The following is a 54674-nucleotide window of genomic DNA, read 5'->3' on the forward strand; positions in this document are numbered from 1 at the left end:
TGCGGACCAGCCGGTCCTCGCTCACCGTCGGCGCCCTGCGGACCCGCGGGACCGGCCGGACCCGACGTGCCGCGCGGCCCGGGCGGCCCTGCTGGCCGTCCTGGCCCGCCGGCCCCTGCTGACCGTCCTGACCCGCCGGGCCCTGCTGGCCGTCCTGACCCGCGGGACCCTGCTGACCGGTCGGACCCTGCGGACCCGTGTCGCCGGGCGGACCCGTCGGCCCGACCGACTGGGTCTGCGGCGGCGGGTCGTAGACGTCGGGGTCGCCGGTGTCCCCGTCGGGACCCTCGCCCGTGGCGGCGGGGCCGCCGAACACCGGGCCGTGCACACCGGACGGTTCGACACCGAACCACGGCATCTCCGGCTGGGACGCCGCGGGAACGGCATTGCTGAGCACGACGATGATCGCCGCGGTGGTACTCGAAACGATCCGAACCGTGCGACGGGAAGTGGAACCACGCCCTGCGGTCACGAAGTACCTCCGACAAGTCTGATCTCACCTTCGTCGGTCAGCGTCTTCGACTGGCCTTCCTGCGGCGAAAAGACCTCGACCTGGAAACCCGCGTTCTGGAACGAGAAGTATGTGGAACGGGGACGTTCGTTGAAGGTCGCGATGATCGCGCCGCCCTGCGCCTCGGCGACGTCGGCGACCTCCTCGTCGGCATTGCTGAGCGCGTCGTAGCCGTCGATGTCGCCGTAGGTGGCGATCGTCAGATGCTGGTCGTCCGAACCGGCCTCGGTGCCCTCGGGCAGGTACCGCACGAAGATCGCGTTCTTCGTGGTCAGCGTGACCTCGAGCTCCGAGTCGGGACGCTCGCCCGCCCAGTAGACCGGGTAGTGCTTCGACGCGAACTCCTCGAGCTCCTCGGCCGACACGATCTTGGGGACCCCGACCTCGACACCACCGGCGTCCTCGGCCCCGACGGCGTCGCCCGAACCGCGCAGCATCCAGCCGGCGAACACGGCGACGACAACGGCCACGGCCGCTAGGGACCACAAGATCGCTTTGTTTCGTGTACGCATGAGCGCGACCTTCCCTGTAGTAGCCTCGGCGCTCATCCGGGAAGCGGATTCGCGTCGAATTCAACGCATCTCCGGTTACTTGGTCGGAACCAATCACCCCTGCGCCAAAAAGGCTTGCAGGAGATCAGAACGACCGCTTGATGATCATGAAAAATCGCCCGCTCGGACGAACCGTCGAATACCGGACGAACAACCATTCCGCACTCGGGCCGGGCGCAATTCTGTACGGAATCCAGAAAAGGAATTCGGGGATTCTGCCGCCGGCGCCGGGTGCCGGATGCGGGTCAGGTATCGACCACCGGGTGCACCTCGAGCGTCGACGCATGATCACCTGCTCGCCGGTGACCATGCTCACGCGCCGAGACCTGGACTCGGGCGAAACCGGGTCCGGGCGGTATCCTTCCGCGCGTGGTTATCTTCTTCACGATCCTGCTGTTCCTGGCCCTCGCCATCTCGACGTGGTTCGCCGGCTACGTCGTCTACCGGCTGTACACGGATCACTGAGCGACGAACCGAACGCGGCAAGTAAGGCTGGCAGTCACATGTCGAGCGGCGACGAAGCCATCGAGGCCGCGGCGCAGCGCGCCCAGCAGACGGCCCACCGCAACATCCCGCAGTTGGACGACCTCCCTATCCCCGGGGACACGGCGAACCTGCGGGAGGGTGCGGACCTCAACGACGCCTGTCTCGCGCTCCTGCCCCTGGTCGGCGTGTGGCGCGGCGAGGGCGAGGTCAACTACCCGACCATGGACGAGCCGCAGCGCGTCGCCCAGCAGCTGACGATCTCCCACGACGGCCGGCCGTTCTTCCAGCACGAGGCGCGGTCGTGGCTGCTCGACGCCGACGGCAACGTCATCCGGCCCGCCGCCCGCGAGACCGGGTGGTGGCGGCCCCAGCCCGACGACACGATCGAGCTCCTGCTCGCGCACTCGTCCGGCATCCTCGAACTCTTCTACGGCACGGCCCGCGGCCAGTCCGCGTGGCAGTTCGCCACCGACGCCGTCGTCCGGTCGCAGACCGCGAAGGACGTCACCGCCGCCGAGCGGCTCTACGGGATCATGCCCGACGGCAGCGGCAACCTCGGCTACGTCGAGGAGCGCGCCATGATGGGCCACCCCCTGACCCCCCACGTCTCGCTCGTCCTGGAACGCGTCGTCGGCTGAAACGCGCCGGTCAGGCGTATTGGGCGTCGTAGGCCTTCGCGAGATCGGCGTGGATGGCCTCGGAGTCGCCGGCGAGGCGGGTGCCGTCGAGGGTGTGGACGCGGGTGAGCTTGCGGATCGACGACGCCAGCATCAGCGCGTCCCCCTCGCCCAGTTCGTCGGCCTTGAGCTGGGCAACCTCCGTCTTCCACCCGAGCTTCTCGGCCGCGCGGAACACGTCGCCCTGGGTCGTGCCGGGCAGGATGCCGTTGGCCGGCGGCGGCGTGTACAGGGTCTTGCCGCGCGCCAGGATCACGTTCGACGTCGGCCCCTCGAGCACGTAGCCGTCGATGCTGGTGAAGATCACGTCGTCGGCCCCGCGGCGGTGCGCCTCCCGCTGCGCGGCCATGTTCACCGAGTACGACAGCGACTTCGCCCCCAGCAGCAGCCACGGCGCGCGTTCCATCAGATCCGACTCGAACCCGCGGTTCAACGTCACCACCGAGATGCCCTCGCGGCGCGCCCGCTTGGTCGACTCGGCGATGCCCATGCCGTAGGCGAACGCGGTCGGCCTCTCGTCCGGGTCGCCCTCGACGCCGCGCGTGAGGACGATCTTCAGCGCCAGTTCCTCCTCCGCCGGCCACGCGTCGATGACCTGCTGGATCACGCGCTCCCACGCCGCCCGGTCCGGTTCGGCCATGTCGAGTTTCGCGGCCGAGCGCGCGAACCGGTCCAGGTGGGCGTCCAACTCCCGGGGGACACCGTTGGTGACGAGGATCGTCTCGAAGATCCCGTCGCCGCGGACGAGCCCGAGGTCGTCGACGCGGATGTGAGCCTGGTCGGGGTCGGCGAACGTGCCGTCGAGGAAGGCGAGCAAGCGCATGGGCCTCACCGTACTCAGCGTGGGCGGCGGTGCCACCGGGCCCGGTAAAGGTCCCGCGGCCTGCGGCCATCGGCGCCCGCTCCGACATACGATCGGCCTATGACGTACTCCTCGCCCCTGTCCGAATTGCCCGGCGCCGTCGCCGCTCCCGACGACCATCCGGAAGCCGGCGTTCCCTGGCATTGGGGTGACCCGCTGGCCGAGCAACGCACCGCCGCGCGCGGGGTGGCGGTCGTCGACCGTTCGCATCGCCACGTCATCACGGTGTCCGGTTCGGAGCGGCTGTCGTGGCTGCACCTGGTGTTGTCGCAGCACGTGTCCGACCTGCCCGCCGACACGGGCACCGAGTCGCTCGTGCTGGACGCGCAGGGCCGGATCGACGCGCACATGCTCGTCGCCTACACCGGCGACGTGGTCTACCTCGACACCGATCCCGATTCCCGCGCCACGAGCGCCATGCCGGGCGGCGCCAAGCAGACGCTCGTCGAGTACCTGCAGAACATGAAGTTCTGGTCGGACGTCGAGGTCGTCGACGCGACGGGCGACTACGCCGTGTTGACGCTCGTCGGCCCGGACGCCGACCAGGCGCTCGGCGTGCTCGGCACGGACACGCCGCTCGAGCTGCCGGCCGAGCCGTACTCGGTGGTCGCGCTGCCGGAGGGCGGGCTGGCCAGGCGGATGCCGTGGCCGGGCACGCGCGCGATCGACCTGCTCGTACCGCGCGCCGACGTGGTCACCGTGTGGAAGCGCCTCACCGACGCGGGTGCGCGGCCCGCCGGGTCGTGGGCGTACGACGCGCTGCGCGTCGAGTCGCTGGCCCCGCGGGTCGGCCTCGACACCGACGAGCGCGCCATCCCCCACGAGGTCGGCTGGATCGGCTCCGCCGCGCACGTGGCCAAGGGCTGCTACCGCGGACAGGAGACGGTCGCCAAGGTGTTCAACGTCGGCAGGCCGCCGCGCAACATGGTGCTGCTGCACCTCGACGGGTCGGCGGAGATCTACCCGGAGACGGGCGATCCGGTGACCCACGGCGAACGCACCGTGGGCCGCGTCGGCAGCGTCGCCCAGCACCACGAGCTGGGCCCCATCGCCCTGGCGCTCGTGAAGCGGTCGACGCCCACGGACGCGGAACTGCTCGCCGGCTCGGGCGAGGAGACGGTGCAGGCCTCGATCGACCCCGACTCCGTGCCCGCCGAGGGCGCCGCGCCGGGACGTGAAGCGGTGCAGCGCCTGCGCGGGTGACATGATCTACGCCCCGGAGGCCGCGAGCCTCTGGTCCGCATCGACGACGTGAAGCAGGATGGCCCAGTGATCGAAGTCCGGCCGGGAGGACGGCGGCGCATCGACCGTGTCCTCGCACCCGGTTACGCGAGCGACCCCGAATCGCTGCCGCTGCCGACGCTGCGGGAGCGGCGGGACGAGGCCGCGCAGGAGGAGACCGACCTGTCCTACCTGCGCAGACTCCTGCACGCACGGATCGACATCGTCAAGGCCGAGCAGTTGCGGCGGACCACGAGCACCGGCGACGAAGACGCTGACTCCCAGGATGTCGTGGCCCGGCTGACGGCGATCCTGTCCGACAACGCACTCGGCCCCGCGACCGGCTCGGGCCGGCACCAGACGCTCGAACCGACCCGCGCCGGCGAGTACCGCAGGGCCGCCGAGGCGCTGGTCGGCGACGCGAACCTGTCCGACGTCGTCGCCCTCACCGACGACCAGCTCCGCGACACGCTCGCCTCCTACGGCGAGCAGGAGGCGTCGGTGTCGCAGCGCAGGCGCGAGGTCCAGGGCGTCGTCGACGCGTTCAACGCCGAGCTCGCCCGCCGGTACGCCCAGGGCACGGCCTCGGTCGACGAGCTTCTCGACTCGCAGCGGGGTTCCGTCGGCGGCGACTCCTCCGGTCCTGGGTCCGGCCCCGACTCCGGCAGCTCCGGTTCCGGCCCCGATTCCGGCTCGGGCGACGGGGTGTGACCGCGCTCGTCGAGGTGGTGCGCTCGGGGTTCGTCGAGAGCGTGCATCACGGGAGCCTCGTCGTGACCGCACCCGACGGGACGGTGCGCGCGTCCGTGGGGGACGTGACCGCACCGATGTACCCGCGTTCGTCGAACAAGCCGTTGCAGGCGTTGGGCATGCTGCGCGCCGGGTTGGACGTCGCCGACGCCGACCTCGCGCTGGCGTCCGCGTCGCACAACGGCGAACCGGGGCACGTCGAGCCGGCGCTCGCGATCCTGGCCCGCGCGGGGCTCACCGAGGACGATCTGCACTGCCCGCCCGACCGGCCGCGCGGCGAACCCGCCGCCGAACCGCGCCGGGCCGCGATGAACTGCTCCGGCAAGCACGCGGCGATGCTGGCGACGTGCGTGGCGGCGGGCTGGTCGACGTCCGACTACACCGCCGCCGACCACCCGTTGCAGCGCGCGATCGCCGACACGGTCGCAGAGCTGACGGGCGAACCGATCGCGTGGACGGGCGTCGACGGCTGCGGCGCGCCGCTGCTGGCGTACTCGCTGACCGGCCTGGCCAGGGCGTTCGGCCGGCTCGTCACGGGCGAGGGCGACCGGCGCCGCGTCGCCGACGCGATGCGCGCGCACCCGTGGCTGGTCGCGGGCACCGACCGGGAGGACACGGTCCTGATGGACGCCGTGCCGGGGCTGCTGATGAAGGGCGGCGCGGAGGGCGTCCACGCGTACGCGCTGGCTGACGGCACGGCGGTCGCGTTCAAGATCGCCGACGGCAACGCCCGGGCCCGCGAACCGATCCTGGTCGAATCCCTGCGCCTCCTCGGCGCCCTGCCTGCCGGCAAGGCGGCGGGCGAGGCGATCGACCGCATGGCGCGAGGCGCAGGCGTGGTCACCGGAGCGGGAGTCGACGTCGGCTCCCTCCGGGTGACGAGTCAGTTGAAGCGTTCCCTGGCTGCCAGTTCGCCCCAGTAGTCGCGGAGGGTCTGGAAGATCTCACCGACCTCCTCGACGTCGCCGTTGCGCAGCGCCTCGAGCAGCATGTGCACCTCGTCGGCGGAGGTGTCGGACTCGAGGGTCGGGTCGTCGATCAGCTGCACGAGCCGCCGTAGTCGAGTTCGACGGCCGAGGCGGCGTGGAAGTTGGTCAGCCACCGGTGCGTCTCGCCGAGGATCTGCACCGGGCCGGCGTCCTCGCCGAGGGCGTTGCCGACGAGTTCCTCGGCCTCGGCGACGCGCCGCAACGCATCGGCCATCGGCGTCCGCCACGACAGTTCGCGCTTCGGGTCGTCCTGGCCGGAGCCGAGCTCGAGGCGGAACTGGCGCGGGTCGACCAGCGAGAACCACGGCAGCGGCACGGTCCACGTGGTGGACAGCACGTGCATCGAGGTGCCGTAGAGGTCGCGCAAGGCCGAGTTCGCGCGCGACTTGATGCGGTCCTCGGGCGCGCCGATCGCGTCGACGACGGCGCCGCGCAGCGCCGGATGCGCCTCGCCGAGGAACCCGACCAACGCGGCCGCCGACCGCGGACGGACCTCGAGCGGGCAGACGAGCGGCCCGGGGCCGACCTCGGCGTCCGACGACGTCGGCACCTCGTCCGGGTCGAGCACCAGCACGTCCGGCAGCGGTGACAGCTCCCGCGGCAGCACCTTCGGCGTCGCGGAGGCCTGTGACTTCAACCACATGACCAGCTCGCGTTCGCCCGCATCGGGGCGCGTCAGTGCCGCTTCGCTCACCGCATGGGCCAGCCGCGCCTCCGGCGGCTCGCCGAAGGCGGAGAGCGGTTCGTACACGCGCAGATAGGCGACGAATGGTCGAAGCACCCGGGAATCCTGGCACGTCGCCGGGCCGGAGCGAGCATCGGCTGGGCCGTTCGAGCGGTGATCTTGAGACTGTCGCGGTCAGCACACCGCGCCACGTCGCATCGAGCCCGGGGGACACGGTACGGTGTCCTCTAGGAAATAGTTGTCGAGACGACGCGGGGCCGCCGCTTTCCCCCGGCCGCCCCGCCCCTGCGCAAGGGGGTCGAGCCATGGGGCGCGGCCGAGCTAAGGCCAAGCAGACGAAAGTGGCCCGGGAGCTCAAGTACAGCGTTCCCACCACGGACTTCGATGCTCTGCAGCGTGAGCTGTCGAGCAACTCCTCGGACGAGAACGGCCAGGAGCACGAGGAGCGGTACGAAGACCCGTACGACGACGGGTACGACGACTACCGTCGATGACTCAGCTGAGTGCGAGGGCGGACACCGACCCGGTCGGTGACCGCCCTCGCATTCCGCGTGTCCACTGAACTTCAAGGGAGAGAGCGTGGCGGAAATCCAGCGGATCGGTGTTGTCGGTGCGGGCCTGATGGGCTCGGGAATCGCCGAGGTCCACGCTCGGGCGGGGCTCGACGTCGTCGTGAACGAGGTCAGCCAGCCGGCACTGGACTCCGGTCGCGCCCGCATCGAGAAGTCGCTGCAGCGGGCGACCAAGTCGGGCAAGATCTCCGCCGACGACGCCGAGGCAGCCCTCGGCCGGCTCACGTTCACGACCGACGTCGACGCGTTCGCAGACCGGGACCTGGTCGTCGAGGCGATCCTGGAGAACGAGCAGGCCAAGACGGACCTGTTCGGCACCCTGGACAAGGTCGTCACCAGCGGCGACGCCATCCTCGCCTCCAACACGTCGTCCATCCCGATCATGAAGATCGGCATGGCGACGCAGCGGCCCGAGAGCGTCGTCGGCGTGCACTTCTTCAACCCGGTTCCGGTGCTGCCGCTCGTGGAGCTGGTGCCGTCGGTGCGCACGAGCGACGACGTCGTGCGGCGCGCCGAGGAGCACGTCACCGGCGCACTCGGCAAGACGGCCATCCACTGCCAGGACCGCGCCGGGTTCATCGTCAACGCGCTGCTGGTGCCGTACCTGCTGTCGGCGATCCGCATGTACGAGGCCGGCTACGCCTCCGCCGAGGACATCGACACCGGCATGGAGAAGGGCACCGCGCACCCGATGGGCCCGTTGCGCCTGGCCGACATGGTCGGCCTGGACACGGTGAAGTTCATCGCCGACTCCATGTACGACGAGTTCAAGGAGCCGACGTACGCGGCGCCGCCGCTGCTGATGCGCATGGTCGACGCGGGCCTGCTCGGCAAGAAGTCCGGGCGCGGGTTCTACGACTACAGCTGAGCTCGCCGGCGTGTGAGCTGATCGGCATGCCGCGCCGCGTAGGCCCTACGCTGCGGGCATGAACGACACCCAGCTGCGCGTCGGTCTCGTCGGCGGCGGGCCGTGGGCGCGCACCGTGCACGCACCCGGTCTGTCGGACCATCCGGCGACGAAACTCGAGGCCGTGTGGACGCGGCGGCCCGACATGGCCGCCGAGGTCGCGGACGAGCACGACGCCGTGGCGGTGGGGTCGTTCGACGAGCTGTTGGACGCGGTCGACACGGTGGCGTTCGCCGTGCCGCCGTCGGTGCAGGGCGAGCTGGCCGTGCGCGCGGCGGAGGCCGGTAAGCACCTGATCCTCGAGAAGCCCCTCGCGGGCGACGTCGCGACGGCCGAGCGTCTCGCCGCCGCCGTCGACGCGGCCGGCGTGGCGTCGTTGCTGATGTTGACGATGCGCTACGGCCAGCAGACGCGGGACTGGATCACCGGCATCCGCGACGCGGGCGGGTGGAGCGGCGGTGCGGCCCGGTGGTTGTCCGGCGCGATGCTCGGCGACAAGTACGGCGGCTCCACGTGGCGCCTCGCCGACGGCGTGCTCGTCGACGTCGGCCCGCACGTGATCGACCTGCTCGACGCCGCCCTCGGCCCCGTGACCGGAGTGCTGTCGGCGCACCGCACCGACGCCGACCTCTGGCACCTCGTGCTCGAGCACGACCGCGGGCCCGCGGCGCCGTCGGCGACCTCGACGGTCAGCATGTCGACCCGCGTTCCGGTACGGCCGACGGTCGCCGAGTTCACCGTGTACGGCGAGCACGGCATGCGCACGATGGCGCGCGGCGGTTCGGCGTCGGAGTCGTACACGGCGTTGCTCGACGACTTCGCCGCGCTGTGCGCGACGGGGCTGCGGGAGCACGAGTGCGACGTCCGGCGCGGCCTGCACCTTCAGCGTGTGTTGGCGGCGTGTGTCGAGGCCGCCGGCTGAGCACGCCGCCTGAGCACGCTGCCGACCGAGCACCACCCGGGCTGAGTAACCCACCCACCCGAAACGGGCACCGCGTGCACCATTCATTCCGGTGAATGCGGGGTTTCCGCGAGAATTCCGAACGTGGGTCAGGAATCTGTCGACCGGCCCCGCGGACGCGTCTCGGGAACCCCGACCCCGCTCGGGTGGAGGCCCTACGAACGGAGGGAAAGTACCCGTTCCGGCGATCCGTCGACGCGCTCGGCGGATCGCGCCGACGACCGCGGGCGGCGACGGTTCCGCTGGTCGAGGCCCCAAAAATGTCCGGGATGTCCCTGATGACCGGAGACTCGGAACGTTCCGTTAACGCCGGGACAGCGTCGGGGAAACGTCGAGCGGAACATCCCTCGACCACCTGGTCCGTTAGCACCGGACGCAATATCGGGGCAAGGGCGAATACATCACGCCATTCAACCCTGGGCCCACGCGTGTCGGATTTGCCAACCTGGCGTCGAGACGCAACAACAAGGGGGTCCGCTGGGTGGAATATCTGCTTCAGCATTTCGGAAAGCTCATTCCGGTTGCGGCAGCGATGATGCTCCCGGCCTCGGCGGCGTGGATGACCATGCTGCTGCGTCGACGTCGGCGCGTGGGTCTGCGCCGGGCGTTCGTCACGGCGTCGCTCGACGTCGTGATCGTCATGTGGGCGGTGTGGGTGTCGCTGTTGGTCACGATGCCGACGGCCAACCCCGGCAGCGTCCATCTCGTGCCCGGCACCGATCTGCTCGTCGCGGCGGGCGACCGTGAGGCGTTCTGGCAACTCACGGCGAACTTCAGCCTGCTGCTTCCGCTGGGCATGCTGTTGCCCGCGCGGTGGGTGTGGTGGCGCAGCACCCGTCGCGTGACCGTGGCGGCGTTCACGACGTCCTGCGGGATCGAGCTGACGCAGTACATCGCGGCGGTCGGCCGCGTGACCTCGACCGACGACGTGCTCGTCAACACCGCGGGCGCCACCGCGGGCGCCAGCCTCACGTTGTGGATCATCCACCGCCGGCAGGTTCCGCAGTTCACGCCGGTCGTCGCGCCGGTCGGGGTCCAGCCGGGCCCGCGGAGTGCCGTGTGGGCCGTCGGCTCGCGGACTCGCGGCGTCGATCCGGTCGCGGTTCCCGGGCCGCGGCTGCCCCGCACCGCCATCGCCATGCCCCGGCACGCCAACACGGCGCCGCGAACTGCCAACACGGCGACGTGGAACGCTGACACGGCCGCGCGGAATGCTGACACGGCGACGTGGGGTGCTGACACGGCGCGGGTTTAGCGTCACCAGTCGCCGCGCGAGCGGCGGTTTCGTTTGACGTCGGAGCGGCGCTTCTTCGCGGCGATACGACGTTCCTGGGAGCCGCGGGTGGGCTTGGTGGGCCTGCGCTTCTTCGGCGGCGGCGCGGCGGCCTCGCGCAACGTGGCGACGAGCCGGGCACGGGCGGCCTCGCGGTTGCGGAGCTGCTCGCGGTGTTCGGACGCCACGATGGTCAGCACCCCGTCGACGAGTCGCCGGTCGAGCCGGGCCAGCAACCGCGAGCGCACCGTGTCGGGCACCGACGGCGACCGCGCCACGTCGTACGACAACTCGACGCGCGACGACGTCGTGTTCACCCCCTGACCGCCGGGCCCGGACGCGCGCGTGAACCGCTCGGTCAGCTCGCCCTCGGCGATGACGAAGCGGGACGTGACGCGCAGCTCGCCCACGGCGGGACCGTCAGAACCTCGGGTGGTCGCCCGACAGCACGGCGCGCGGCGCGTCGGCCGCGTCGCCGTCGGCGGTCTTGACCTCGCCGAGCACCCAGGCGGGCACGTGCCGCGCGGTGAGCACGGCCAGCGCGCGGTCGACGTCCTCGGGCGAGACGACCGCGACCATGCCGACGCCCATGTTGAACGTCTTCTCCATCTCGCCGCGTTCGACGCGGCCGCGCTGGCCGATGATCGCGAACACCGGTGCGGGCGTCCACGTGCCGCGATCGAGGTGGGCGACGAGACCGTCGGGCAGCACGCGGCCGAGGTTGGCCTCGAGTCCGCCGCCGGTGATGTGGGCGAACGTGCGCACGTCGGCCTCGGCGACGAGCGCGAGGCAGTCCTTGGCGTAGATGCGGGTCGGTTCGAGCAGTTCCTCGCCGAGCGTGCGGCCGAGTTCCTCGACGTGCCCCTCGAGCGGCATCCGCGCGATGTCGAGCAGGACGTGGCGGGCCAGCGAGTAGCCGTTGGAGTGCAGTCCGCTCGAGCCCATGGCGATGACGACGTCGCCGGGGCGCACGCGCTCGGGACCGAGGACGTCGGCCGCCTCGACGGCGCCGACGCCGGTGGCGGAGATGTCGTACTCGTTCTCGGCCATGACCCCGGGGTGTTCGGCGGTCTCGCCGCCGAGCAGGGCGCAGCCTGCCTGCACGCACCCCTCGGCGATGCCCGCGACGATCGCGGCGATGCGCTCGGGCACGACCTTGCCGACGGCGATGTAGTCCTGCAGGAACAGCGGTTCGGCGCCGGTGACGACGAGGTCGTCGACGACCATGGCGACCAGGTCGATGCCGACGGTGTCGTGCTTGTCGAGCGCCTTCGCGACCGCGATCTTCGTGCCCACGCCGTCGGTGGACGAGGCGAGCAGCGGTTCGGTCCAGCGGTCGAGCTTGAGGGAGAACAGCCCGGCGAACCCGCCGACGCCGCCGACGACCTCGGGGCGCGTGGCACGGGCGGCGTGCGGCTTCAGCAGCTCGACGGCGTTGTCACCGGCGTCGATGTCGACACCGGCCGCGGCGTAGGTGGCGCCGGATCCCCCGGTCACCGACTCGCGGGCGGACTCGTTGATCACCGGCGCGAACTCCTCACTCGAACCGCCCCGAGGGCCCCATGGTCGCGTTGAACGCGACTGATCTTCCCTTCGCGCCCAGCCGGTCGCGGTGGGAAGAATGGTCGCGCCGAGTGCGACCATCGGGCCCTTGGGAGCACGAAAACGTTGTGGTTACGGACGCCGGACGGCGTCCTCGGCACCGTACCCGGCCGGTACGACGGGGAGGTCCCGAGATGTCCCGCCGAGGTTCTCGAGCATGTGCTTGCCGATGAGCGCCTCGTCGGGCAGCGGCACAGGGTACTCACCGTCGAAGCAGGCCGCACACACGCGGTTGCGCGGCTGTTCGGACGCGGCGACCAGGGCGTCGACGGACGCGTAGCCGAGCGAGTCGGCGCCGATGGCCCTCCGGATTCCGTCGAGGTCGGCGCCGTTGGCGACGAGTTCGGCGCGGGAGGCGAAGTCGATGCCGTAGAAGCACGGCCACCGCACTGGCGGCGACGCGATCCGCACGTGCACCTCAAGCGCCCCGGACTCGCGCAGCATGCGCACGAGCGCGCGTTGGGTGTTGCCGCGCACGATGGAGTCGTCGACCACGACGAGCCGCTTGCCGCGGATGACGTCGCGCAGCGGGTTCAGCTTCAACCGGATGCCGAGCTGGCGGATCGTCTGCGACGGCTCGATGAACGTGCGGCCGACGTAGCTGTTCTTGACGAGCCCCTGGCCGTACGGGATGCCGGAGGCTGGGCGTAGCCGATGGCCGCGGGCGTGCCGGATTCGGGCACGGGGATGACGAGGTCGGCGTCAGCGGGGTACTCGTCGAAGAGCCTGCGCCCGATGTCGACGCGAGTGGCGTGCACGCCGCGGCCGGAGATCGTCGTGTCGGGCCGGGCGAGGTAGACGTACTCGAAGATGCAGCCCTTCGGCTCCGGGTTGGCGAAGCGCGTGGACCGGATCCCGTCGGCGTCGATGGCGATCAGCTCGCCCGGTTCGACCTCGCGGACGAACGAGGCGCCGATGATGTCGAGGGCGGCGGTCTCGCTCGCGGCGACCCAGCCGCGTTCGAGCCGGCCGAGCACGAGCGGGCGGATGCCGTGCGGGTCGCGCGCGGCGTACAGCGTCGACTCGTCGGAGAAGGTGAGGCAGAACGCGCCGCGCAGCGTGGGCAGCAGTTTCGTCGCGGCGGCCTCGATGCCGATGTCGGCCGCGGTCGCGGCGAGCAGCCCGCAGACGAGGTCGGAGTCGGTGGTGGCGCCGTTCGTGCTGACGACTCCGAGTTCGCGCGCGCGTTCGTGCAGTTCGTGGGTGTTGACGAGGTTGCCGTTGTGCCCGAGCGCGATGCCCGTGCCCGCGCCCGTGGTGCGGAACGTCGGCTGGGCGTTCTCCCAGCTCCCGCCGCCGGTGGTCGAGTAGCGGCAGTGGCCGACGGCGACGTGTCCCTGCAGTGACGACAGCGTCTGCTCGTCGAAGACCTGGCTGACGAGCCCGAGATCCTTGAACACGACGACCCGGCTGCCGTCGCCGACGGAGATGCCCGCCGCCTCCTGCCCGCGGTGCTGCAGGGCGTAGAGGCCGTAGTACGTCAGCTTCGCGACGTCCTCACCGGGCGCCCAGACCCCGAAGACGCCGCATTCCTCGCGGGGCTCCTGCTCGGGTTCGATCGTGGGATCGGTGAGGGACTCGACGGAGGATTCGTGCTGGTCGGTGTGCACCGAAGGACTCCCCTGAAGGATGAGAACGGGCCGCCTCCAGTGTAGGTCCACGGAGGCGGCCCGTCGGGGTGAGATGGCGCTCAGACCGGGATTCCACAGCGACGAGGGGGGAGGTGCGCTGCTTCGTCTCCGGCCTGAGCGCGACCAGGGGACGCGACCGGCGCGGTGGCCGCGTCGAGGGCGGGTCGAAACCCGCCGATGGGGCGGTACTCAAGCGTTCAGTTATGTGTGTTCCGCAGGTTGTCAGGCGGTGGCCTGGAGCCACTTGGTGCGACCGGATCCGTTGGGGACCCAGCAGCCCCGAGCGCTCGTACGCGACTGCGACGCCGGTTGGCAGTACGCGTCGTCGGCCAGCGCGAGCAGTTCGTCGACGACCTCGTCCATGCCGCCGGAACGCTGCCAGAACACCTGCTTGGGCTCGAGGATGTTCGGCTCGTCGTGCGGCATGCGCAGGGCGGTGACGTCGTGCTCGGCGTCGAGTCGGATCACGTCGACGACCGTGTCGTGCATCCGCACGCCCACGACGGTGACGAGTTCACCGGAGGCGTCGCGCGGGTGCACGAAGCGGTAGCCGTGCGCGATGAGCCTGCCGAGCGTGGCTTCGACCTCGCTGGGGGCGATCTCAGGCGAGCAGGTCATCGAACTCGCCGTCCTTCACACCTGCCACGAACGCATCGATCTCGGCACGGGTGTAGACCAGGGCCGGACCCTGGGGATCACGGGAGTTGCGCATCGCGATGTCGCCGCCCGTCAGGGGTGCGACCTCGACGCAGTTGCCCATCGCGCCGCTGTAACGGCTCTTGCGCCACTGGGCTCCGGTCAGCCTCTCCGCGGAGATGCCGTTCTCGATCCGCTCCATGATCCTCACCTTCCCGACTGTCAACCTTGGAGGATTCTGGCGATGCATCTGCACGTGCATCAACGTGTGCAATCACGCTAGCACGCGCGACTGCTCGTGTGAATGCACGTGCATCAGCTCGTGATCTTGGGTCCCGGCAGGCCACTCAGAGATGAATCCGCAGGTCAACCGCAATTCCGGGGACATGCGGGCGATTCACCGTCGGTGAATGGATCTTGTGCTGCGACGAGCGGTCGATTTCCGTCGACGAGTAACTGGACGCATTGCGTACAGCTTTTCGGGTTCACTCGAAACAGCTACCCACCACGGAGCGTGCACCGCCGCGGTCCAGCCGAAGCCCGGATAGCGCAGCCGGCGCAGCGGCGCCGCCCGGCCGGAGCAGCCGGGTGAACGGAACGTCAGCCGCGGACGAACGTCAGGCGGAGATCGGCATCAGGTGAAGATCAGCCTCGGGCGGCGATCAGGCGGAGGCGCGAGCTTGGTCAGCAGCTGCCGGGACCGGTCCGGCGTCTCGGCGTCGACGGCGAGGCGGTCGAGCGAACGGCCGATGAGTTCGACGTCGTCGGGTCGGTCGAGATAGACGCCGCCCGCGATGTGCTCGACGTAGCCGATGTTGGGCAGCTCGGGTTCGGCGAACCGGAGCAGCGTGAACGAGCCCTCCGCGGCGTAGCCGCTGCGCTCGTAGGGCACGATCTGCACGGTGATGTGCGGCATCGCCGTCAGTTCGAGGATCTGGTCGAGCTGCGCGCGGTGCACGGTGCGCCCGCCGATCGGCCGGTACAGCACCGACTCGTCGACCACGGCCCACAACTTGGGCGCGTCCGGCCGGAAGAGCAGTCGCTGCCTGCGCATCCGCAGGTGCACGCGGGCCTCGGCCGATTCGGAGGCGTGCTCGGGCAGGCCGTGCGTCATGATCGCCCGCGCGTACTCGCGGGTCTGGAGCAGACCGGGGAAGAACTGCAGCTCGTAGGTCTGGATCCGGGCCGCGGCCTCCTCGAGTCCGACGTAGTCGTCGAACCACCGGGGCATGTGGTCGTTGAACTTCTGCCACCAGCCCGGCTGCGCCGACTGGCCGACGAGGTCCATGAACGACGCGCGCTCCTGCTGCTCGCTGACGCCGTACAGCGTGAGCAGGTCCTCGACGTCCCGTTCCTTGAACTTGACGCGGCCGAGCTCGAGCCGGCTGATCTTCGATTCGGAGGCGCGGATGTGATAGCCGGCGTCGGCGCGGGACAGGCCCGCTGACTCGCGGAGCCTGCGCAGCTGCGAGCCGAGGATCATGCGCCGTGCGGTCGGGCCCTTGTCCTCGGCCGTGTCCGACACCTCGGCGACCGAGGCCGGGGGCACCGCTCCCGGTCCGCCCGCCGCCGAAGGTCCCGAGGCCCCTGAGGCCCCTGAAGCCGCTGCGGACGACCCAGCAGGCCATTCAGCCTCTGATCCGGGTGTCATATCCGCCGTTCCGTCCCTCTCATGCCTACGCCGGTACCGCGTGGGGACCGGCCATTACCCAGAAAGATCATCGTAACGCAGCAGAGTCGTCCGGACATTCAACGTAGGCCCACCCGCCCGGGCGATCAAGCCCTGGTAGGCGACACGGCCGTTTACTCGCTCCGCCCCGGGTGACTACGCTGTGTGCGATCCCACGTCCCCGACCCTTGCGAGGTCCCCGCCATGTCTGCCGCAACACCCGAACGCGCGCCGGTGGGTGTGGACCCCACGCGGGCGAGCATCGCACGCGTCTACGACGCGTTCCTCGGGGGCAAGGACAACTACGAGATCGACCGCAAGGTGCGCGACGGCGTGCTCGCGGAGGCCCCGTACGCCCGGCACCTCGCCTACGAGAACCGCGACTTCCTGATCCGCGCGTGCCGTTTCCTCGCGCAGCAGACGGGCATCCGGCAGTTCCTCGACTGCGGTTCCGGGTTGCCGACGGCGGAGAACACTCATCAGGTCGTGCAGCGCGTGCACCCCGATACGAGGGTCGTCTACATCGACAACGACCCGGTCGTGATGGCGCACGGGCGGGCCCTGCTCGAGGAGAACGACGACACGACGCTGGTGTCGGCCGACATCTTCGACCCGTCGGCGGTGCTCGACAACGAGACGGTGCGCAAGCACCTCGACCTCGACCAGCCGTACGCGCTGCTGCACGTCGGCACGCTGCACCACTACGAGGGCCCGGCCGACGGCCCCGCGGAGATCATGCGCGAATACTACGACCGGCTGCCGTCCGGTTCGTTCGTCGCGATCAGCCACTTCATGGACCCCGAGAACGAGTACACGGCCATGGCGCGCAAGGCCGAGGAGAAGTTCCGCCACAGCCCCATGGGATCGGGCACGTTCCGCACCCTCGACGAGATCCGCACGCTGTTCGGCGACCTCGAACTCGTCGAGCCCGGCGTCATCCGCCTCGCCGACTGGTGGCAGGACGGCCCCCGCCTCACGCCCCTCAACGGGGCCCAGCACTGCATCGCAGGCGGCGTGGCCCGCAAACCCTGACCCCCGTTCGAAGCTCCCAAGGGCCCCATAGTCGCGTTGAGCGCAACTTTTCTTCCCTTCGCGGTGCGCGCCGGAGCGAAGGGAAGATTGGTCGCGTTGAGCGCGACCAAAGGGCCCTCGGGAGCACTTCAGGGGCGGACGATCGGGAGCCAGGGGGAGATGTCGGCTCGGGGGCCGGAGGCGGCGACGAGGCCGCGGTCGACGGCGTCGGTCCAGTCCAGGCGTCCGGTGGCCAGTTCGAGCCAGGTGCGCGGATCGGTCTCGACCACGTTCGGCGGCGTGCCCCGCGTGTGCCGCGGACCCTCGACGCACTGGACGGCCGAGAACGGCGGCACCCGCACCTCGACGCTGTGCCCGGGCGCGATCGTCGCCAGCGTGCGCAGGCTCAGCCGCACCGCCGACGCCAGTTCCTTCCGCGTCGGCTCGGCGCCCGCGTCCGGCTCGGCATCGGACTCGGTGGGGGTGTCCAACCAGGCGGCCACGGTACGGACAGCATGTCGTAACTCTTCGGGATCGACCGAGCGCGATGCGGGCATGCGTCCACACTAGAGTGGGCCCCGAGCAAGTGCGGCGGGAATGTGGAGAGCTACATGGCACAGCGGGACGAGGCGAACCGGGTGGCATCGGGCGCGCATCAAGCGGGCCGCAATCCCGAGATCACCAAGGAGATGCGGGCCAACGCGCGGGCGAACCCCAACAGCTGGCTGTACGTGATCGACGAGGCGTTCGACCCCGCCGGCCGCGTGCCGTCGTGGGCGGTCGTGGGCGCCTACCCGGTCAACAACGACGGCGAGATCGTCGAGGACTTCCATCCGAACGACCGGTACCGCCCGTCGCCGCAGGCGCTGGGCTATCCGGAGCCGGCGTCGGATCTCGAGCGGTTGCTGCAGCTGGTCCACACCAAGCATCGTCCGGCGGAGGACCTGCCGCCGGTGATCCTCGATTCGACACTGTTCTTCTACGCGCTCTCGCCGGTGCAGCGCACGGTGATCGGTTTCCACAACACCGACGGCCGGGTGCTGGTACCCGCGTACACGCAGAAGTCGCTGGTTCCGCGCGAGTGGCCGCACGCCCGCGCGGTGCTGGGTCGGGACGTGGTGGATCTGCTGGGCGATCATCCGCTGGCGATCAATCCGCACGACCTCGTGACGGCCGTCGTGCCCGCACATCATCTTCGGCACGCCCTCGCGCAGGAGCAGTAGCACCGCTCCGCAAGGACGGCTCACTCGAACGAATTACGTCGCCACTCGGCAGACTCGAATAAATGCTACAAATCGGACGCCCACTCGCACTGCGAGTGCGTCCGTTGCGCTGGGCGACAACATTCGAGTTGTCCATCACCCACTCGTAGCGGAGTTTTCATGCCAACTAGTGACAAAGTTCGTGAGCGCCGATAACAATCAACGCGCGGACGGCTACCTGCAAGTAAGTCGACCGCCAAGCGAGGGCACATAAATTTCTGAAGGGGACCCCCCGTATGTCAACCAAGCGAAGAATCCGGCGTGGACTGAGATCGCTCGTCGTCGCCGGCTCGATCGGCGCGCTCCTGCTCGGCGCGCTCTCCCCCGCGGGTGCGGCACCGAACCCGCTGAGCGACGTGACCGACTCGGTCGACGCGTTCGAGATCGGGAACCATTCCATGGGTTCGCAGATCGCCCGGGTCGAGGGCGAACTGTCGTCCGCGGTGACGAAGGCGCGCGCGATGCTGCCGCAGGGCGTCACCGCCGACGGCACGCGCGCTCAGGCCACGGTGCAGGGCATCGACGTCGCCAGCTGGCAGGGCAATGTCAACTGGCGGCACTGGTGGAACCAGGGCAAGCGGTTCGCCTACGTCAAGGCGACCGAGGCGACCAGCTACAAGAATCCGTACTTCACGCAGCAGTACAACGGCTCCTACAACGTCGGCATGATCCGCGGTGCGTATCACTTCGCGGTGCCGAACTCCTCGTCCGGTCGGGCGCAGGCGAACTACTTCGTCAACAACGGCGGCGGCTGGTCCGCCGACGGCAAGACGCTGCCGGGCGCACTCGACATGGAATACAACCCGTACGGTGACAACGCGTGCTACGGGCTCTCCAAGGCGCAAATGGCGTCGTGGATTCGCGACTTCCACGACACGTATCACAGTCGCACGGGCCGGCACCCGGTCATTTACACGTCGACGAGCTGGTGGAACATGTGCGTCGGCACGGCGCAATCGTTCGGCAGCACGGTGCCGCTGTGGGTCGCGCGGTACTCGGATTCGGTGGGGGCGCTGCCCAACGGCTGGAATTACCACACATTCTGGCAGTACACGTCGAGCCCGTTGGACCAGAACTCGTTCAACGGTTCCTACGACCGGCTCCGGGTGCTCGCCAGGGGCTGAGGCCACCTCGCCACGGTCGTCCCGGCGCGCGCAGACACCTGCCGCGCGCCGGGACGCCACTCGGCAGGGGCACGTTTCGCGCGGCACCACCGCGACCGTGCCAGACTCGCGCGCGGCACACACAGTCGGCGAGGGGGCAGGCCGTGACGTATCCACAGCACCCGGGCCAGCACGGCCAGCAGCCGTACGGGGCGCAGTACACCGATCCGTTCCAGAACCCGGGCGCAGGCATCGGCGGGCCGTCCCGCGGGCCGAGGAACCGGACCCTGCTCATCACGGTGGTGACGGTGGTCGCCGCGGGGGCGTTGACGCTCGGCCTGCTGTGGATCCTGGGCGTCTTTGACGACGAGGGCGACGGCGGTGAGCAGAGCATCATCGGGTCGACGCCGGAAACGTCCGCGCCCGCGACCGCCGAGACCGACAGCGGCGGAGCCGACGGCGGCGACGGCGGCGAGGACGTGGAGGTCGACCCGGACCACCGCCGGATGATCGACGACTTCGTCGCGGCGCTCAACAACGGGGACGCCGAGGCGGCACGCTCGGCGATGTGCACGGAGGGTTTCCACGACGACCGGATCGACGGGGCGATCGACCGCGGCGTCCAACTCGAGGTGGACTACTCCACGTACGAGGAGTCGGTGAGCGGCGGCGGGCTCGTGCTGGCGACCGACCGCACCGCCGCCGGCGAGGGCGTCCCGGTGAGCCTGACGGCCACCGACGACGACGCGGGCGGCGTGTGCATGAGCTGGGTCAGCGGCCTCTGACCGACCCGGGCACCGTTCGCTCGGGACTCGGAGATCCCGTCCGTGCCACCGATTCCCGGAACCGATCCGGACAAACGCCCCGACATGACATAGTGGCCTTCGACGAAGTAGGGGGTCATCGTGACGTATCCGCAGCAACCGGGGCGGCCGGGTTGGCACGGCCACCAGGCCTACCCGGGCCAGGGCCAGCAGGGTTGGCAGGGCCACCAGGCACATCCCGGCCAGGGCCACCAACCGCAGCCGGGCCCCGGGCAGGCCCAGCCGGCACCGGGGAACCAGCCCGACCCGCGGCAGATACGTCCGACGCACCAGCAGCCGTACGGCGCTCAGTACACGGACCCGTTCCAGAACCCGGGCGCCACGATCGGCGGCGTGGACAGCGGTCCGGCGAGGCGCCCCGGCCGCACGTTCGCGGTCATCGTGGTGGCACTGGGTCTGCTCGCCTGGTTCCTGGCCGACGACCGCGACGACTCCGATGCCGACGCCGGGTCCACAACGGACACGACCGCTGAGACCACGACCCCGCCGGCGAACCACGAACCGCCGACCGGCGAGCCCGACGACCCGCAGTCGCTGGGCGAGCATTTCGCCTACGCCGTGAACACCGGCGACCGGGACGCGGCCTACGAACTCGCCTGCCCGCTGGGGGAACCCAGGGTCGTGCGCGATATGGACCGAGTGCTCGACGCCGAACTGACGCTGGAGATCAGCGATGCGGGGGACTCGGGCAGTGTCGAGCTCACCCTGCCGGAAGCCGATGAGGGCTACACCTCCAGCGTCAGCCTCCTCACCAGTCTCAACGATCCGGGCGGCAGGGACGCCTGCATCGTCTCCGTCATGGCCTTCAGCGGCGAGTTCGGCGAGCTCGCCGAGCCCCGGGACGGGATCGAGCCGAATCCCGCGCAACGCCAGGCGATCGACGAGTCCGTCGGCCACGTCAACGCCGGTCGCTCGGCGGAGGTGACCGGGCTGCTGTGCCCGTCGGCCGAGAACGAGCGCCGCGTCGGCGAACTGATCGACTCCGGCGCCGATCTCGAGGTCGACTACGCGTCCTACGAGGAGTGGGCAACCCGGCCCGGCGGCACGGCGGAGCTCACCGACCACAACGCGGCCCCCGGGAGGGTCGGCCCGCTTCGCGTCTGGGTCTCCGGCCAGGACGAGGGCGACCTGTGCGTCCGCCTCTCGACCCCCTGACATATCCCTGGTCACAAGCCTGTTCCGGCTACGCCTCCGCAACGAAATCGGTGAACCCTGAGCCGGTCAAAAACGACATATGGCATAGTGACGCGGTCACCGACACTGGGGGTCATCGTGACGTATCCGCCGCAACCGGGGCAGCCGGATTGGCAGGCACAGCAGGGGAACCAGCCACCGAGTCCTTACGGGCAGTACCCGGGCCAGTACGGCGGGCAGGGATTCCCGGGCCAGGAGTTTCCCGGACAGGGATTCCAGGGGCAGGGCTATCCGGGCGACCCGGGCCAGCCGCCCTACGGCGGGCCGGACGGGCAGCCGCCGAAGAAGAAGACGGGCCTGATCGTCGGGGCGGCCGCCGGCGCCGTGGTGGTGCTGTTCGGCGTGTTCGCGCTGCTCGCCTGGGTCACGCCCGGGTTCCTGCTCGACGACGATGACGAGAGCAGCGCAGCCGGTTCCGATCCCACGCCGCCGCAACCGCCCCAGTCGCAGGTGGTCCCCGACCCGAACGCGTCGCGGGTTGTTCCGGACGACATCGAGGACGATCTGGATGATCGCGGCGACAGCGGTACGGGTGCCGAGAACGCCGACGCGGTCGCCATGGCCGAGGACTTCACGTCGGCGATCAACTCGGGCGACCGCGACGGGGCCACGGGGCTCGCATGTTCCCGCATGGAGGACAGCGTCGCGGACAACGTGGACCGGATGGTCGACGCCGATGCGCAGCTGGAGATCGATAGCACGACCGACACCACTTACGTCGTGTCCGCCAGGCTCTCCGGCAGCGCGAACGGCCAGGACGGCACGGCTCTTCTGATGTTGCGGTACGAGACCGGCGACGACGCCTGGTGCGTCTACTCCGCCCACGCCATGGGACTCGGGTACCACGGACGATGACGCATCCACCACACCGGGCCGGCCGGGTCAACGGTGACGCAACCGCCGCGGTTGTCACCTGCGGTACCAGCGGTTGTCGCTCGTGTGGGCGGTACTCTGGCCGGTGGAACCCGTCGCCTGGTTACGACTCCTGAAGGCTTCGCGACGGTTCCCGGCCACGCGACGGAGGAGACTCCATGCACGACGACACTGCGCATATCGGGCGCCGTCTGCGCGAGATTCGTTCATGGCGACAGTTGAGCGTGCGCGCCGCCGCGGAACTGTCCGGCATCTCCTACAGTTACCTTGCGAAGCTCGAACGCGGCGACAAGGCGATCAACTCCCGCCGCGTGCTGGAGTCACTGGCGAATACCTTGCGGGTCGCTCCGTCCGAGATCACCGGAGCGCTCAACGAGCCGGTGGACGCGACATCCGACGAGCTGCACGCCTCCATCCCGGACGTGGTCGACGCGCTGACCGGCTGGCAGGTCGACGAGGTGCCGGACACGCCGATCCGTCCGTGGCCGGAGATCCACGCCGACTGTGAACGACTCACCAAGGTTCTTCGTCCGGCCGCCGACCTGGCAGGGCAGGCGCGCCTGCTGCCCGGTCTGATCCGGGAGCTGCTCGCCGCCGCAAACGACCCGGCCACCGAGCGCGGGGCCCTCACGGGGCTGGTCGGTGCCTACAAGAGCGCCGCCTACCTGGCCCACGACATCGGCGTGTCCGGGCTGCCCACGCTGGCCGTGGAGCGCATGCGGCAAGTTGCCGAGCGCATGGACGATCCGGTGTGGACCACCTACGCCGGCTACCAGCGCGCCCAGCTTCTCAGCGGCAGCAACCGCCGCCGACAGTACGAACTCGCCGTCGGTATCGCCGACGAACCGGGCGCGCGTATCGAGACCCGCGGCATGGCCCACCTGACGGCCGCGCTGTCGCGGGCTGCTCAGGGTGACGACGACACTGCCCAGACCCACCTCTCCGAGGCCGCGGCGTTGGCCGAGCAGCTCGACGCCGACGTGTCCCCGTGGCAGCAGACCAACTTCGGCCGTACCAACGTCGGTATCTGGCGTACCTCCATCGCCGTCGAACTGGGACAGGGCGGCAAGGTCGACGAGATCGCGTCCACCCTGAGACCGGTGGGTGTGTCGAAGAGCCGCCAGGCCGCGTTCTGGATGGACTACGGCCGTGGCCTGCTCGCCGAGCCGCGCAACCGCGCCCGCGGCGTCGCTGCCCTGCTCAAGGCGGAGGAACTCGCCCCGCAGAAGGTGCGTACCAACGTGTTCGTGCGTGAGGCCGTGGCCGACCACCTGCGACGTGCCCGCCGCGACGCAGGCGGCCGCGACCTGCGCGGCCTGGCCTGGCGCATGGGAGTTGCTCCCAACGGGTGATGCGACCCGGTGTGTCCCGGAAGGACACATCTCGCCACGGCGGGTGCATAACGTCCCCGGCATGTGGATGCAGCACGCCGACGGCTCTTTCGTCACGATCGGTACCGACGGGTGGCCGATCGAGGCGGACCCGGACGCGCCCGATCTCGACACCGTGCCGGGATGGCGGCCGGTCGTCGGCGGCGTGCGGCACATCGGCGGCGCCATGTACGCACCGGTGCCGGGAACGACGGCCGAGATGCTGTGCGGAATGTTGGTGACCGTGCCGCGGTGGCGTCGCCGTGAGCATCCGGCGGTGTTCGACTGCCACGCCTGCTGGGCGACATGGCTCGGTCTGCCGTGATCCACCGCGACCGCGAACTGCTGCGCAACATCGCGCGCATGAACCGACAGCTCGGCATCGTCTCGGCCGACCTGATCGACGAAAACGGCGACGTAGCACCGATCCGGCTACGCAGACTGGCCGACGAGCTCCGCGAGATCGCCGCCGTACTCGCGGCGGCAGCGGCCGAACGCGAGCGCTGCGTCTGACTCACGCACTCGACATGGTTGGGGGACATCGATGTCGGTCGAACAGCTCGCCGCGGCGATCGGTTGCGCACTCGGTCAACTCGCCGCCGCGCGCAGTGCGATTGCGCAGGCATCGCAGACGATGGTCGAGGCGCGTGAAACCTACGCCTACTGCGTCGACGGAACGCGCGACCCGGATGCCGGACAAGCACCGGCCGCCGCATCCGAGGCGGTCGAACAGACCGACGCGCAGCACGGTCGGCTCACGCAGATCGAGCACATGCTGCGCGGCTACCTCGAGCAACTCGGCGCGACCACGGCGCCGGCCCCGGGCGCCAGCCCTGCCAGAGATGCGGCGCCGGCCGGGAACGGTCCGCCGGTCGCAGCTGCGTCGCCACAGGAGCAGGTCGAGCGAGCGCGTGCGCAGTTGCCGCCGCGCGTCGGCAGTGATTCGGTTCGCCGCAAGACGCACGGGCGGTGGTGGTCGAGCAGTGGTGGCGAGCCGGCGGCGCTCACCAGCGGACGCGACGAGGCCGCGCGCCGTGTCGATGAGAGGTTCGCGCAGATGGACGCGCCCTGGCCGATCGCGGCAAGCGCCGACGTCGAGATGAAACTCGCCCAGTACATGGCTGACAACAACATCACCGAGGCGACCGTCGTCATCAATAACCGGCCATGCCAGGGCGCGTTGTCGTGTGACAACCTCTTGTCGGTGCTGCTGCCGACCGGCTCATCGCTGACGGTGTACGGCACCGAGCCCGACGGCACGCCGTTCAAGCAGACCTACCGTGGAGGAAGGAAACCGCCGTGGCAGTAACCGCCTGGTACGACGTCAACGGTCCGGCGACCGTGACCACGACCGCCGAACTCGACGCGGTGCTCGACACGGTCGCCGCGTGGAACGGCGCGAACCTGATCGAGCTCTCCGATACCGACGACCCCTGGCGCACGCCGATGATGAACGTCGGACTCGACGCCGAGCGCGGGGTCGGTGTTCTTGTTTTCCTGTCGCCACAGGGCAATTACGTGTCCTCGAACGGCAGCGAGGACGAGACGCCGCAGTACTTCTACCAAGATCACGAGCGCGAGTTCCCGGCCGGCGTCGAGGTCCCGATCGCCGATGCGCGGCGCGCAGCGCGAGAGTACGTCGAGACACGCGCACGCCCCGCCTGCGTGCAGTGGCAGCCCTACACTCACTGAACGCCGATGCGGACTCTTGAGGCGTGGTACGAGCACGACGGCCCGACCACCGTCACGACAACCGCCGAACTCGACGCGGTTCTCGACACCCTCGGCACCTGGCAGGGTCGCAACATGGTGCAGCTCGTCGACTCCGCTGACCCGTTGCGCTCCGGATTTCTCGACCTCGGCATCGATGCGTGCGCGGCGTCGGTGTCGCGCTCTACAGCGACAACCAGGCCGCATACTGGACGACCAACGGCGGCAGCGCCGTCGCGGACGAACCGCCGCTGTACTACTACATGGGCAGCGACACCGAGTTCCCGGTCGACGCCGAGGTCCCGCTCGCCGACATCCGCCGGGCTGCTCACGAGTTCATGAGCAACGGCACGCGCCCCACGTGCGTGCAGTGGGCCCGAGACGCACGGTCGTCCTCGTGACCGTCACCGCCTGATACGAACTGGACCCACTCCGCGTACTTGGTCCATCAGCGGGCAATTGATGCCCCACCGGTCTGTACCGGGAGGTTCAGGCGGCGGTCGCGGCGGTGATCGTCGCGGCGAGTTCACGGACGCGCCGGTGTGCGTCGGCCATGGATTCCTCGTGTTTCGGGAGGAGGTCGGCCAATTCCGGATTGTGCGTGGCCATGATGAGTTCGGGTACCACCGTGTGGACCTCGAGTCCGAGCAGTTCCTCCCTCCCGAGGACCGCTTCGGTGGTGGGCACGACATAGTCCAGACCATGGTGGGGCGTGCCCGGTCCGTAGCCGCCGCCTCGCGCCGAGATCAGGACCGCCGGGCGTCCGGCCGTCGGCGACGGGCGGACGGTGCGACCGAAGACGATGATCTGGTCGAGCCAGGCCTTGAAGACCGACGGCATCGACAGGTTGTACATCGGCACCGTGAACAAGTAGGCGTCGGCGCCGACGAACTCGTCGATGAGCTCGTCCTGGAGCGCGGCCGCAGCGGCCTGTTCCTCGGAGTGGTCCGCGGGGTCGGCCTCGCGGGCGGTGACGCCCGCGGCGGTGATGTGCGGAACCGGAGCGGCAGCCAGGTCACGGTGGACGACGTCCCCGTCCCAGCCCGCGAGGAAACTCCGCGCGACACGTCGCGACACCGACGCCTCGCCGAGCGAGGAGGAATCGACATGAAGCAGGTACGACATACGGGTGTCCTTATCTCGACAGATGTGGCCATACTGGTGATGCGGTTACATACCGACAGGGAGGTAATGCGGTGGCGACAGCGCGAACGGTCAGCGGCCCGTGTCAGTCGTGGCCGGAGGACCACGCCTTCATCCGGGAAGTGCTCGATCGCATCGGTGACAAGTGGACGGTGCTCGTCATCAGCACCCTGAGTGCCGGATCGCTGCGCTACTCCGACCTGCAGGCGAGCATCCCGGGAATCTCGCAGCGGATGCTGACCCAAACGCTCAAGCTGCTCGAACGCGACGGGCTCGTCACCCGCACCGCCTACGCCGAAATCCCGCCACGGGTGGAGTACGACCTGACCGACCTCGGCCGGTCACTCCTGGACGCCGTCACAGCGATGGCCGAGTGGGCGGTCGCCCACCACGAGGAGATCGCCGGCAACCGGGCCTCCGCCGAGACCACCGGTGTGGGCCGCGCGAAAACGGCCACCACCCGGGCCCGCTGACGACGCGCGACTCGGTGCCTGTACTCGCTGTTCCACCATTCGCCATCCACCTCACTATCAGTGCGTAACACCATCATGCGTGCGTCGAGGCAGGCGTACAAAAGGCACTTTGACGTGCGTGAGCCCCAGGGCGGACAACGGCGCCCTCCGTTGGGAAGAGCCGGCGAACCGGGCACGTGGCATAGTGTCTCGGTCGTCGCTACGAGGGGGCACCGTGACGTATCCACCGCAGCCGGGACAGCCACCGGGACAGTCGGGCTGGCAGGGCCAGGGCTACCCGCAGGGTCAGGGCTACCCGGCCGGAGCCGGTTACCCGGCAGGGCAGGGATATCCGGGCGGGCCCGGCCACCCGCCGCACGGCATGCACCCCGGCGGACAGCCGCCGAAGAGCAAGACGGGCCTGATCGTCGGTCTGTCGCTCGGCGGTGTCGCGCTCCTGGTCGGCGGGTTCGCGATCCTCGCCTGGGTCGCGCCCGGTTTCCTGCTCGACGACGAGGACAACAACGCCGACGGCGCCAACCCCGGCCCGACCGCCGAGGACACCCGCGAAGCCCCACCGAGTTACCCGGCCGACCCGGAAGAAGGCGCTCAGCGGTTCGTCGAGGCGATCAACTCCGGCGACGCCGACGCGGCCAGCACGGTCGCCTGCGAGATATATGCCGAGTCGTCGGCCGAGACGGCCCAGGAACTGATCGATGCCGGCGCACAGCTCGAGATCGAGTCGAGCGAGCGATCCGACGACGGCTACGTCACCTTCCTGTACCACGGCACGGACGAGAGCGGGAACATCGGGCGCTCGCACTTTTTCCGGCAGGACGACGACACCGGCGGATGGTGCGCCGTCTCGATGTACGTCGCGACCCGACTCGACGGCTGAGGCGATGACGCATCCACAGGGTTCGTTCCCGTCCGCGTCCGGCAACCGGACCTGGCCGCTGGTGTTGCTCGTCGGCGGCGGACTGTTGTTCGTCGCCAGCATCTTCGTGTTCACGGCATGGGTCGCACCGGGTTTCCTGGTCGCCGACGACGAGACCGAGGATGGCGAGGGCGCCCACGCGCTGGCGACGCGGATCATGACCGCGTTCGCCGACCAGGACAAGGCCGAACTCCGCTCCGTCGCGTGCGCCGACGCCGACCCCGCCGTCGCCGACGCCATCCAGCAGGCACCCGGCGTCACCGCCGCACACGTCACCGGCCAGGCCACCGAACAAGGCGGCATCGTCACGATCGGCGGGCGGATCTCCGCGGGCAACGACGACATCGACCTCCGGCTCGTCCTCGACACCGTCGGCGACGCGTGGTGCTGGCGCTCCGTCGAGGTCCCCGGCCTCGAACTGCATCCCCCGCGCTGATCAACGCCCCGCGGCAAACTCCGGGCCTCACTCGATGTCGGCCAGATGTCGGACCTGTCCGGAACCGTTCGAGGTATCCCGCACCAGCCATCAGGGGTGACATGGCACAGTAGGGCCCCTGTGAGAGATTTGTGAGCTCTGGGGGAAGGGACCTCATGACGTATCCACCGCAGCCCGGCGGACCGGGCGGACCCTACGGACAGCAGCCCGGCGGACAGCCGCCCTACGGCGGCCAGCCTGGAGGCCCGGGCCCTCAGGGATACCCGCAGCAGCCCGGCCAGCCGCCGATGGGCGGACCACCGTCCGGGGGCTTCCCCCAGCAGGGATACCCGCAGCAGCCGGGCGGATTCCCGCCGTACGGCCACCCGCAACAGGGCGGCTACCCCGGCCAGACCGGACCGTACGGCCAGCCGCCGAAGAAGAAGACCGGTCTGATCATCGGCCTCGCCGGCGGCGGTGTCGCCCTGGTCGCGGTGGTCGTCATCCTGATCGTTGTCTTCGCCGGCGGCAACGACCCGAGGAGCGTCGCCGAGGACTTCGCGAGCGGCGTGACCAACCAGGATGCCGACGCGGTCAGGGGCTCCTTCTGCGACGTGTCCGACTTCGACGACAGCGAGTTCACCGACCTCGACAGCCCGCCGCCCGACGCCCCCGCCGACTTCAAGGCCGAGGTCCGCGTAACCGGCGATGCCAATGAGACCTCCGGCGAAGCGATCGTGCCGATCTCGATGTCCGTCAGCGGCGGGGGAATGTCCCAGGAACTCACGGGCGAGCTCGTCCTCAAGGACAATGACGGCTGGTGCATCGACGACTTCCGGGCGGATACGCCCGAAGTGCCTGATACACCTGATATGCCGTCCGTGCCCGACATGCCGGACGGCTACCCGTCCGTTCCGGACCTGCCTGATTACGAGTCCGAGTACGGCGGATACTGAGCGGCGACATCACGGCGCACGAACGCCGACCGCACAGTCGAGGGGCGACGCATGACCTACCCACCACAGCCGGGCCAGCCTGATCCGTGGGGCCAACAGCCGGGCCAGCAGCCGAACCCGTACGGCCAGCAGCCCGGCGGCTACCCCGGACAGGGCGGATATCCCGGGCAGGGCGGGTATCCGCAGTCCGGTGGCTTCCCGCAGCAGGGATATCCGCAGCAGGCACCCGGTCAGCCGGGATACCCGCAGCAGGGTGGGTTTCCCGGGCAGCCGTACCCGCAACAGGGGTACGGCCAGCCCGGGCCCGGCGGTTTCCCCGAACCGCCGAAGAAGAGCAAGACGCCCCTCATCGCGGGCATCGCGGTGGCGGTCGTAGCCGTCGCCGCGCTGCTCGTGACCGGCTTCTGGGCGCCCGGCTTCTTCCTCGGCGACGACAAGGAGTCCTCCGCCGAGGGCAACGCCAACGGTGGTCAGCAGGATGGTCAGGACGACGGCCAGGGCGGTGCCGACGAGGGCGGCGACACCGGTGACGAGGGCGGCCTCGGCGGCGGTGCCGACGACGGCCCGGAAGCCGCGGCACAGCAGTACGTCGACGGCCTCAACGACCTGGACGTCCCGACCATGGCCGAAGTCGTGTGCGACGGAGCGACCGGCGTGGCACCCGAGGAAACCGAGATCCCGGCCAGTCTCTCGTTCGAGGCCGAGCTGACCGACGTGCAAGAGACCTCCGCCGGAGAGGCCACCGCCCGGGTGGACAGCACGGTGACCACCCAGGGCCAGACCGCCGACCTGGGGCTCGAGATGACTCTCGAAGACCAGAACGGGTGGTGCATCTCGAACATCACCCCGGTGACGGAGCCAGGGCAGAGCCCGTCTCCTGGATTCTGACGCACACACGACGAACGGGCCGCGAAGCAGTGCTTCGCCGGCCCGTTTCTCGTGTCAGGGCAGCATTTTCAGGCGAACAGTGCCGGGAGGGTGCCCTCCCACGCCGCGCGGAGTTCGTCGAGACCGAACGTCGCGACGTCCTGGATCTCCAGCTCGCCCGACTGCTCGTCGGCGACACCGCACTTGCGCCACGGCAGTCCGCGCGCGCTGCACATCTCGGTGAACCGCAGTTCCTCGCTGCGCGGCACGGCCACGACCGCGCGGCCCGCGGACTCGGAGAACAGCTGCACGAACGGGTCGCGTCCGGGTCGAGCAACAGCCGCGCGCCGCACTGGCCGATCAGCGCCATCTCGACGACCGCCTGCACCAGACCGCCGTCGGACAGGTCGTGCGCCGCGGAGATCATGCCGTCGCGCGAACCGGCGACGAGGATCTCGGCCAGCAGCCGCTCCCGTTCCAGGTCCACCTCCGGCGGCATCCCGCCGAGGTGACCGTGCACGACGTGCGCCCACGCCGAACCGCCGAACTCGTCCCGCGTGTCCCCGAGCAGCAGCAGCGACTCGCCGGGCTCGTCGCCGATGCCCGTGGGGATCCGCCGCCGCACGTCGTCGATCACGCCGAGCACGCCGACCACCGGCGTCGGCAGGATCGCCGTGTCACCGGTCTGGTTGTAGAAGCTGACGTTGCCGCCCGTGACAGGCACGCCCAGTTCGGCGCAGCCGTCCGCGAGGCCGTGCACCGCGCGCTCGAACTGCCACATCACGCCCGGGTCCTCGGGGGAACCGAAGTTGAGGCAGTTCGTCACGGCCAGCGGCTGCGCGCCGCCCGCCGCGACGTTGCGGTACGCCTCGGCCAACGCCAGCTGCGTGCCGCGGTACGGGTCGAGGTAGACGTAGCGGCTGTTGCAGTCGGTCGACACGGCGACACCGCGCGATGTCGACTCGTCGACGCGGATCATGCCCGAGTCCGCAGGCTGGGCGAGTACCGTGTTGCCGCGCACGTAGCGGTCGTACTGCTGGGTGACCCACTCGCGCGAGGCCAGGTCCGGCGAGGACACCAGCTTCAGCACCGTCTCCCGCAGCTCATCCGGAGTGGACGGACGCGGCAACGAGTCCGGAGTGGACGCCTGAACCTCGTCCTGCTTCGTCGGGCGGGCATACGGGCGGTCGTACACCGGGCCCTGGTGGGCGACGGTGCGCGGCGGCACGTCGACCACCGTCTCGCCCTGCCAGCCGATGACGAGGTTGTCCCCGTCGGTGACCTCACCGATCTCGGTGGCGATGACGTCCCACTTGCGGCAGATCTCCATGAAAGCGTCCACATCGGACGGTGCGACGACCGCGCACATCCGTTCCTGCGACTCGCTGGAGAGGATCTCGGCGGCCGTCATTCCCGTGGCGCGCAACGGAACCCGGTCGAGGTCGACGTACATGCCGCCGTCACCGGCCGCAGCCAGCTCGGACGTCGCGCACGACAGGCCCGCGCCGCCGAGGTCCTGGATTCCGACGACCACCTTCTCGGCGAACAGTTCGAGGCAGCACTCGATGAGCACCTTCTCGGTGAACGGGTCGCCTACTTGCACGCTCGGCAGCTTTTTGCGGCCGCCCGCGCTCTCCTCGCCGTCGAACGTCGCACTCGCGAGCACGGACACACCGCCGATGCCGTCGAGGCCGGTCCGCGCACCGAACAGGATGATCTTGTTGCCCGCGCCGGAGGCGTGCGCGAGGTGCAGGTCCTCGGCGCGCATCGAACCGACGCACATGGCGTTGACGAGCGGGTTTCCGGCATAGGTCTTGTCGAAGACGACCTCGCCGCCGACGTTCGGCAGGCCGAGGCAGTTGCCGTAACCGGCGACACCGGCCACCACGCCGGGCAGCACCCGGCGCGTGTCCTCGGCATCGGCGGGGCCGAACCGCAGCGGGTCGCGACCGCGAGCGGGCGCGCGCCCATCGCGAGGATGTCGCGGACGATGCCGCCGACACCCGTGGCCGCACCCTGGTACGGCTCCACATAGGACGGATGATTGTGGCTCTCGACCTTGAACGTCACGGCCCAGCCGTCGCCGACATCGACGACGCCCGCGTTCTCGCCGATGCCCGCGAGCATCTTCTCGCGCATCTCGGGGGTCGTGGTCTCGCCGAAGTAGCGCAGGTGCGCCTTCGACGACTTGTACGAGCAGTGCTCGCTCCACATCACCGAGTACATCGCCAACTCGGCCTCGGTGGGCCTGCGGCCGAGGATCTCGCGGATGCGCTCGTACTCGTCGTCGGCGAGACCGAGCTCGGCATACGGCTGCGGGACGTCCGGCGTCTCCGCGGCGTGGGCGGTGGTGTCGGTCAGAGTCGTATCGGCCTGTGTGCCGGCGGCGACATCCGAGGACATGGAGGCTCCTTTCAGGCCGCGACGGTGCTCAGCGCGTCGAGCGCGGAGTAGAACATGCCGAGGCCGTCGTCGGACGGGCCGGTGAGCGCGTCGATGGCGTGTTCCGGGTGCGGCATGAGGCCGACGACGCGGCCGTTCTCGCTCGCGATACCCGCGATGTCACCGCGCGATCCGTTCGGGTTCTCGCCCACGTAACGGAACACGACGCGGCCGTCACCCTCGAGGCGGTCCAGTGTGGACTGTTCGGCCATGTAGCTGCCCTCGCCGGACTTCAGCGGGACCAGCACCTCGGCGCCCGAGTCGTAGCGCGTGCTCCACGCCGTGGTGTTGTTCTCGACGCGCAGCCACTGGTCGCGACAGACGAAGTGCAGCTTGTCGTTGCGCACCAGCGCGCCCGGCAGCAGACCGGCCTCGCACAGGATCTGGAAGCCGTTGCAGATGCCGAGCACCGGCATGCCCTTGCCCGCGGCGTCGATGACCGACGTCATCACGGGTGCGAAGCGGGCGATCGCACCGCAGCGCAGGTAGTCGCCGTACGAGAAGCCGCCGGGAACGACGACCGCGTCGACGCCGTGCAGATCGGCATCGCCGTGCCACAGCGACACGGCCTCGGCGCCGGAGTAGCGCACCGCGCGGGCGGCGTCGACGTCGTCGAGCGTGCCGGGGAAGGTGATGACCCCGATCCTGGCGGTCACTGGTCCACCCGCCGGATCGTCCAGTCCTCGATCACGGGGTTGGCGAGGAAGCCCTCGGCGATCTTGGCGAGCGTGTCGTCGTCGACGGAATCGTCGACCTCGAGCTCGAAGTGCTTGCCCTGACGGACCTCGGTGACCCCGTCGAAACCGAGTCGGGGAAGGGCGCCGGCGACCGCCTGGCCCTGAGGGTCGAGGATTTCGGGCTTCGGCATGACGTCGACGACTACTCGGGCCACGACAGGCTGCTCCTTGCGTTGAAGAACGTTTCCGCAGGTCGGATGCCCGTTCAGCGTAACCCAGCCCGGCCGGCGCGCGGCCCGCGGGGCCGAGAGACCCCCGACGCCCCTCGGCCCCGCATGATCAGCACGGGCTTCTACGTCGGGAGACGCGTAGGTATCGCGCCGGTTGCGTCGCACTTGTCGGACTCACCGGTATGGAGGACAACGACCGTATCCCCGTGACGCACCGTGTCCACCGGATGTACTCCCGAGGGCCCTTTGGTCGCGTTGAACGCGACCATGGGGCCCTCGGGAGCACCACGTCAGCGTTTGCCGTGGAGTTTCGCGATGAGTTTGCCGACGATCGCCTCGGTGCGCTTGGAGCGGGCGAACGAGGTGAGCGCGATGGGTGCGGTGAAGCGTTGCCGGGCGATGGACTTCGGCCGCGCGAACTCGCGCAACCCCTCCGGTCCGTGGATGCGGCCGAACCCGGACTCCCCGCTGCCGCCGAACGGCAGGGACGCGATGCCCGCGAACGACAGCGGCGCGTTGATCGCCGTCTGCCCGGTGCGCAGGCGCCGCGCGAGTTCCATGCCCCGCGACTTGGAGAACACGGTCGATCCGAGTCCGTAGGGCGAGTCGTTGGCCTTCTCGATCGCCTCGTCCATGTCGGCGACCTTGGCGATCGTCACCGTCGGGCCGAACGTCTCCTCCCGCACGGCCGAGCAGTCCTCGGGCACGTCGACGAGCACCGTGGGCCGTACGAACCGCTCGCCGACGGCGCCGTTGCCGCCGACGAGCGCCCTGCCGCCGCGCGCGAGGGCGTCGTCGATGTGCTTGCGCACGACGTCCACCTGCGACGGCATGGTCATCGGCCCGTAGTGCTCGCCCGCCTCGACCTTCCGGGCCTTGTCCACGACCTTGTCGACGAACGCGTCGTACACCCGCTCGTGCACGTAGACGCGTTCGACGCCGGCGCACGTCTGACCGGCGTTGGAGAACGCACCCCACACGGTGGCGTCGGCGGCGGCCTCGAGGTCGGCGTCGGCGTCGACGAGCAGCGGGTCCTTGCCGCCGGCTTCGATGACGACGGGCGTCAACGTCTCGGCCGCACTCGCCATCACCTTCTTGCCGGTGGCGGCGCTGCCGGTGAACGCGATCTTGTCGACGCCCGCCGTCGTCAGCGCCGCACCTGTCGCGCCGAACCCGGTGACCAGCTGCAACACGGGGTGCTCGGGCACGGCCTCGGCGAACGCGTCGGCGAGCCACCGGCCGACACCAGGCGTGTACTCGCTGGGCTTGAACACGACGGCGTTGCCCGCGGCGAGGGCATAACTGATCGAGCCGAGCGGCGTGTACACCGGGTAGTTCCACGGTCCGATGACGCCGACGACGCCGAGCGGGTGGTACTCCACCGACGCGACCTGGTTGGCGAGCAGCATCCCCGGCGCGCGGCGCTGCGGGCCGAGCTCCTTGCGCGCGTGCTTGGCGGCCCAGGCCAGGTGCTCGATCGCGAGGACCAGCTCGAGCTGCGCGTCGCCCGCGGGCTTCCCGGTCTCCGCGGTGATCACCCGGCACAGCTCGGGCATGCGCCGGGCGAGCGCGGCGCGCCACCGGGCCAGTCGTTCGGCCCTGCCGGCGAAGCCGAGCGACGCCCACCAGTCGGCCGCGTCGCGGGCCGCCGCGACGGCCGCCTCGACCTGGTCGGCGGTGTGCACCGGGTGGGTCCCGACCACCGCACCGGTTGCCGGGTCGACCGATTCGAACGTCTCGCCAGTGAGCGTGGTCATGGCCCCGAGGCTACGACGTCCCCACCACTACTGGCAACGTGCCAATTAGCTGCTCCCGAGGCCTTGGTCGCACTCAACGCGACTATTGTTCCCCTCGCTGCGGCGCGCCCGCGAAGGGAAGATTAGTCGCGTTCAACGCGACTATGGGGCCTCGGGAGCATTAAGGTGGCGGGATGCGGGTCACTCACTTCGGCCACTCGTGTGTGTTGCTCGAGACGGAGCGGGCGCGGATCCTCGTCGATCCGGGGGCGTTCTCGACGGGGTTCGAGACGCTGACCGACGTCGACGCCGTGCTGATCACGCACCAGCACTTCGACCACATCGACACCGAGAAGCTGCCCGCGCTGCTCGCGGCCAACCCGCGCGCCCGGTTGATCACCGACCCGGGCTCGCACGACACGGTCGCCAAGCTCGACCTCGCGTCGCACACCGCGCACCCGGGCGAGGTGCTGGACATCGCGGGCACGCCCGTGCACGTCGTCGGCGGGCAGCACGCCACGATCCACCGGGACGTGCCGGTGATCCCCAACGTCGGTTACCTCGTCGACCACGGCGCGTTCTACCACCCCGGCGACGCGTTCTTCGTGCCCGAGCAGGAGGTCGACGTGCTCGGTCTGCCCACGGGCGCGCCCTGGTTGAAGGCGGGTGAGGCCGTCGACTACCTGCGCGCGGTCGCGCCGCGCCTGGCGGTGCCGATCCACGAGGCCGTGCTGGCCAACCCGGCCATGCACTACGGCCTGTTCACCAACCTCGCGCCGGACGGCACGGAGGTCAGGGTGTTGCCGCGAGGCCGGCAGTCGACCGTCTGACCCGCTGTTCCGGCACCCGCGGTGCCACTCCGGTGTCGGCGCCCGCGAACGAGGCGTAGGTCCGGGGCCGTGCGCCGCCGTCGATCGCCGCCTCGACCGCGTCGATCACCGCCCTGCGCGTTCCGGGGTCGGTCAGATCCGCGGCCTCCACGGCGAGCCGCACCAGCCCGCCGCGCCGCACCGACCTGGTCGTCGACAGCACCGCGGTGCGGCAGCGCATCGCGGAGACGTGCTGGCTCCCGCCGAACGTCTGCACCCTGCCGCGCACGACCACACCCGACCGCAGATCGCGCACGGCGCCCTCGTCGGCGCACACCGCGAACCCGTGCCGGGCCAGTGCCTCGCGGCCCTCGCGGGTGATGCGCCAGTGCGGCGGGGCGAACACGTCGGTGCGCAGGCCCTCGGCGTCCAGGGCGGCCGTCGCGGCGATCAGCCGCAGACCCGCCTCGTGCCGGCGCAGCGACGCGAACTCCGCGCGCACCCGCCCGTCGTAACCGTGCAGCACCACCGCATCACCGGCCGCGCCGGCCGCAGCATCACGAGAACCGGCTACTCGGGTGCGCACCCACTCGGCGACGCGGCGGGATCCGTCCGCGGCGCTCGGCGTGAACAGGATCGACAGCGGCACGTCACGCGCGTCGAGTTCCCGGGCGAGGTCCGCGCACCGCTCGAGCGTGCGGACGTTCACCCCGGACAGGGAGACCAGCAGTGAGGGTTCCACGCCTCCCATGGGGCCAGCCGCGGATGACCGTCCTGCGGCATCGAGGTGAGGGCGCGGTGAAACACGGCCGACAAACGCCCTCGCTCACCTGTTTCAGGACAACTCGGACGCCTTCTCGCGGTCGGAGTCGGGGTCCGGGTCGTCCTCACCGGCCAGTTCGTTGACCCGCTTCTCCTCGCGCATCGCCCGCACCGCGGAGATCATCGCGTACACGAGGAAGCCGATGAGGCCGACGTACGAGGCGATGATCAGCGGCCGCGGCATGCCGACCAGTTCGAGCACCATCCACGCGTTGGCCAGCAGGATCAGGCTGCCCGCGGCGGTGCCCAGCACGCGCGGCGGCAGGCGGTGCGCCATCCACGCGCCGAACGGGGCGCCGAGGATGCCGCCGATCATCAGGCCGAGCACCACGAGCCAGTTCATGCCCTCGTGCTTGAGCGCGATGACGAACGCGACGCACGCCGCGGTGGCGACGACGATCTCGGACGCGCTGACCGAGCCGACGACCTTGCGCGGTTCGAGCCGGCCCGACGACAGCAGGGTCGTCGTGGCGACCGGGCCCCAGCCGCCACCGCCGCTGGCGTCCATGAACCCGGCCACCAGGCCGAGCGGGGCGAGCATCTTCGCCCCGGGACGCTTCTCGGTGATCAGCTTGCCCGCCTTGAGGAACGCGAACCGGATGAGCACGTACAGGCCCAGCAGGAACAGGAACGACGTGATCCACACGCGCGCGACGTTGGTGGCCATGGCCACGAGCGCGAACGCGCCGAGCACGGCGCCGATGGCACCCGGCACGGCCAGGATGCCCACGGTGCGCCAGTCGACGTTGCGGAACTTCCAGTGCGCCGCACCGGAGGCGATGGCCGTGCCGACCTGCGCGAAGTGCACCGCTGCCGAGGCGACGGCCGGCGCGGTTCCCACGGCGATCAGCACCGTCGTGGAGATCATGCCGTAGCCCATGCCGAGGGCGCCGGCAATCACTTGGGCGATGAACCCGGCGATGCCGAAGAGCAGGAGCGCAATCATGGGCGGACCTCAGACGGGGTTGGCAGTCGGTGGGCGGCGGAACGGCTAGAGGATCGGTGCGGGTTCGTACGTGGCCGCGTCGGGGAACCGCTTGACGACCTCGGTGACGCGGCCGGCGACCGCGTCCACCTGGGCGCCGGCGGTGCCGGTGAACGAGAGCCGGTCGGCGATCAGCTCGGCGAGGGTGTCGCGGTCGAGCGGGAGGCGGTCGTCGGCGGCGAGGCGGTCGAGCAGGTCGTTCTCGGCCTGGCCCTCCCGCAGCGCGAGCGCCACGGCGACGGCGTTCTCCTTGATCGCCTCGTGCGCGGTCTCGCGGCCGACGCCGGCGCGCACGGCGGCCATGAGCACCTTCGTCGTCGCCAGGAACGGCAGGTAGCGGTTCAGCTCACGGTCGACGACCGCGGGGAACGCGCCGAACTCGCGCAGCACGGTCAGCATCGTCTCGAGCAGGCCGTCGAGCGCGAAGAACGCATCCGGCAGCGCGACCCGGCGCACCACCGAGTCGGACACGTCGCCCTCGTTCCACTGGTCACCGGCCAGCTCGCCGAGCATCGACAGGTGGCCGCGCAGCACGACGGCGAGGCCGTTGACGCGCTCGCAGGAGCGGGTGTTCATCTTGTGCGGCATCGCCGACGAGCCGACCTGACCGGGCTGGAAGCCCTCGGTGACCAGCTCGTTGCCGGCCATCAGGCGGATCGTCGTGGCCAGGTTCGACGGCGCCGCGGCGACCTGCACGAGCGCGGACACGACGTCGAAGTCCAGCGACCGCGGGTACACCTGGCCGACGCTGTCGAGGACCCGCTCGAACCCGAGGTGCCCGGCGACGCGTGTCTCCAGCTCGGCGAGCTTGTCGGCGCCGCCGACGAGGTCGAGCATGTCCTGCGCCGTGCCGACCGGGCCCTTGATGCCGCGCAGCGGGTAGCGCGCGACCAGCTCGTCGAGACGCTCGAACGCGACGAGCAGTTCGTCGGCGGCCGTGGCGAACCGCTTGCCCAGCGTCGTGGCCTGCGCGGCGACGTTGTGCGACCGGCCGGCCAGGACCAGCTCGGAGTGCTCGGTGGCCAGTTCCGCAAGCCGCGCCAGCACCGCGACCGTCCGGCCGCGCAGCAGCTCGAGCGACCGGCGGACCTGCAGCTGCTCGACGTTCTCGGTGAGGTCGCGCGAGGTCATGCCCTTGTGGACGTGCTCGTGGCCGGCGAGGGCGTTGAACTCCTCGATGCGGGCCTTCACGTCGTGCCGCGTGACACGCTCGCGGGCGGCGATCGAGGCGAGGTCGACGTCGGGCAGCACCCGCTCGTAGTCGGCGACGACGCCGCCGGGCACCTCGACGCCCAGCTCGCCCTGCGCCTTCAGCACGGCCAGCCACAACTCGCGCTCGAGTCGCACCTTCTGCTCGGGCGACCAGAGTGCGACGAGCTCGGGCGAGGCGTAGCGGCCTGCGAGCACGTTCGGGATGCGGGGCTTGTCGGTCACTAGGCCAGGCTAACGGGAGGCCCAGGTCACACCCGAGTCACGTCGCACGTCACACGCGTAGCTCACAGCAGGTCGTCGGTGCCGCGGCGCTCGTCCGGGTCGCCGCCGGAGCTGCCGAGGCTCTCGTCGTAGTCGTCGCCGAGGTCGACCGGCAGGGAGCTCGCGAGCGTCTCACGGAGCATGCGGGCGGCGACGCCGCGCGGGTCGGGGTCCACGGCGATGAACGCGTTGACCACGGCGCCGTCGACGACGGCGATCATCTGCTCGATCCGCCGCGCGTCGGTCTCGATACCGGATTTGACGAAGATCTCGGCGAGCAGTTCGCGCAGCTCACCGGACAGGGTGCGCATCAGCGGCCGCAGATACGGACGCCGTCCCGTGGCGACGAGCCGTTCGTAGCGCAGCAGCACCGCGTCGTGCGCCGGGTCCTCGCCCAGCAACTGGTCGAGCACCAGCTCGACGACGGTGTCCAGACCACGGTGCTCGGTCGACAGGGCGTCCAGCCGCGCGCGCCCCTTCGCGAGCTCGCCGCGGCCGTGGTGCTCGGTGGCGGCCGCGACCAGGTCGTCGAGGGAGTCGAAGTAGTACGTCGTCGACGCGAGCGGCAACCCGGCGCGTTCGGCGACGGCACGGTGCCGGACCGCGTCGAACCCGCCTTCGGCCAACAGCTCGGCCGCGGCCGTGACCAACGCGTGGCGGCGGCGCTCACCCTTCGGCGTACTGGCGGACGTCATGCCCGAAAAGTCTGCCACTCCGTTGTCGAGGTCGTGTGCAGGTCCAGTCACAACCCGGGTGCGATCCGGTCGGCCAGCCGGTCGACGTCGGGACCCTCGACGGCCATGCGGGTCAGCGGCTCGTTCACCACCATCAGCGTCCCGCCGCCCGCGGTGCCGCGCTCGGCCGTCTGCACGTTGCCGGACGGCGCCGCGACCGACACGCCCGCCGGGGCGTGCACCGCGGTCAGGGCCGAACCGTCGACGCGGAACGCCACCGACGTCCCGCCGTCGGGGCAGTACTCGCCGGGCGAGGCCTCCCCGGCGTCGACCGAGAGCTCGCCGGCGAGGGCGGCGGCGAGCTCTCGGTCGACCTCTCCGCACCCGTAGGTGCGTTCCCCGGTGCCCTCGCCGCCCTGCTTCGGCTCGGACTCCGGGAGTACCTGGGGCTCGGGTGCCGTCGTCGGCTCGACGGGCGGCTCGACGCTCTCGGATTGACGTTCCGGTGTGTCGGCCGGTTGCGCGGTGCGCGGCTCGATCGCACCGTCGGATGACGGTGCGCGCTCGGCCACCGGGGGCATCCGGTCCGGATCGTCCGATCCGCCCAGAACGGCGCCCGTCGCCAGGCCGCCGCCGACGAGCAGCACGACCGCCGCGGCGACCCCGCCCGCAGCCATGCGCCTGCGCGCGGTGACCTTCCGCGACGCCGCGGCCACGTCGTCGGAGTCGAACGACGACGGAGGCGGCTCGCCCGGCGCGGAACGGAACAACTCCGACAGCTGCCGTTCATCCATGCGCGTCCACCTCCGTACCGAGCGCCTTACGCAGCGCCGCCAGCCCGCGTGCGGTCTGACTCTTGACGTTGCCCTCGCTGCAACCGAGGACGCCGGCCACGCCGCTGACGTCCAGACCATCGAAATACCGCAGGACGAGCACGGCACGCTGCCTCGGCGGCACCTGCTTCAGCCCTGCCAACAAGTCCTCCCTCGTGGCCACGCTGTCGCCCAGCGTGTCCTGCGGCCCCGATGCCGCCGGTTCCGGCAGGTCCGAACCATCCTCGGTCTGCCGTTCCCGCCGCCACGGGCGACGCGACTCGTCGATCGCCGCCCGCACCAGCGTCTTGCGCACGTAGGCGTCGAGGGCCTCCCTGTCACGCACCTTCCGCCAGCGCCGGTGCAGCGCGACGAAAGCCGTCTGTGCCAGGTCGTCCGCACGATGCCAGTCTCCACAGAGCATGTACGCCGTTCTGCGCACGGAGTCTCGTTTCGCGGCGAAGTACGCCGCGAACTCCTGCTCCTCGCGGGGGTCCACGCGGTAGATCTCCGGTCGGTCTCAGTTGTTCGTGCCCTAGACGGCACCGGACGGGTCCACGGTTGCACGTCTCGGGAAGTTTTTCGCCCCCGGATCGACGAACCCTGGTGTGGCCCCGGAACGGACGTGTGATGTGATCGAAACGTGACCTCCGCACCCACCACGGCCCTGTCGGCGATCGACCTCCGCTCCGACACGATCACCACGCCCGACGAGGAGATGCGCGCGGCGATGGCGTCCGCCGAGGTCGGCGACAACGTCATCGACTCCGACCCGACGATCGTCGCGCTCGAACGACGGGCGGCGGACCTGCTGGGCATGGAGTCGGCGCTGTGGACCCCGAGCGGGGTCATGGCCAACCTCATCGCACTGTCGCTGCACCTGCAGCGCGGGGACCGGTTCCTCGCCCCGCGGGACGCGCACGTGCTGATCAACGAACTCGGCTCCGCCGCGTGGCTCGCCGGCGGCATGCCCCACGCGCTCGAGCACGACGCCGGTCCCGGCCGGCCGACGCCCGCCACGGTGCGCGCCGCCGTCGGTCCGGCCGACGGTCCGTACTACGCGCTGCGGACCACGTTGCTGTCGCTGGAGAACACGCACAACGCCGCGGGCGGCACGATCACCCCGCCCGACGAGCACGCCCAGCTGGTCGCCGCGGCCCGCGCCAGTGGTCTGGGCGTCCACCTCGACGGCGCGCGCCTGTGGAACGCGGCCGCCGAACTGGACCTGCCGCCCGCCGCGCTGACCGTGGGCGTCGACTCGGTGTCGGCGTGCCTGTCGAAGGGCCTCGGCGCGCCCGTCGGATCGGTCGTCGCCGGCACCGAGGAGTTCGTCGAACGGGCCCGCCGCATGCGGCAGATGCTCGGCGGCGGGGTCCGGCAGGGCGGCGTGCTCGCCGCCGCCGGGCTGCTCGCGCTCGACCGGATCGCCGAGCTCAGGAATGACCACGCGAACGCCCGCACCCTGGCCGCCGGGTTGCGGGAGCGGGGCTGGGACGTCGCCGAACCGCAGACGAACATCGTGCTCGCCGCGGTCCCCGACGTGGCGTGGACCCTCGAGAACCTGCAGGCACTGGGGATTCGCGCGCTGCCGATGGCGGGCAAGGTGCGGTTCGTCCTCCACCGCGAGGTGACCGCCGACGACGTCGACGAGGCGCTCCGGCGCATCGAGGAGGACGGCCGATGACGGGTTCCGAACCGGCGGAGTGGCTGGTGTTCGACTACGGCGAGGTGCTGTGCCGGCGCACGGACGCACTGCCCGAGCTGGCGGGACGGCTCGACGTGCCGCCGGCGACGTTCGAACCGGCCTACTGGGCGCACCGTGACCCGTACGACCGCGGCGCCGCCGACGACGCCTACTGGCAGGCCGTCGGCGACACCGTCGACGCGGACGTCGACCTGGACACGGTGCGCGAACTGGCCGCGATCGACGCGCGCGGCTGGTCGACGCTCGACCCCGCGGCGGAGCAGCTCATCGAGTCGCTGGCCGGCCAGGGACGGAAGTTGGCGCTGCTGTCGAATGCGCCGAAGTCGTTCGCCCGGCACGCCGAACAGCAGCCGTGGACGAGACACTTCCGCGAGTTGGTGTTCTCCGGCGACGTCGGCATGGCCAAACCGGACGCCGACATCTACCGGCTGCTCGTGCAGCGTCTGGGCTGCGCGCCGGGCGACTGCCTGTTCTTCGACGACCGGCAGATCAACATCGACGCGCCCGGGCCGCCGGCCTCCGCGCCGAACTCTGGCCCGGCGCCGACAAAGCAGCCACCCTCCTCTGACCGACTCCCAAGGGCCCCATAGTCGCGTTGAGTGCCGCCATGGGGCCGTTGGGTGCATTGAACCGCGCTTACCGGCCGATCTGCTTCTTGTCGTTGCCCTTGATCGCGCCGTAGGCGGCCGCGCCGAGGAACGCCGCGCCGCCGATGAGGGCCACCCAGAACACGGCCTTGACGAGGAAGCCGAGGACCGACCCGATGACCATGAAGGCGACCCACGCCAGGAGTAGGCCACCGACGATCTTCCAGAACATGTGCTTCCTCCAGCTCGCTGCGGATGTCTGATTCCAGGTTGGCACGGCCCGCGCCGGAAGTCCCGCCGCGCAGGCGACCTTCAGGGAAAACTCCGGGTTCACCCCGAGCCCGAGCGCGTCGGCCCCCGGGCCGCGCGGTGTCACCCCTGCAGCCAGCCGCCCATCCGGCGCACGGCCTCGGTGATGTCCTCGCGCGCACCGGCGAACGACAGCCGCACGAACCGGCCGCCGTCGACGGGGTCGAAGTCGACGCCCGGGGTGATCGCCACGCCCGTGTCGTCGAGCAGCCTGCGGCACCAGGTCAGCGAGTCGTCGGTGTACGCGGAGACGTCGACGTAGGCGTAGAACGCCCCGTCGATCGGTGCGATCCGCGTCAGGCCGATGTCGCGCAACCCGTCGACGAGCAGGTCGCGGTTGACCCGGTAGTGCTCGACGTGCCCGTCGAGTTCGGCGTACGAGTCCTCGTCGAACGCCGCCACCAGCGCGTGCTGCGACAGCGCGGGCGGGCAGATGTTGAAGTTGCCCGTCAGCACGTCGACGCTGCGGTGCAGCCTGCCCGGCACCAGCATCCACCCGAGCCGCCAGCCGGTCATCGCGAAGTACTTCGAGAACGATCCGAGCACCAGCGCCTCGTCGGACGTCTGCCATGCGCACGCGACGTCCCGCTCGTAGGAGATGCCGTGGTAGATCTCGTCGCTGATCAGCTGCACGCCGCGCTCGGTGCACCACGACGTCAGCGCGGCCAGCTCGCCTGGCGAGACGATCGTGCCCGTCGGGTTGCTGGGGCTGGCCACGACGAGACCCTTGATGTCGCTCAGCCCGTCGAGCAGTTCCGGCGTCGGCTGGAACCGCGTGGACTCGTCGGTGCCGAACTCGACGACCTCGCATCCCAACGCGCGCAACAGGTTCCGGTACGCCGGGTAGCCGGGCCGGGCCATCGCGACCCGGTCGCCGGCCTCGAACGCCGACAGGAACGCGAGCAGGAAACCGCCCGACGACCCCGTCGTGACGACGACGTCGCCGGGGTCGACGTCGAGGCCGTACGAACGGTCGTAGTGCCGCGCGATCGCCTGCCGCAGTTCGGGGATGCCGAGCTGCGGCGTGTAGCCCAGGTCGCCGCTGCGCAACGCCTGTTCCGCCGCCGCGAGCACCGGTTTCGGCGCCCCGGCCGTCGGCTGTCCCGCGCACAGGAACACGACGTCGCCCCGCTCGGCCTGCCGCTCCTTCGCCGCCGACAACACGTCCATCACGTAGAACGGCGGCACGTCGGAACGCTGGGCGGGCGGCGGGAACGGGGTAGTGCTCGTCATGCCCACGACTGTATTCGCCGTCCCCGAACCGCCAACACGGCGACGCGAACTGCCAACACAGCGACGCAGGATGCTGACACGCCCGCGTGGATTGCTGACACGGCGACGCAAAGGGCCCTTGGGAGCTTCTCAGGTGCCGCGCTTGAATCGTTCGATGTCCTCGTCGGTGATCTCGACGGGGCCGTCGGCGAGCTGGGTGATGCGCAGGTGGTTGCCGAACGGGTCCCGCAACGCGCAATCGATGCCGTACGGCTGCTGCGTGGGCACCTCGGTGAACTCGACGCCCTTCGCGCGCAGCGTCTCGTAGGTCTTCTGGCAATCGTCGGTGTTGAGCATGGCGGCGGCGCCGAGCGCGCCCTTCGTGACGAGGTCGCGGATCTGCGTCGCCACCTCCTCGCTGTGCGCGGGCGGGCCGGGCAGTTCGAGCAGCAGCTGCCGGCCCGGGTCCGTGGGCAGCTCGACGGTGAGCCACCGCATGAACCCCATGTCGACGTCGGCGGCGACCTCGAAACCGAGCTTGCCGCAGTAGAAGTCGAGCGCTTCGTCCTGGTCGAGGACCATGATCGAGGTGATTCCGATTCGCGTGAACATGTCGGGAACGCTACGGCGGAACCGGCCGATTCGGCTTATCCGAAACGACTCGTCACGCGGGCCGGCGCCACGTCTTCACGAAGCACACCGGAACGTGCGCGGGCCGCGAGCTCGCGCGGTACTCGGTCGGCGACTTTCCGACGACGGAGCGGAACGTGCGGCTGAACGTGCCGAGGCTGTCGAACCCGACCCCTTCGGCCACGCGCGTCACGGTGGCACCGGGGTCGGTCAGCATCGCCATGGCCCGTTCGATCCGGCGGCGCTGCAGGTAGCGGTGCAGCGTCTCGCCGAACGTGGTGCGGAACGAGCGGGTGAAGTGGCTCGGCGACATCAACGCGATGCGGGCGAGCGCGGGCACGTCGAGCGGCTGCGCGAAGTCGCGGTCGATCGCGTCGCGGGCGCGCAACAACCGCCGGTTCTGGTCCTCACGCGGACTCATCGGTGCCACGCGCCGATTCTACGGTCGCGGGCGCGGGTTCGCGTAGCCGAGCGTGAGGGTGCCCTCGGGCAGGCGCCGCACGGACGCCGCCGCGAACGCACCGGCCATGAGCAGCAGCACGCCGACGTTCTCGCCGAGCTCCTCGGCGTGGTAGGTCAGTACGTACAGCGGGCCGCTCTCGTGCCGGGCGATCAGCAGACCCTGCATGGCCTCCATGCCGAGCGCCGACCACAACAACAGCGCACCGCCGCCGACCACGAGCCACCGCGCGCGGCCGGTCAGCCGGACCGCCAGCACGAGCAGGCCCGCCGCCACGACGGCGCCGGCCAGCACGCCCGGGATCAGCCAGTAGAACGGGAAATCGCTGTCGAACGTGGTCAGCCGGCGGCCGATGCGATCGAGCCGTTCGTGCAGTTGCGTGTGGTCGTCGAGCGAGAGCAGTCCCAACAGGACCGCGCCGCACCACCAACCCCACGCCGCCGACCGCGCGCCTGCCGATTTCGCCAGCACGCCGACGATCCCGAACAACACCGCGGTGACGACGAGCAGCGCCACGCTCCACCACGTCGGCAGATTGCCCTCGACGAACACGTCGAGGTACATGCGGATCTCGCCCTGCCCCGTGGTGAGCGGATGTTTGATCAGCGCGGGCACCGCCATGCTGATGACGTTGAGGGCGACCGAGACGCCCAACAGAATCCACCAGATGCGATTCATGCGCACCGGTGTGGAGAGAACCTGCCGGGGTTCGTGGGCGTTCTCGGCCGACCTCGTCGTCATGGTGAATCCCTTCTGAACTCAATCAGTCCGGAGAGTTAATCACTCCGGCGAGTCGGCCGAGTCGGGAGAGTTCGGCGAGTTGGGCGAGTTCGGGGAATTCGGGCTGTTCGGCGAGTCCGGGCTGTTGGGGGAATTGGGCGAATTGGGCGAGTTCGGGGAGTCGCCGGTGTCGGCCGTGTTGGCGGAGTTCGGGCTGTTGGGGCTGTCGCCGGTGTTCGCGCTGTCGGCCTGACCGCCCTGCTTGCCGGACTGCTCGGCGTTCTGGTTGCCGTTCTTGCCGCCGTTGTCGGTGGTTTCCTGCTCGGCGAGCTGAACCTGGGCGGGGATCTTCGGGTCGTGCACGTCGTCACCCGCGGCGACGGCGGTACCGCCGATGGCGATCGCACCTCCGACGCCGACAGCGGCTGCGGCGACGACGAACCAGGGACGCTTGTTGCTGGCCATGATGGTGTTTCCTTCCATTGTGGGAATTGCTCAGGATCGGGTTGCTGCGCGCGGATCCGCCGCGTGCAGTGGTCGGGTTTCGGGTGGGGCCGTTCCCGGGCGGTCAGTCGGTGGTGCTGCACCACCGTTCGGCGAGCTCGAGGCGTTGCTCGAGCACGGCGCGCCAGCCGCTGCCGCCGGTGCGGTGCTGGCCCGGCGCGAGCGACAGCACGACGGCTGCCGCGCCGATCCGCAGGGCCGCGGGGTCGTAGTGCCGGTCGAACTCGCGGCGGCACCGCTGGGCGAACCGTTCGATGACGGGCGCCCGGTCGGGTTTCACCTGCGCCAGCACGGACAGGTGTCCGAGCAGGCAGGCGGGGTCGTCGTGCGGATCGCCCGCCCCCGCGGTGTCGATGTCGAGCAGGCCGACGAACTCGCCGCCCGACACCAGCAACTGGGTCTCGTAGAAGTCGCCGTGCACGGGCACGTGCGGATGCGTCGGCCGCGCCTCGACGCGTCGGCGATCGCGTGGGCACGGCCGCCGACCGCGGGGTGCAGGCGGGCGACGACGTCGGCGTAGTGCCGCGCGCGGTCGGCCCAACTCGGCCGGTGCCCCTGGTCGGCGAACGCCTGCGGCAGACCGCGCAGCGTGTCCACGAGCGAGGCCGGATCGATCCGCTCGAGCTCGATCGTGTTGCCGCTCCACAGCAGATCGCGCAGCGACCGGCCGCCGACACCGGCGAGCAGGAGCAGTCCGTCGTCCGTCCATCCCAGACTTTCCGGGACGATGCCCCCCTCGGCGGCGCGGTGCAGCCGGTGCAGCGCCTCGACCCGGTCGGGACGCAGCACCTTGACGAACACGCTTGCCGCGTCGGTGCGCAGTTCGACGACGGCGCGGCGCAGCGGGCGGTAGGCGCGGACGCGGATGGTCAGGCCGCCGGTCGGCAGGCCGAAGCGGGTGAGCAGGGCGCGCATCCGGTCGGCGTCCACCGCGGCGGCGAGGCCGGGCAGGGCCGGGTCGTGCGGGAAGCGCCAGACGCCGAGGTCGACCGAGCCGTCCGACATCCGCATCGCGCCGCGCGCCTTCGCGGACGTGCTGGCGCAGAACGTCTCGGCGACGCGGCGCCCGTCCGCGCCGGTGACGTCGACCTGCGCGGCGACCGTGGTGCTCGCGCGCTGGACGTCGCGGTGCGTGACGCGGCTACCGTGGGCGGTCGCGCCGCCCAGCTCCGCGACGGCGGCCCACAGTTCGTGGAGTTCCGCCTCCGCCGGTTGCCACTGCTGTTCGCTCATGACAACCACGATGCAGGCCGTGCGTGAATCCCGCCTGAGTCGACCGTGAAGGACCCTTCATGTCCGAATCGCCCACCTTGCGTGGGACACCTCCGGGTCAGTAGGGCTGGTAGCCGCCGCCGGAGGCGATCGACGCGATGCCCGGGTGCTGTTCGAGGCTGCCGTAGCGGTCGAAGGTGTAGGCGACACCGGCGACGATGTTGTCCACCGGGTCCCAGATGTCGGTGTGGCCGGGCACGGCGTGGGCGTCGAACGTCGGGTCGATGCACTGCATCAGTCCCTTCGACGGGGTGCCCTTCGCGGCGTTGGAGTCCCAGTCGTTGATCGCGTGCGGATCGCCGCCCGACTCGTGCTCGATGATCGTCCAGATCTGGTCGATGTTCTCCTCGGTGACCGGGATGCCGTTGTCCTGCAGGATCTTGATCGCTTCCTTGATCCACTGCTCGACGTTCCCGGGCGGCGGGCCGGCAGGCGGTCCACCGCTGGACCCCATGCCGCCACCACCGCCACCGGCGGCCACAGCCTCCCCGCCACCACCGGCCGCGGCGGCAGCACCACCGCCACCGCCACCACCGCCGCTGCCGACGCTCGGCGCCCCACCGGCGGCCGAGACGCCACCGGTCGACGACATCTGCGACTGCGCGTCCCCGGGCATCGGCACCTGCGAGTAGCCGCCGCCCTCGATCTCCTGCTGCATCAGCCGCTGGGCCTGCTTGATGGCCTGGTTGGCCTGGTTCATCAGACCCTTGATCTTCTCGGTCGCCTGCTCCGCGGTCCGCCGGTTGGCCTCGCGCGCGGCGTTCCGGATCGCCTCCGGGTCGGCGCCGCCCCCACCGGCACCGCCGTCCCCGCCGCCCGCGGCGGCCTGGATCGTGCCCTCGGCCTCGCGCGCCTCGGACTCGGCCCGTTCGTTGCGGTCCTCGATCTCCATCTTCGCCGACTCCTTGGCATCGGTGATCTTGCGCTTGATCTCGGAGAGCTTCTCCTGGAGCGTGGTGAGCTCCTCGGCGGCGTCGGAGAGCTTCGCCTTGACGCGGTCACCGGCGGAGGCGACGTTCGCGACGTACTCGAAGAACGACTCGGCGGCAGGCCCCTTCCACACGCCGCCCTCCTGCAGCGGCGCCGCGGCGTTCTTCAGCTGCGCCGAGTGGTCGCCGGTGTTCTCGGAGGCCTTCTCGAACTGCTCGGCCACCTCGCCGATCTGCCCCGGGTTGACCTTGTCGACCTTCGCGGCCTGCGCCTCGACGGCGTTCCAGTTGTCCGGCAGCCCCAGTGACATGTCAGACCTCGCCCCGCATCGTCAGGTTGTCGGCCGCGGTGGCGTCCGCCTCCGACATCGCCTGGAGGGCGTTGCGCAGCGCGCCGCTGGCGGCCTGCATGTGCCGGCGCGCCGAGTCGAACTCGGACTGCATGCCCGCGGTGAACGAACCGAGCGCGGCGTCGACCCGGTCGGGATCGTCCTCGTCCTCGACCTCACCGAACGGGCTCTCCCCCTCGACACCGCGGAGGCCCTTCTGGTCCTGCTCGACACGGTCGGCGATCCCGTCGACCTTCCCCGCCGTGCTACGCATGGATTCGGCGTCGTAAACCGGCACGGTGGTTCTCCCCCTTCAGACGATCGATATCGCTGGTCACCGGGGTTCGACGCACGCGACACCACCGGCGGTTCCACCCCACTGTAAAGCCGTACGCGGCGGTTTCGCGTGTTCTCGCTACATCTCGTCGAGAAGTTCCCACACCCGTCCGGCGAGCATGGCGTTGTCCGCGGGAGCGACCGTCGCCCACTGGCGTCCGTCGCCTCCGGGGGCGACCTGTAACAGGTATCGACCACGCTCGGTGTCGTAGAACCCGATCACCCGTGGGGCGCGGCGCACGCTGCCGTCCCGGCCGTAGGTCTGCGCGCCGAACTGCCCACGGATCGTCTGCCCCTGCAGCATCGCGGCGAACTCCTGCGCCTCGCTCATCGCGACCCCGCGGTCGGCGAGTGCGCCGACGAGCGTGCGCGCCTCGCCCGCGGCCTCGCGGTCGGCCTCGACGAGGACGTCGTGCGGCACGCTGGCCGACCAGCCGACGCCGGGAGTCGCGTCCCCGGCCACCGAGACCGCCGATTCGGGCAGCGACGAGTCGCGCGCCGGGATGAGCCACACCTCGTCGCCGTCGACCACGCCCATCAACGCCTGGCTGCCCGTGCTCACGGCGAGCCCGGAGATCTGCCGGTCGGTCCACACCCACAGGTCGATGGCCACGGCGGGCCGGATGAACAGGTTGAGCATGTCCACCAGGTCGCTCGTGGCCTGCCGTCCCTTCGCGAGCCTGCGCTGCGCCAGCGAGCTCCACGCCTGCTCGATGAGGTCCCCACGTTCGCTGTGGGTCATCCCGGCGCTCGGCACGTCCAGCGCGGGATGCCGGCGCGGCAGCCGTTCCGCCTCCCAGAGCATGTCGAACTCGAGCGTGGACAACACCACGCTTTCACCACTGGTCACAGGTGGTTCACCGCTGTTCCGAGTCCGTTCCCGCCGCCGGTGCCGCCGACTCCGCAGGCGCTGCTGCTTCCGCCGACCGTGCTGCCTCCGCCTTCCAGTCGCCGATGGTGTCGGGCGCGACCATCCGATCGTCGGCGAAGAGGTCGTTGTCGTCGACGCCGAAGCGGCGCACGTGCGTCTGGTCGTCGTCGCCGTCCTGCGGCGCCGCCTTGTGCAGAACGCCCCGGCGGTCCTGGCCGTCCGACCTGTTGCGGTCGGCCCGCGCCTGCTCCTCGGGCAGGTTGCCGATGTTCTGCACCGGCGAACGCGGGGTGCCGCGCTGACGACCGCTGCGGTCGCTGTCGCCCGCGAGCGCGCCCGCGATGCCGCCGGCCGCGACCGCGCCGATCGCACCGCCGAGGCCGTCGGCCGTGATGCCACCGCCCGACGACGACCCTCCGCCGGACTCCTGGCCCGACGCCGCGGTCGTGTCACCGCCGGACAGCGGGGCGACCCCGAAGGACTTGCCCTTCGCCAACTGCTCGGGCTGCCCGGACGTGGGCGCACCGGCCTTGCCACCGGCGACCGGCGCGGGCGCAACGGCCCCACCCGCCGCACCGCCGGCCCTGCGCCGGGTGCGGCGCCGCGCCGGTGCCCCGGCGACGGGCGCACCGGCCTTGCCGCCGACCGCGCCGGGCTGCTTGCTGCCGGTCTGGTTGCCCGGCTGGTCCGGACCCGCGGGGGCGCCGGGCGCACCCGGAGTCGCGCCACCACCCGGGACAGCGCCACCGGGGACCCCGCCACCGGGGACAGCTCCGCCGGGAACAGCGCCACCGGGAAGGGCGCCGCCGGGGACCTTGCCGCCGACGCCACCGACACCGCCGGGACCGCCGACCACGCCGCCGGCACCGGGTGCTCCGGGCGTGCCGGGCGCCGCGGGGGCACCGGCCTGGCCACCGGGTGCACCGGGGACCGACGATCCGGAACCACTGCCGGCACCGGACTGCCCACCCGGATGTCCCACGTGCATGTAGCCGACACCGCCGCCGGAGATCGACTGCACGGGCGCGGTGCTGCTGGGTGCGGCGGACGACGGCGCCGTGCCGGCGTACGGCTTGGCGGGCTGCACCGAACCGGTTGCGGGGGGCGGCGCCGCGTCGTAGGTGGGTGCGGGCGCGACGGGAGCCGACACGGGCGGTGCGACCGGGGCCGCCGGCGCGCGGGCCGCGGGGCCACGCCGGACGCGTCGGTGGCATCACCGCCGGGCGGCGGGGCGTCGGGGCGCGGAGCGCCGACGTCCGGCACCGGCGGACCACCGGCGGAGATGTCCTTCGGCACGTCACCCGTGGGCGCGCTGCCCACGGAACCGACCATCATCCGCGGCGCCTCGAGCGTCGGGACGTTGCCCAGCGCCTCACCGGAGGACTGCGCGTAGCCGTTCAACGCCTCGAGCGCCTGTGCCCGCGCCTCCTGCGCCTGGGCGACGCGCCGGGCGTGGTCGGTCTCGAAACCGATCAGGCTGCCCAACGAGTCGAGCATGCCCATGCCGCCCGCGCCGTCGCGCAACGCCTGCGCGTCGGGCAGCTTGTGCATCGTGCGGTTGAACGCCTCGCCCTGGGCGAAGATCTGCTTGGCCGTCTCCTCGGCCTTTCCGTGTGCGTCGCTGGAGAAGTCGGCCTCGCCGGAGATCCACCGCTGCGCCTGTTCGGCGGCGTTGCCGGTCCAGTTCACGCCGAGCTTGCCGAGTTCCTCGCGGAGGGTGTTCTCGGTGCGGCTCAACGCCTTGGAGATCTCGCGGAGCGCGTCGACCGCGTCGCCGATGCCTTTCACGCCCGCACCGCCGCGGAACCGGTCGATCTCGTCGGCCAGCATGTTGTCGGTGTAGCCGTCGAAGCGGTGGTTGCGGATCTGCTCCGCCTTCCCCGTGACGTCCGACGTCGCCTCAGCCATCTCGCCTACCCCTCATTCCGCGTCGCGCGCCACCTGCTGCTCGGCCGTCCCCGCATGTCACGAAGGTCCACGGCCGCCTCCGAAGCTGTCCGCCTTCTCCTGATCCGAGCGGGTGTAGTCCTCGCCGGCCTTGCGCAGCTGCTCGGCCAGTCCGCGCAGCCCGGTGACGTAGGCGCGCACGCGCGCCGCGTAGGAGTTCTCGTCGCCGGCCACGACCTCGTTCCACGCGCGAACGGCGTGCTGCGACACGGTGTCCTCGGACGGCGGGGTGATCTCGAGGGACTCGAGGTGCTCGGAGAGCTTCTCCTCGAGGGCCGCGGCCTGCGCGTCGATGATGCCGGCGGCCTCGGCGACCTTCTCGGGCGCGACGTCGATGTCCTTGGCGCCGGGCAGCCAGGCGAACTCGCCGAGGCCCCCGTCGCTGTTCGGACCAGTGCCTGCGTCTGACGCCATGCGAGCCCCCTGTTACGGCCGGTAGTCGTCCGGTTTCCCTGGCAGGTTACCAACTGAGATGTGACGGTGACCTGAACTTCGACGTTCCGGCGGGCGACCCGGTTCCCTCCGAAGGGAGGGAATTTCCGGGCGGCTCAGGTGTGGGGACGGCTCAGGAGGTGGGGACGGTGATCTCGCCGCGGGATGCGCGCAGGGCGATGTCGGTGCGGTGGTGCGCCCCGGCGAGGTTGACGCCCGCGACCCGCTCGTAGGCGTCGGCGCGGGCCGCCTCGAGGTCGGAACCGGTCCCTACCACCGACAGCACGCGACCCCCGCTCGCGACCACGGCACCGTCCTCGCGGCGCCGGGTACCTGCGTGCAGGACGCCCTCGGCCTCGCCGCCGGTGATGACGTCGCCGGTGCGGGGCTTGCCGGGGTAGCCGTCGGCGGCCAGCACGACCGTGACGGCCGCGCCGTCGGCCCATTCGAGCGGCGGCTGCTCGGCAAGGGTGCCGTTCGCGGTCGCGGCCAGCAGCCCGGGCAGCGGCGTGCGCAGCAACGCCAGCACGACCTGCGTCTCCGGGTCGCCGAAGCGGCAGTTGAACTCGATGACCTGCGGACCCTCGCTCGTCAGCGCCAGACCCGCGTACAGCAGACCGGAGAACTCGGCGTCCCGATCGGCCAGTTCGTCGACCACGGGCTGCACGATGCGCGCCACGACATCGTCGACGAGACCCTCCGGCACCCACGACAGCGGCGCGTAGGCACCCATGCCGCCGGTGTTCGGCCCGGAGTCGGCGTCGCCGACGCGCTTGAAGTCCTGCGCGGGCAGCAGCGGCACCACGGTGCGCCCGTCGACGAGGCAGAACAGCGACGCCTCCGGCCCGTCCAGGAACGACTCGAGCACCACCGGGTGGCCGCCGTCGAGCAGCATCAGCGCGTGCTTGCGCGCCTGTTCGCGTCCGGGGTCACCACGACGCCCTTGCCGGCGGCCAGTCCGTCGTCCTTGACGACCCAGGTCGGACCGAACCGCGACAGCGCCGCGTCCAGGTGGGCCGGGTTGTCCACGACCTCGCTGCGCGCCGTCGGCACGCCCGCGGCCGTCATGACGTCCTTGGCGAACGCCTTCGAACCCTCGATCCGCGCCGCCGCGGCCGACGGGCCGAAGCAGGCGATGCCCTCCTTGCGGACGGCGTCGGCCACACCCGCCACGAGCGGCACCTCGGGCCCGACGACCACCAGATCGGCCCGCCATTCGACGGCGAGCGCCGCGATGGCGGACGGGTCGGTGATGTCGACGCCGAGCGACTCGGCCAGCGCCGCGGTCCCGGCGTTGCCGGGCGCGCAGCCGATGGCCGTCACCGACGGGTCGTGGGAGGCGGCCAGGGCGATGGCGTGCTCGCGGGCACCGGAGCCGATAACCAGGAAGCGCACAGGTAGAGAGGGTAGACACCCCGGTCACGCCGTGCGCACCCGCATGTGCATCGCCGGGGGTTCACCCGCATGTGCCCTCCCGGCTGCCAGGCTGTCGCCGAGTGGTCGCCCACGGCCGCGACCGTAGCGACGTCCCCACCGGACAACGAGAGGGCAACGACGTAAACATGGCAAACAGGTCCAGACTCCGTAAGCGCCTGACGGTGGCCGCGCTCAGCGCGCTCGCCGTGCTCGCGACCACCGGCCTCGCCCCCGCGACGGCCGCGCACCAGACGT

Annotated in this window: 61 protein-coding genes and 7 pseudogenes (1 of these 68 running past the window's edge); 31 read left to right on the top strand and 37 right to left on the bottom strand. The window is 70.7% G+C overall.

The window, feature by feature from the left end; translation table 11 throughout:
* Positions 1 to 397: pseudogene (locus BJF85_RS24575) on the bottom strand (collagen-like protein); the annotation flags it as partial.
* Between the two features lie 71 nt (positions 398 to 468).
* Positions 469 to 1023, bottom strand: coding sequence for a hypothetical protein (locus BJF85_RS24580; protein WP_139320847.1), 555 nt, complete (start codon positions 1021 to 1023; stop codon positions 469 to 471).
* A gap of 542 nt (positions 1024 to 1565) precedes the next feature.
* On the opposite strand from BJF85_RS24580, the gene BJF85_RS24585 reads away from it, so the two are divergent.
* A complete protein-coding gene (locus BJF85_RS24585; protein ID WP_075850318.1) occupies positions 1566 to 2186 on the top strand; it encodes an FABP family protein in 621 nt (206 codons plus the stop codon).
* Positions 2187 to 2196: 10 nt separating this feature from the next.
* Here the strand turns inward: BJF85_RS24585 and BJF85_RS24590 are convergent, their stop codons facing one another.
* Positions 2197 to 3048, bottom strand: a complete 852-nt coding sequence (locus BJF85_RS24590; RefSeq protein ID WP_075850319.1) for an aminodeoxychorismate lyase — start codon at positions 3046 to 3048, stop codon at positions 2197 to 2199.
* Positions 3049 to 3147: 99 nt separating this feature from the next.
* Between BJF85_RS24590 and BJF85_RS24595 the strand changes: the two genes are divergently transcribed.
* From BJF85_RS24595 to BJF85_RS24605, 3 genes are all read left to right on the top strand, one after another.
* Positions 3148 to 4290 (top strand): folate-binding protein YgfZ, encoded by a 1143-nt coding sequence (locus BJF85_RS24595; protein ID WP_075850320.1) that lies wholly within the window; start codon positions 3148 to 3150, stop codon positions 4288 to 4290.
* 66 nt (positions 4291 to 4356) lie between these two features.
* Positions 4357 to 5019 carry an aerial mycelium formation protein gene (locus BJF85_RS24600; protein ID WP_075850321.1) on the top strand — a complete coding sequence of 221 codons (663 nt, stop codon included), beginning with the start codon at positions 4357 to 4359 and terminating at the stop codon, positions 5017 to 5019.
* On the top strand, positions 5016 to 5981 hold the full coding sequence (locus BJF85_RS24605) for an asparaginase (protein ID WP_075850322.1): 966 nt from the start codon (positions 5016 to 5018) through the stop codon (positions 5979 to 5981). The genes BJF85_RS24600 and BJF85_RS24605 overlap by 4 nt, the downstream gene beginning before the upstream one ends.
* On the opposite strand, the pseudogene BJF85_RS24610 reads toward BJF85_RS24605, so the two are convergent.
* A pseudogene (locus tag BJF85_RS24610) lies at positions 5942 to 6828 on the bottom strand (hypothetical protein). The gene BJF85_RS24605 and the pseudogene BJF85_RS24610 overlap by 40 nt on opposite strands.
* A gap of 209 nt (positions 6829 to 7037) precedes the next feature.
* Here BJF85_RS24610 and BJF85_RS24615 point away from each other — a divergent pair.
* The 4 genes from BJF85_RS24615 to BJF85_RS24630 all read left to right on the top strand — a co-directional run bounded on the left by BJF85_RS24615 (position 7038) and on the right by BJF85_RS24630 (position 10427).
* Entirely contained in the window at positions 7038 to 7226 is a 189-nt protein-coding gene (locus BJF85_RS24615; RefSeq protein WP_075850323.1) for a DUF3073 domain-containing protein, read from the top strand.
* A gap of 85 nt (positions 7227 to 7311) precedes the next feature.
* Positions 7312 to 8172 (top strand): 3-hydroxybutyryl-CoA dehydrogenase, encoded by an 861-nt coding sequence (locus BJF85_RS24620; protein ID WP_075850324.1) that lies wholly within the window; start codon positions 7312 to 7314, stop codon positions 8170 to 8172.
* Positions 8173 to 8230: 58 nt separating this feature from the next.
* Positions 8231 to 9133, top strand: a complete 903-nt coding sequence (locus BJF85_RS24625; RefSeq protein WP_075850325.1) for a Gfo/Idh/MocA family protein — start codon at positions 8231 to 8233, stop codon at positions 9131 to 9133.
* Between the two features lie 520 nt (positions 9134 to 9653).
* Positions 9654 to 10427 (top strand): VanZ family protein, encoded by a 774-nt coding sequence (locus BJF85_RS24630; protein ID WP_139320848.1) that lies wholly within the window; start codon positions 9654 to 9656, stop codon positions 10425 to 10427.
* A 2-nt stretch (positions 10428 to 10429) separates the two neighbouring features.
* Here BJF85_RS24630 and arfB read toward each other — a convergent pair whose 3' ends face one another.
* From arfB to BJF85_RS24660, 6 genes and pseudogenes are all read right to left on the bottom strand, one after another.
* Entirely contained in the window at positions 10430 to 10855 is a 426-nt protein-coding gene (gene arfB, locus BJF85_RS24635) for an alternative ribosome rescue aminoacyl-tRNA hydrolase ArfB (protein WP_075850327.1), read from the bottom strand.
* A 10-nt stretch (positions 10856 to 10865) separates the two neighbouring features.
* Positions 10866 to 11942 (bottom strand): phosphoribosylformylglycinamidine cyclo-ligase, encoded by a 1077-nt coding sequence (purM, locus tag BJF85_RS24640; RefSeq protein WP_139320862.1) that lies wholly within the window; start codon positions 11940 to 11942, stop codon positions 10866 to 10868.
* Between the two features lie 177 nt (positions 11943 to 12119).
* Positions 12120 to 13606, bottom strand: a pseudogene (gene purF / locus BJF85_RS24645) (amidophosphoribosyltransferase).
* Positions 13607 to 13900: 294 nt separating this feature from the next.
* Entirely contained in the window at positions 13901 to 14296 is a 396-nt protein-coding gene (locus BJF85_RS24650; RefSeq protein WP_075850328.1) for a hypothetical protein, read from the bottom strand.
* Positions 14280 to 14516 (bottom strand): DUF397 domain-containing protein, encoded by a 237-nt coding sequence (locus BJF85_RS24655; protein ID WP_369822295.1) that lies wholly within the window; start codon positions 14514 to 14516, stop codon positions 14280 to 14282. Before BJF85_RS24655 ends, BJF85_RS24650 begins: the two co-directional genes overlap by 17 nt.
* Positions 14517 to 14948: 432 nt before the next feature.
* A complete protein-coding gene (locus BJF85_RS24660) occupies positions 14949 to 15797 on the bottom strand; it encodes a helix-turn-helix transcriptional regulator (protein WP_075850445.1) in 849 nt (282 codons plus the stop codon).
* Positions 15798 to 16217: 420 nt separating this feature from the next.
* On the opposite strand from BJF85_RS24660, the gene BJF85_RS24665 reads away from it, so the two are divergent.
* Positions 16218 to 17015, top strand: a complete 798-nt coding sequence (locus BJF85_RS24665) for an SAM-dependent methyltransferase (protein ID WP_075850329.1) — start codon at positions 16218 to 16220, stop codon at positions 17013 to 17015.
* A gap of 128 nt (positions 17016 to 17143) precedes the next feature.
* On the opposite strand, the gene BJF85_RS24670 is transcribed toward BJF85_RS24665, so the two are convergent.
* A complete protein-coding gene (locus BJF85_RS24670; RefSeq protein ID WP_075850330.1) occupies positions 17144 to 17551 on the bottom strand; it encodes a sterol carrier family protein in 408 nt (135 codons plus the stop codon).
* A 54-nt stretch (positions 17552 to 17605) separates the two neighbouring features.
* On the opposite strand from BJF85_RS24670, the gene BJF85_RS24675 reads away from it, so the two are divergent.
* From BJF85_RS24675 to BJF85_RS29295, 12 genes and pseudogenes are all read left to right on the top strand, one after another.
* Positions 17606 to 18217: a type VII secretion system-associated protein gene (locus BJF85_RS24675; protein WP_075850331.1), complete on the top strand. Its 612-nt coding sequence runs from the start codon at positions 17606 to 17608 to the stop codon at positions 18215 to 18217.
* Between the two features lie 275 nt (positions 18218 to 18492).
* The gene (locus BJF85_RS24680; protein WP_075850332.1) at positions 18493 to 19380 is read left to right on the top strand and encodes a lysozyme; all 888 of its coding nucleotides are present in this window, start codon (positions 18493 to 18495) and stop codon (positions 19378 to 19380) included.
* A gap of 143 nt (positions 19381 to 19523) precedes the next feature.
* Positions 19524 to 20144, top strand: coding sequence for a hypothetical protein (locus BJF85_RS24685; protein ID WP_075850333.1), 621 nt, complete (start codon positions 19524 to 19526; stop codon positions 20142 to 20144).
* Between the two features lie 120 nt (positions 20145 to 20264).
* Entirely contained in the window at positions 20265 to 21338 is a 1074-nt protein-coding gene (locus BJF85_RS24690) for a hypothetical protein (protein WP_075850334.1), read from the top strand.
* Between the two features lie 117 nt (positions 21339 to 21455).
* Positions 21456 to 22232, top strand: a complete 777-nt coding sequence (locus tag BJF85_RS24695) for a hypothetical protein (RefSeq protein ID WP_222844673.1) — start codon at positions 21456 to 21458, stop codon at positions 22230 to 22232.
* Between the two features lie 176 nt (positions 22233 to 22408).
* Complete coding sequence (locus BJF85_RS24700; protein ID WP_075850336.1) at positions 22409 to 23602, top strand: helix-turn-helix domain-containing protein; 1194 nt, start codon at positions 22409 to 22411, stop codon at positions 23600 to 23602.
* A gap of 61 nt (positions 23603 to 23663) precedes the next feature.
* Entirely contained in the window at positions 23664 to 23945 is a 282-nt protein-coding gene (locus BJF85_RS24705; protein ID WP_075850337.1) for a hypothetical protein, read from the top strand.
* Positions 23927 to 24133, top strand: coding sequence for a hypothetical protein (locus BJF85_RS24710; RefSeq protein WP_139320850.1), 207 nt, complete (start codon positions 23927 to 23929; stop codon positions 24131 to 24133). The genes BJF85_RS24705 and BJF85_RS24710 overlap by 19 nt, the downstream gene beginning before the upstream one ends.
* A gap of 31 nt (positions 24134 to 24164) precedes the next feature.
* A complete protein-coding gene (locus tag BJF85_RS24715) occupies positions 24165 to 24929 on the top strand; it encodes a DddA-like double-stranded DNA deaminase toxin (RefSeq protein WP_075850339.1) in 765 nt (254 codons plus the stop codon).
* The gene (locus BJF85_RS24720; protein WP_075850340.1) at positions 24920 to 25312 is read left to right on the top strand and encodes an Imm1 family immunity protein; all 393 of its coding nucleotides are present in this window, start codon (positions 24920 to 24922) and stop codon (positions 25310 to 25312) included. The genes BJF85_RS24715 and BJF85_RS24720 overlap by 10 nt, the downstream gene beginning before the upstream one ends.
* Positions 25313 to 25318: 6 nt before the next feature.
* Positions 25319 to 25432 (top strand): annotated as a pseudogene (locus BJF85_RS31780) (hypothetical protein); the annotation flags it as partial.
* 59 nt (positions 25433 to 25491) lie between these two features.
* On the top strand, positions 25492 to 25731 hold the full coding sequence (locus BJF85_RS29295) for an Imm1 family immunity protein (protein WP_075850341.1): 240 nt from the start codon (positions 25492 to 25494) through the stop codon (positions 25729 to 25731).
* Positions 25732 to 25819: 88 nt separating this feature from the next.
* Here BJF85_RS29295 and BJF85_RS24730 read toward each other — a convergent pair whose 3' ends face one another.
* On the bottom strand, positions 25820 to 26455 hold the full coding sequence (locus BJF85_RS24730; RefSeq protein WP_075850342.1) for an FMN-dependent NADH-azoreductase: 636 nt from the start codon (positions 26453 to 26455) through the stop codon (positions 25820 to 25822).
* Between the two features lie 71 nt (positions 26456 to 26526).
* Here BJF85_RS24730 and BJF85_RS24735 point away from each other — a divergent pair, with 71 nt between their 5' ends.
* The 5 genes from BJF85_RS24735 (at position 26527) to BJF85_RS27790 (ending at position 30121) form a co-directional block, all read left to right on the top strand.
* Positions 26527 to 26946: a helix-turn-helix domain-containing protein gene (locus BJF85_RS24735; protein ID WP_075850343.1), complete on the top strand. Its 420-nt coding sequence runs from the start codon at positions 26527 to 26529 to the stop codon at positions 26944 to 26946.
* Positions 26947 to 27160: 214 nt separating this feature from the next.
* On the top strand, positions 27161 to 27823 hold the full coding sequence (locus BJF85_RS24740; RefSeq protein WP_139320852.1) for a hypothetical protein: 663 nt from the start codon (positions 27161 to 27163) through the stop codon (positions 27821 to 27823).
* A gap of 4 nt (positions 27824 to 27827) precedes the next feature.
* Entirely contained in the window at positions 27828 to 28298 is a 471-nt protein-coding gene (locus tag BJF85_RS24745; protein ID WP_075850345.1) for a hypothetical protein, read from the top strand.
* A 155-nt stretch (positions 28299 to 28453) separates the two neighbouring features.
* Positions 28454 to 29233 carry a hypothetical protein gene (locus tag BJF85_RS28575; RefSeq protein WP_187346967.1) on the top strand — a complete coding sequence of 260 codons (780 nt, stop codon included), beginning with the start codon at positions 28454 to 28456 and terminating at the stop codon, positions 29231 to 29233.
* A gap of 51 nt (positions 29234 to 29284) precedes the next feature.
* Positions 29285 to 30121 (top strand): hypothetical protein, encoded by an 837-nt coding sequence (locus tag BJF85_RS27790; RefSeq protein ID WP_075850347.1) that lies wholly within the window; start codon positions 29285 to 29287, stop codon positions 30119 to 30121.
* A gap of 68 nt (positions 30122 to 30189) precedes the next feature.
* On the opposite strand, the pseudogene purL reads toward BJF85_RS27790, so the two are convergent.
* The 4 genes and pseudogenes from purL to BJF85_RS24775 form a co-directional block, all read right to left on the bottom strand.
* Positions 30190 to 32503: pseudogene (gene purL, locus BJF85_RS24760) on the bottom strand (phosphoribosylformylglycinamidine synthase subunit PurL).
* A gap of 11 nt (positions 32504 to 32514) precedes the next feature.
* The gene (purQ, locus tag BJF85_RS24765; protein WP_075850348.1) at positions 32515 to 33198 is read right to left on the bottom strand and encodes a phosphoribosylformylglycinamidine synthase subunit PurQ; all 684 of its coding nucleotides are present in this window, start codon (positions 33196 to 33198) and stop codon (positions 32515 to 32517) included.
* Entirely contained in the window at positions 33195 to 33434 is a 240-nt protein-coding gene (gene purS / locus BJF85_RS24770; protein WP_075850349.1) for a phosphoribosylformylglycinamidine synthase subunit PurS, read from the bottom strand. The genes purQ and purS overlap by 4 nt, the downstream gene beginning before the upstream one ends.
* A gap of 305 nt (positions 33435 to 33739) precedes the next feature.
* Entirely contained in the window at positions 33740 to 35206 is a 1467-nt protein-coding gene (locus BJF85_RS24775) for an aldehyde dehydrogenase family protein (RefSeq protein WP_075850350.1), read from the bottom strand.
* Between the two features lie 173 nt (positions 35207 to 35379).
* On the opposite strand from BJF85_RS24775, the gene BJF85_RS24780 reads away from it, so the two are divergent.
* Positions 35380 to 36015 (top strand): MBL fold metallo-hydrolase, encoded by a 636-nt coding sequence (locus BJF85_RS24780; RefSeq protein WP_075850351.1) that lies wholly within the window; start codon positions 35380 to 35382, stop codon positions 36013 to 36015.
* On the opposite strand, the gene BJF85_RS24785 is transcribed toward BJF85_RS24780, so the two are convergent.
* From BJF85_RS24785 to BJF85_RS24810, 6 genes are all read right to left on the bottom strand, one after another.
* Positions 35978 to 36745, bottom strand: coding sequence for a DUF2334 domain-containing protein (locus BJF85_RS24785; RefSeq protein ID WP_075850352.1), 768 nt, complete (start codon positions 36743 to 36745; stop codon positions 35978 to 35980). The genes BJF85_RS24780 and BJF85_RS24785 overlap by 38 nt on opposite strands.
* An 84-nt stretch (positions 36746 to 36829) precedes the next feature.
* Positions 36830 to 37762 carry a sulfite exporter TauE/SafE family protein gene (locus BJF85_RS24790; protein WP_075850353.1) on the bottom strand — a complete coding sequence of 311 codons (933 nt, stop codon included), beginning with the start codon at positions 37760 to 37762 and terminating at the stop codon, positions 36830 to 36832.
* A 45-nt stretch (positions 37763 to 37807) separates the two neighbouring features.
* Positions 37808 to 39235, bottom strand: coding sequence for an adenylosuccinate lyase (gene purB, locus BJF85_RS24795; RefSeq protein ID WP_075850354.1), 1428 nt, complete (start codon positions 39233 to 39235; stop codon positions 37808 to 37810).
* A 62-nt stretch (positions 39236 to 39297) separates the two neighbouring features.
* Positions 39298 to 39969: a TetR family transcriptional regulator gene (locus BJF85_RS24800; RefSeq protein ID WP_083666686.1), complete on the bottom strand. Its 672-nt coding sequence runs from the start codon at positions 39967 to 39969 to the stop codon at positions 39298 to 39300.
* A gap of 47 nt (positions 39970 to 40016) precedes the next feature.
* On the bottom strand, positions 40017 to 40742 hold the full coding sequence (locus BJF85_RS24805; protein WP_075850355.1) for a hypothetical protein: 726 nt from the start codon (positions 40740 to 40742) through the stop codon (positions 40017 to 40019).
* Positions 40735 to 41259 carry a SigE family RNA polymerase sigma factor gene (locus BJF85_RS24810; protein WP_075850356.1) on the bottom strand — a complete coding sequence of 175 codons (525 nt, stop codon included), beginning with the start codon at positions 41257 to 41259 and terminating at the stop codon, positions 40735 to 40737. The genes BJF85_RS24805 and BJF85_RS24810 overlap by 8 nt, the downstream gene beginning before the upstream one ends.
* Before the next feature lie 219 nt (positions 41260 to 41478).
* Here BJF85_RS24810 and BJF85_RS24815 point away from each other — a divergent pair, with 219 nt between their 5' ends.
* The gene (locus BJF85_RS24815) at positions 41479 to 42444 is read left to right on the top strand and encodes a GntG family PLP-dependent aldolase (RefSeq protein WP_139320863.1); all 966 of its coding nucleotides are present in this window, start codon (positions 41479 to 41481) and stop codon (positions 42442 to 42444) included.
* On the top strand, positions 42441 to 43055 hold the full coding sequence (locus BJF85_RS24820) for an HAD family hydrolase (protein WP_369822296.1): 615 nt from the start codon (positions 42441 to 42443) through the stop codon (positions 43053 to 43055). Before BJF85_RS24815 ends, BJF85_RS24820 begins: the two co-directional genes overlap by 4 nt.
* A 46-nt stretch (positions 43056 to 43101) precedes the next feature.
* On the opposite strand, the gene BJF85_RS24825 is transcribed toward BJF85_RS24820, so the two are convergent.
* The 12 genes from BJF85_RS24825 to BJF85_RS30790 form a co-directional block, all read right to left on the bottom strand.
* The gene (locus BJF85_RS24825) at positions 43102 to 43284 is read right to left on the bottom strand and encodes a hypothetical protein (RefSeq protein ID WP_075850358.1); all 183 of its coding nucleotides are present in this window, start codon (positions 43282 to 43284) and stop codon (positions 43102 to 43104) included.
* Between the two features lie 140 nt (positions 43285 to 43424).
* Positions 43425 to 44594: a pyridoxal phosphate-dependent aminotransferase gene (locus BJF85_RS24830; RefSeq protein WP_075850359.1), complete on the bottom strand. Its 1170-nt coding sequence runs from the start codon at positions 44592 to 44594 to the stop codon at positions 43425 to 43427.
* Between the two features lie 129 nt (positions 44595 to 44723).
* On the bottom strand, positions 44724 to 45185 hold the full coding sequence (locus BJF85_RS24835) for a VOC family protein (protein WP_075850360.1): 462 nt from the start codon (positions 45183 to 45185) through the stop codon (positions 44724 to 44726).
* Between the two features lie 52 nt (positions 45186 to 45237).
* Positions 45238 to 45624, bottom strand: coding sequence for a helix-turn-helix domain-containing protein (locus BJF85_RS24840; protein WP_075850361.1), 387 nt, complete (start codon positions 45622 to 45624; stop codon positions 45238 to 45240).
* An 18-nt stretch (positions 45625 to 45642) separates the two neighbouring features.
* Positions 45643 to 46404, bottom strand: coding sequence for a hypothetical protein (locus BJF85_RS24845; RefSeq protein ID WP_075850362.1), 762 nt, complete (start codon positions 46402 to 46404; stop codon positions 45643 to 45645).
* Positions 46405 to 46443: 39 nt separating this feature from the next.
* Positions 46444 to 46848 (bottom strand): hypothetical protein, encoded by a 405-nt coding sequence (locus tag BJF85_RS24850; RefSeq protein ID WP_139320853.1) that lies wholly within the window; start codon positions 46846 to 46848, stop codon positions 46444 to 46446.
* A gap of 103 nt (positions 46849 to 46951) precedes the next feature.
* Positions 46952 to 47179, bottom strand: coding sequence for a hypothetical protein (locus BJF85_RS28295; protein WP_075850364.1), 228 nt, complete (start codon positions 47177 to 47179; stop codon positions 46952 to 46954).
* Positions 47164 to 48120, bottom strand: a complete 957-nt coding sequence (locus tag BJF85_RS24860; protein ID WP_075850365.1) for a hypothetical protein — start codon at positions 48118 to 48120, stop codon at positions 47164 to 47166. Before BJF85_RS24860 ends, BJF85_RS28295 begins: the two co-directional genes overlap by 16 nt.
* A 97-nt stretch (positions 48121 to 48217) precedes the next feature.
* Positions 48218 to 49399, bottom strand: coding sequence for a transglycosylase SLT domain-containing protein (locus tag BJF85_RS24865; protein ID WP_075850366.1), 1182 nt, complete (start codon positions 49397 to 49399; stop codon positions 48218 to 48220).
* A gap of 1 nt (position 49400) precedes the next feature.
* On the bottom strand, positions 49401 to 49715 hold the full coding sequence (locus BJF85_RS24870; protein ID WP_075850367.1) for a hypothetical protein: 315 nt from the start codon (positions 49713 to 49715) through the stop codon (positions 49401 to 49403).
* Between the two features lie 117 nt (positions 49716 to 49832).
* A complete protein-coding gene (locus BJF85_RS30785) occupies positions 49833 to 50603 on the bottom strand; it encodes an ESX secretion-associated protein EspG (protein ID WP_255375911.1) in 771 nt (256 codons plus the stop codon).
* A gap of 7 nt (positions 50604 to 50610) precedes the next feature.
* Complete coding sequence (locus BJF85_RS30790; protein WP_255375912.1) at positions 50611 to 51774, bottom strand: hypothetical protein; 1164 nt, start codon at positions 51772 to 51774, stop codon at positions 50611 to 50613.
* 57 nt (positions 51775 to 51831) lie between these two features.
* Between BJF85_RS30790 and BJF85_RS30795 the strand changes: the two genes are divergently transcribed.
* Positions 51832 to 52017: a hypothetical protein gene (locus BJF85_RS30795; RefSeq protein ID WP_255375913.1), complete on the top strand. Its 186-nt coding sequence runs from the start codon at positions 51832 to 51834 to the stop codon at positions 52015 to 52017.
* A gap of 35 nt (positions 52018 to 52052) precedes the next feature.
* Here BJF85_RS30795 and BJF85_RS31785 read toward each other — a convergent pair.
* The 3 genes and pseudogenes from BJF85_RS31785 to purD all read right to left on the bottom strand — a co-directional run.
* Positions 52053 to 52532 (bottom strand): annotated as a pseudogene (locus BJF85_RS31785) (PPE domain-containing protein); the annotation flags it as partial.
* Between the two features lie 57 nt (positions 52533 to 52589).
* The gene (locus BJF85_RS24885; RefSeq protein ID WP_139320854.1) at positions 52590 to 52985 is read right to left on the bottom strand and encodes a PE domain-containing protein; all 396 of its coding nucleotides are present in this window, start codon (positions 52983 to 52985) and stop codon (positions 52590 to 52592) included.
* A gap of 151 nt (positions 52986 to 53136) precedes the next feature.
* Positions 53137 to 54398, bottom strand: a pseudogene (purD, locus tag BJF85_RS24890) (phosphoribosylamine--glycine ligase).
* Between the two features lie 167 nt (positions 54399 to 54565).
* Between purD and BJF85_RS24895 the strand changes: the two are divergent.
* Positions 54566 to 54674 carry the 5' end (the start) of a glycerophosphodiester phosphodiesterase gene (locus BJF85_RS24895; RefSeq protein WP_075850368.1) on the top strand. It continues 1049 nt past the right edge of the window, so the window shows 109 of its 1158 coding nt (coding positions 1-109); the start codon lies at positions 54566 to 54568; its stop codon lies off the right edge, out of view.

Source organism: Saccharomonospora sp. CUA-673, assembly GCF_001942305.1.
In the GTDB taxonomy this organism is placed as follows: domain Bacteria; phylum Actinomycetota; class Actinomycetes; order Mycobacteriales; family Pseudonocardiaceae; genus Prauserella.

Excerpts from the sequence above, each read along its gene's own strand:
- BJF85_RS24580 (WP_139320847.1), bottom strand. The coding sequence starts at position 1,023 with ATGCGTACACGAAACAAAGCGATCTTGTGGTCCCTAGCGGCCGTGGCC.
- BJF85_RS24585 (WP_075850318.1), top strand. The coding sequence starts at position 1,566 with ATGTCGAGCGGCGACGAAGCCATCGAGGCCGCGGCGCAGCGCGCCCAG.
- BJF85_RS24590 (WP_075850319.1), bottom strand. The coding sequence starts at position 3,048 with ATGCGCTTGCTCGCCTTCCTCGACGGCACGTTCGCCGACCCCGACCAG.
- BJF85_RS24595 (WP_075850320.1), top strand. The coding sequence starts at position 3,148 with ATGACGTACTCCTCGCCCCTGTCCGAATTGCCCGGCGCCGTCGCCGCT.
- BJF85_RS24615 (WP_075850323.1), top strand. The coding sequence starts at position 7,038 with ATGGGGCGCGGCCGAGCTAAGGCCAAGCAGACGAAAGTGGCCCGGGAG.
- BJF85_RS24625 (WP_075850325.1), top strand. The coding sequence starts at position 8,231 with ATGAACGACACCCAGCTGCGCGTCGGTCTCGTCGGCGGCGGGCCGTGG.
- BJF85_RS24650 (WP_075850328.1), bottom strand. The coding sequence starts at position 14,296 with ATGACCTGCTCGCCTGAGATCGCCCCCAGCGAGGTCGAAGCCACGCTC.
- BJF85_RS24655 (WP_369822295.1), bottom strand. The coding sequence starts at position 14,516 with ATGGAGCGGATCGAGAACGGCATCTCCGCGGAGAGGCTGACCGGAGCC.
- BJF85_RS24660 (WP_075850445.1), bottom strand. The coding sequence starts at position 15,797 with ATGATCCTCGGCTCGCAGCTGCGCAGGCTCCGCGAGTCAGCGGGCCTG.
- BJF85_RS24670 (WP_075850330.1), bottom strand. The coding sequence starts at position 17,551 with ATGCCCGCATCGCGCTCGGTCGATCCCGAAGAGTTACGACATGCTGTC.
- BJF85_RS24675 (WP_075850331.1), top strand. The coding sequence starts at position 17,606 with ATGGCACAGCGGGACGAGGCGAACCGGGTGGCATCGGGCGCGCATCAA.
- BJF85_RS24680 (WP_075850332.1), top strand. The coding sequence starts at position 18,493 with ATGTCAACCAAGCGAAGAATCCGGCGTGGACTGAGATCGCTCGTCGTC.
- BJF85_RS24700 (WP_075850336.1), top strand. The coding sequence starts at position 22,409 with ATGCACGACGACACTGCGCATATCGGGCGCCGTCTGCGCGAGATTCGT.
- BJF85_RS24705 (WP_075850337.1), top strand. The coding sequence starts at position 23,664 with ATGTGGATGCAGCACGCCGACGGCTCTTTCGTCACGATCGGTACCGAC.
- BJF85_RS24710 (WP_139320850.1), top strand. The coding sequence starts at position 23,927 with ATGGCTCGGTCTGCCGTGATCCACCGCGACCGCGAACTGCTGCGCAAC.
- BJF85_RS24715 (WP_075850339.1), top strand. The coding sequence starts at position 24,165 with ATGTCGGTCGAACAGCTCGCCGCGGCGATCGGTTGCGCACTCGGTCAA.
- BJF85_RS24730 (WP_075850342.1), bottom strand. The coding sequence starts at position 26,455 with ATGTCGTACCTGCTTCATGTCGATTCCTCCTCGCTCGGCGAGGCGTCG.
- BJF85_RS24745 (WP_075850345.1), top strand. The coding sequence starts at position 27,828 with ATGACGCATCCACAGGGTTCGTTCCCGTCCGCGTCCGGCAACCGGACC.
- BJF85_RS28575 (WP_187346967.1), top strand. The coding sequence starts at position 28,454 with ATGACGTATCCACCGCAGCCCGGCGGACCGGGCGGACCCTACGGACAG.
- BJF85_RS27790 (WP_075850347.1), top strand. The coding sequence starts at position 29,285 with ATGACCTACCCACCACAGCCGGGCCAGCCTGATCCGTGGGGCCAACAG.
- BJF85_RS24775 (WP_075850350.1), bottom strand. The coding sequence starts at position 35,206 with ATGACCACGCTCACTGGCGAGACGTTCGAATCGGTCGACCCGGCAACC.
- BJF85_RS24780 (WP_075850351.1), top strand. The coding sequence starts at position 35,380 with ATGCGGGTCACTCACTTCGGCCACTCGTGTGTGTTGCTCGAGACGGAG.
- BJF85_RS24785 (WP_075850352.1), bottom strand. The coding sequence starts at position 36,745 with ATGGGAGGCGTGGAACCCTCACTGCTGGTCTCCCTGTCCGGGGTGAAC.
- BJF85_RS24790 (WP_075850353.1), bottom strand. The coding sequence starts at position 37,762 with ATGATTGCGCTCCTGCTCTTCGGCATCGCCGGGTTCATCGCCCAAGTG.
- BJF85_RS24800 (WP_083666686.1), bottom strand. The coding sequence starts at position 39,969 with ATGACGTCCGCCAGTACGCCGAAGGGTGAGCGCCGCCGCCACGCGTTG.
- BJF85_RS24805 (WP_075850355.1), bottom strand. The coding sequence starts at position 40,742 with ATGGATGAACGGCAGCTGTCGGAGTTGTTCCGTTCCGCGCCGGGCGAG.
- BJF85_RS24815 (WP_139320863.1), top strand. The coding sequence starts at position 41,479 with ATGCGCGCGGCGATGGCGTCCGCCGAGGTCGGCGACAACGTCATCGAC.
- BJF85_RS24820 (WP_369822296.1), top strand. The coding sequence starts at position 42,441 with ATGACGGGTTCCGAACCGGCGGAGTGGCTGGTGTTCGACTACGGCGAG.
- BJF85_RS24825 (WP_075850358.1), bottom strand. The coding sequence starts at position 43,284 with ATGTTCTGGAAGATCGTCGGTGGCCTACTCCTGGCGTGGGTCGCCTTC.
- BJF85_RS24830 (WP_075850359.1), bottom strand. The coding sequence starts at position 44,594 with ATGACGAGCACTACCCCGTTCCCGCCGCCCGCCCAGCGTTCCGACGTG.
- BJF85_RS24835 (WP_075850360.1), bottom strand. The coding sequence starts at position 45,185 with ATGTTCACGCGAATCGGAATCACCTCGATCATGGTCCTCGACCAGGAC.
- BJF85_RS24840 (WP_075850361.1), bottom strand. The coding sequence starts at position 45,624 with ATGAGTCCGCGTGAGGACCAGAACCGGCGGTTGTTGCGCGCCCGCGAC.
- BJF85_RS24845 (WP_075850362.1), bottom strand. The coding sequence starts at position 46,404 with ATGACGACGAGGTCGGCCGAGAACGCCCACGAACCCCGGCAGGTTCTC.
- BJF85_RS24850 (WP_139320853.1), bottom strand. The coding sequence starts at position 46,848 with ATGGCCAGCAACAAGCGTCCCTGGTTCGTCGTCGCCGCAGCCGCTGTC.
- BJF85_RS24860 (WP_075850365.1), bottom strand. The coding sequence starts at position 48,120 with ATGAGCGAACAGCAGTGGCAACCGGCGGAGGCGGAACTCCACGAACTG.
- BJF85_RS24865 (WP_075850366.1), bottom strand. The coding sequence starts at position 49,399 with ATGTCACTGGGGCTGCCGGACAACTGGAACGCCGTCGAGGCGCAGGCC.
- BJF85_RS24885 (WP_139320854.1), bottom strand. The coding sequence starts at position 52,985 with ATGGCGTCAGACGCAGGCACTGGTCCGAACAGCGACGGGGGCCTCGGC.